This window comes from Acidobacteriota bacterium, from assembly GCA_026393675.1.
Taxonomy (GTDB): domain Bacteria; phylum Acidobacteriota; class Vicinamibacteria; order Vicinamibacterales; family JAKQTR01; genus JBAXOX01.
On the sequence record JAPKZQ010000046.1, the window covers coordinates 57672 to 115342 of the forward strand.

Consider the following 57671-nt stretch of genomic DNA (forward strand, 5'->3'; position numbering starts at 1 on the left):
CGCTAATGCCGTCCTGCTTCAACTCCAGGGGCGGTCGCGATGAGCGGCACCGGACCGGCTTACCGCATCACCGATCTGCGCCATCGCTATGGCAGTCGCATCGTGCTGGACGTGCCAGCGCTCGACATCGCGCGTGGCGAGACGCTGGCCGTCATCGGCCCGAGTGGCGCGGGAAAAACGACGCTGCTGCGCCTGTTGCAATTTCTCGAACGGCCGACGGAGGGCAGGATTGAGTACGCGGGAACGCCGGCCGTTTTTCCGATGCCAATCGAGATCAGCCGAACTGTCACCACGGTGTTTCAGCGGTCGGTCATGCTGGACCGATCGGTCCGCGACAATGTCGTGTTCGGACGCCGTCTCCGCGGCAGCCGAGCATTCGCCGATGTCGACGCCCTGATCGAGCGGTTGGCGCTGCAGCACCTGGCGAAGGCGCCCGCCCGGTCGCTCTCGGGCGGCGAGATGCAGCGCGTCGCGCTCGCCCGCGCCATTGCCACCGGGGCCGACGTGCTGCTGCTCGACGAACCGGCGGCAAACCTGGATCCCCGCAATGTCGCCATCGTGGAAGCGATGATCAAGGAACTCCAGGGACGGGGCACGACGCTGGTGCTCGTCACGCACAACACGCACGAAGCCCGCCGCCTGGCGTCGCGGACGCTGGTCCTGCTCGATGGCCAAGTGATCGAGGTGGGGCCAACCGCCACGGTCTTCGACTCGCCGGCCGACCCCCGCACCCGAGGCTTCCTGCGCGGCGACTTCATCTACTGAGAAATGGGGCCAGGCCCCATTTCGCCAGGCCGCCTCATTGTTGCCTTATCTGGGCCGGCCAATCTTGATCAGCACCGCGCCGTGGCGAGGCACCGTCGCCGAAAACTGATCGGTGGCGCTGCCGAGATCCCGGTGGAGCCACAAATCGCGAACCGGTTGGCTGCCCGACAGGCCCAGCGCCGAGAGCTTCACAGCCACCGTGGTCGGTTCGGGGCCGCGGTTAAACAGGCCCACGGCCATCGTGCCATCCGAAAGCGGTTTCGCCCAGACGTCGTACCGACCGTCGCCTGCGAGACGACCTGCCGCCTTGCCGAGCACGTCCTGATTGACGGCCAGCACTTCCGGGTTGCCGAGCAGGTTGACGGTGAACTCGTCAATCCGCGACATGTCGGCGCCAATCAGAAGCGGCGCCGCCTGCAGGCTCCACAACGAGATGTGGGTGATCTGCTCGTTTGGCGTCAACTGTGTCGGCCTTGCCGTATCGGTCCGCCCCCAGCCCACCATGCCGACGACGAGCATGTCGGTGTCGTTCCAATGGCCGGGGCCCGCGTACTTCTCGTGACCGGTTTGCTCGAAGCCGATGCCAGACATCGACGGCCATGTGTCGGTGATGTCGCCGGTCACCCGCCACAGGTTGCCGCCGACCTCGTCGCCCCACTCCCAGACGTTGCCCCAGCCGTACTGGCAGAGACTGTAAACGAAGTCGCGATCGAGCGTGTCGAGGATGCCGCGCATCAGCACGTATGGCTTCTTCAGATCCGCGAGGTTGTTGCGATCGCCCTCGTAGGAGCACCAGTCGTACTTGATGTAGTCGAAGCCCCACTTCGACCACGTGCGCGCGTCCTGCGCCTCGTGCTGGAAGCTGCCGTCGTACCGCTGCTGGCACGTGCGCGGCCCTGGCGACGAGTAGATCCCGATTTTGAGGCCGAGCCCGTGGACGTAGCCGGTGAGCGCCTTCATGTCGGGGAACTTCTCGTTCGCGGTGATCTCGCCTGTCGCCGTGCGCGGCCCTTCCCACGCATCGTCGATGTTGATGTACGTATAGCCCTGGGCCGCCAGACCGCTTCTGACCATGCCGACAGCCGCCGCGCGCACTTTCGCATCATCCACGCGGCCGCCCCATACATTCCACGAGTTCCACCCGAGCGGAGGCGTGAGCGCCAGCGCATCCTTGCCGCCGACAATCGTGATGGCGCCGGTGGTCCGGCCTTTGGGTCCGGTGACCGTGACAGTGACGGCCGTCCGGCCCTCGCGCCTGAGCGCCCCGCGGATGACGCCCGTCTTCGAGTCGAGCGTGAGCCCGGCCGGCAGGTTCTTCGCCGCGAAGGTCAGCGGCCCCTCGCCCGACGCGGGAATCATGAATTGGAAGGGGCGCCCGGGCGTGGCGCCGGTGATGCGGGGATGGTTGATGCGCGGCTCGGCAGTCCGGCTCGATGCCATCGGCGGCGGCGCCTCAACTGGCGGTGTCACGACCTCGGGCTTTGACGTGGCCTTCTGGACCGGCAGGATCATCGCACCGCCCCAGACCACCGTGTCACCCTGAGGGCCGTCGCCGCCGTCATGCACGGAGAGGACGAGGCGTTGGGCGCCGGCGAGATCAATCGAGATCGGCCGGGGCGCGTCGGCGGCCTTCATCAGGCCGGAGTCGCCCACATGCTTGCCGTCGACCCAGACGTCGAACGTGACGCTGCCGGGGCCGCTTTTCGCCGTGTCGTCGATACCGACCATCGAAACGAACCGTCTGGCCTGGCCCTTCAGATCGATCGCGAGGTCTGTGTTGACGTTGAGGGGCAAGCCGTGCGCGTACGTCACGCCACCGAGCGAGAGAACGAGCGGCGCGGGAGGCGTTGGGGGAGGCGCTGGAGCAGGCGCTGGCGGCGGCGTGGCCGGTTGTCCGGGCTGGGCCTGTCCGCGTTGCGGCTGAGCCGGCGGGCGCGGAGCACGCGGGCGGCGGATTGAGGCCCGACTCAGATCGAGGCTGTCGATCCAGATGGCATTGGCCGCGTCGATGAGGGTGAGCGATGCCGGGTCCTGCATCTCGACGCGCTCAGCGACGAGCGCGCCGCCCAGTCCGAGCGCCAGCGCCGCGACGACGATGATCTTTGATGAGGTCATGATGTGTTCCCTTCGCGGTGATCATACTGCCGGATCTTCACCTGTGCATCGCTCACGCCGGCCTCTGACCTCAAATGGCCGGATCCCTCTCGACCGAGGTCTGCAGGATGACGAAGGTCTCGGTCGACTGGATCTCCTTGATACTCTGCAGGCGCTCCGAGAGAAACGCATAGAGCTCGGGGATCCCCCGAGTCATGACCTTCGCCAGGAGGCTGTAGGTTCCCGTCGTGTAGTGCACCTCCACGATTTCTGGAATCGCCTTGAGCCGTTCCTGGGTCTGCGCGCTCAGGCCCGCCTTGGTCAGCGTGATGCCAACGAAGGCCGAGACGCCAAGTCCCAGCCCCGCATAATCCAACACCGCCCTCGAACCCTTGATGACGCCCGCCTCCCGAAGTCTGCTGACACGCTGGTGAATGGCGCCGCCCGAGACGTCCAATGCGCGCGCAATTTCGAGGAACGGTTTGCGGGCATCCTTCACCAAGGCGCGCAGGATGGAACGGTCAAGATCATCGATGGCATGTTTCACGAACCCCCCTCTCAGGCACTATTAGCTAATTTTCACAATATTACGGTCAATAGTATCAAGTTATCACAATTATGCCGATTGACATGTATGTAGTGGTAGTCACGTGCGCTTTTCGCTATCATTCAGTTCTCAGGCGCACATGGTCCTGGCCCACCAGTCACCGCTGGCGGACACGAGCCTGGAATTTAAGGAGGACGTCGTGGCGACACCCCGAAGAGACTCATCCCTCGCCCTCGGCATTCAGCGGATCGAGCCGGTGGACCTGCAGGATCCCATGGTCCTCGGTTCCCTCGAACAGGCCCGGAGGGCGATGTCCAATCCTCGGCTCCAGGAGATTCTCGCCGTGCGGACCACCATCCAGCACTATCTCTGCGGCGAGCTGGTCGGTCGTGGCTACGTGCATCCGCCCGTCTACATGCTGGCGGGCTGCACGGATCCCTTGAACCACTGGACCTACCCGGCCAGGGTCAACTACTACGGCGAAGAGGTGTCGGTCACCCAGTCGCTCATTCTTCAGAAGATCCTCATGGTCATGCTTTCCGGAGCCCGACAGGTCTTCTGGGCTTCCCCGAACATCCGGATGGAGATGCGCATCGGGCGGAAGGAGTACAAGTACACCTCGGAGTTCATGCAGGTGGACTTCGAGAAGCGTGACGGAACCTACGAGGAAATGCTCGGGCTCATCTCGGATCTGGTCCGGGGCCTCTATCGGCGCCTCGCCGAAACCCATGGCGACACCATTCAGCGCTTTCGGGGATCAGCCTTGCCCGAGTTGACGGACCCGCTCAAGGTCATCGACGTCCAGGACATCAAACGGCGGGAGAGCCTGGAAGACGATGACGCCGTTGAGCGCTGGGCGGCGTCGCGCTCGCAGGGCCGGCCCTTCATTCTCTCGAACCTGCGGAGGGAGGCCTACGACTGTTTCGAGCCCGAGCAGGGACGCTTTCTCAACTACGACGTGGTCCTGCCGCCTGCGGGCGAGAATCCGCATCCCATCGAGTGTCTGTCGGGCGCCGAGCGGACCCGGTCGATCGAGGATCTCGAGCGCCGGATGATGGATCTCAATTACCCCATGGCCTATTTCGCGCCTTTCTTCGATTTGTTCACGTCCCTCGATGGCAACGGGGGGAAGATCGCGTGTGCCGGCGCGGGTTTCGGAGTGGAGCGGCTGACGTACGCGATTCTGGGGCTCAAGGACATCCACGAGGTCTATCCCTTTCCCCGCATGGCCGAAGGGCGGATCGCCATTTAGTCTCGCGCAGGATCGGGCGTGACGACGTTGACGAGGCAGCAAGGCCATCGCCCCGGCTATTTTCTTGTCGGCGCGAGATGCGCGTCGAGGAACGCGTCGATGTCGGCAAGCGTGCTGTAAGCCAGCGACGTGGCGTGCCGGTGAGAAAGTCCGCTGATCATGCGTGAGATCGCGCCCTGCCGGTCGGCGTGATAGAGCACGTAGGCGCACTGGCCCGACTGCGCCGCACGGCCGAGAATGTAGCCGACCTCGAATCCCACACCGAAGCTGGAGCCCGACGCCTCGGCCACAAGGATGTCGGCGGCGTCGAGCCACTCGACATCCCGCGTGAACACGTGCTCGGCGGTCACACGGCTTTCGACCGCCTCAACATCGTCTCGAAGCAGGTGCGACGTCAGCACCTCGTGCCCGAGATGCACGAGCCGATCGTGAATGTGACGCGCCGCCGCAACCGCTCCGCGGTCTCCCCGAACAGTACACGCCAGGTAGATACGCATGCCGGCTCCAGTATTCTCATCCCTTCGACCGCCGACCTCGCCTCACCGTCTGTCAGGGTCGCGCGAGCGCCGCGGCCCAGGGCTGGGCCGTCACGGTCGACCGAATCACGTCGATGGCGCGCTCGATGTCCGGTCTCGTAATGCCGCGGTAGGTCACGAAGCGGACCACCGATCCCATCCCCGGCAGACCGCGCACGCCCTGCTCGCGCAGGTGGGTCGCGAAGGTTGCGGCATCGATGCCCAACCCCTTGACGTCCACATTGACGATGTTGCTCTGCACGGCGTGCAGATCGACAGACAAGCCTGGGATTAACGCCACGGCTTGGGCGAACAAGCGGGCGTTGTTGTGATCCTCGGCGAGCCGCCCGATCATGCTCCGCAGAGCGACGAGTCCGGGCGCGGCAATCACGCCGGCCTGGCGCATCGCAGCGCCGAACGACCGGCGCACCTTGCCGGCTCGCTCGATAAAGGCGCTCGATCCGGCGAGTACCGACCCCACGGGTGCCGACAGGCCCTTCGACAGACAGAAACTGACGGTATCGACCGAACGGACCAGTTCGCGCGCCTCGACGCCGAGTGCGACCGCCGCGTTGAAGATGCGCGCGCCGTCGAGATGCACCGAGAGGCCGCACTCGCGACCGATGGAGGCCAGTTCGTCGATCTGCGCCGCCGGCATCACCGTGCCGCCAGCGGCATTGTGCGTGTTCTCCAGGCACAGGATGCCGCGCGCCGGGTACATCGTTGCCGCCTTCTTCCCGGCCCACCGCACGCGATCCGGATCAGGCGCCCCGTAGTGCCCGCCGACAGGAATCACCAGCAGCCCGCAGGCCGCGGCGACGCCGCTGAATTCCATGCCGTACACGTGCGCGCTCTCCTCGACGATCGCCGCCGCGCCCGGTTCGGCATGCGTGCGCAGCGCGAGCGTATTCGACATCGTGCCGCTGATGGTGAAGACGGCCGCATCCTTGCCCATCAACCGGGCCGATTCGGCTTCAAGTTCACGAACCGTGGGATCGCCGTCGCGCGAATCGTCGCCCAGTTTCGCCGTCACCATGCTCTGGAGCATCTCCGGCGTCGGCAGGGTGAGCGTGTCGCTGCGCAGATCGATGAGTGCCATATCGCACGACTCCACATACGGGGCCTGACCGATGATCGTCGCTATTGTATCGCGGGGGCCCGAACGATGCGTCGACGCGGAAGCCTCGCTGCCCGATGCGCTTGGAGAATTCTGTTGACGCGCACGAGGCCGCGGCGATGACGGCGGGGAGGCCCGGGCTGAGCGGCCCACTTCCATGGGCTCGGGCAAAAGGTCTAGTCATGATACACGTCCCGGCCCGGCCTCGCGGGGACTCCCCCTGGGGAAGATCCGTCGCCCAGACCGGCCCTCGTGCAGCCCCCTGCGGTGCAGGCGGGGCGTCAGTAATGGGGAAAGAGGATGGCGTTGCGAACCCGCAGGTCGCCGGACAGGTACAGGTCGCGGAGGGCGGCGTGCTGGGTCTTGCCGTTGTGAGCGTCAACCCTGCAATTGGCGCCGTCCTTCTATCCACGGATAACTGGGCAATTGACGCCATCCATATGTGACGTTAGCCTGCTTGGCATTCCTGGCGAAGACTGGCATCATGAACGCACGCGAGCCGAACTGAATGCCGAAGATCACCAACATCCCGGGCCCGTACTGGTTGTTCTTCTACAGCTTCGACTGTAGCGAGCCCATGCACGTGCACGTTCGGCGGGAGAAGAAGACCTGCAAGTTCTGGCTCGCTCCGGTAGAACTGGCGTGGAATCATGGATTTGCGCCACGGGAACTGAACGACATCCGGGTCCTGATTCAGGAACACGGACAGAACATCATCGAGGCTTGGTATGAGCACTGCGGTCAGCGTTGAATCGAGAGTCAGCCGGGTCGAAGTGACCGGCGAAGTCATCACGGCCTACCTGGTGGACGGACGCGTCATCAGCGTTCCGCTTGCTTGGTCCTGGCGCCTATCCGAGGCGAATCCGGCACAGCGGGCGAATTGGACGCTTATTGGCGATGGTCAGGGAGTGCACTGGCCAGACGTAGACGAGGATCTGAGTGCCGAGGGCATGCTGCACGGCATTCCCGCTCACCGGCCAGGTACACGCGCCGCAAGTCCTGGTGCGACAACGCCGGCTAACAAGGCGGTGCAGCCGACGAGCCGCGCGCGGCAGAGGGCCAACAAGTCGCGACCGGCATCACACGCGGCTCGCGGCTGACCCCCGGACGTTGGCGGGCAACCGACGACCGGTATTTCAGGTTCGGGTCAGACTACCGATGCGCGCGCCGCTTGGACCAGTTCTCGACGGCGATCTCTCTGAAGCGAGCGAAGTCCCTGGTGTTCAGGGTGACCAATACCAGTTGGTTGACATGGGCGATCGCGGCGATCTGGCCATCGACGAACGGCGCAGTCCGGCCGAGTGCCTCGAGACGTGCTCGCTCATGGCCGTGCCACGTCGCCGCAAACTCGTCATACGGAAGAATTGGAAACGATATCTGTATGACGTCGTGGAGATAGGTTTCGAGAGCAACTCGGCGCTTGCCTCTTGGCAGCCGACGGCAGCCGTACGTGAGCTCGTGCCAGACCGGCGCCGCTCTCCGAACGACCGTTGCCGTACTTCGGAATCGGGGCACTACGCCTGAAGGAGGCGCCGGAGCTCGCCTTCGAGGCCTTCGCGGATGCGATTCTCGCCGACGAACATCAAGACGACGCCGGGAATCTCAACGTCCAGCACGAGCGACGTCCCCGACACGGTGAGGTGGCCGGACACGGCGGCGTTGAAGAAACCGCGCGACGCCAGGAACTTGAAGTCGAGTCTTTCATCGACCCACCGGGCCTCGATGTCGTGCACCTCGACTCCGGCGGGCCACTGGCGGCCCACCAGTTCCTTGATGAGATCGTCGAGTCTTCGTTGGACCTCCTCGACCCCGAGCGTGTGCGCCGCTTCGATTCGCATAAGTGTGCCGGTCTCCGGTTCGTGTTGCCGGAACGATATCATGCGACACGTTTCTGGTAGCATTCCCGGTATGCTTACACGCTCATCCACCCGCCCGCGTCTGGTTCCGGCGCTGGTCCTGACGGCGCTTGTCGGCAGCCTCGTATCCTTCGGCGCACAAACCTTCCCTCCAGGCTATGACGTCATCATTGCTGGGGGACGCGTCGTCGATGGCACCGGCGCGCCGTGGTTCATGGCCGACGTGGCCATCAACGGCGATCGCATCGCGGCCGTCGGCGACCTGCGGGACCGATCCGCCAAAACGCGCGTCGATGCGACGGGGCTGGTGGTGGCGCCCGGCTTCATCGACATGCTCGGCCAGTCAGAGTTCAACATCCTGGTGGACGGCCGTGCGGCGTCGAAGATCATGCAGGGGGTGACGACGGAGATTACCGGCGAGGGGACGGCGATTGCGCCTGTCAACGATCGGATGCTCCAGGCCGCGAAGGCCACCTGGGACCACTTCAAGGTCGCGCAAGACTTCCACACGCTGGCGGAGTACTTCACGCGTATCGAGACCCGGTCGAAAGCCGCGATCAACGTGGGCACCTTCGTCGGCGTCGGCGGGGTGCGCGACTATGTGATTGGCCGCGAGAACACACCGGCGACTCCAGCCGCGATGGAACAGATGAAGGCGCTGGTCGCGCAGGCGATGCGCGAGGGCGCGCTGGGCCTGAGTTCGTCGCTCCAGTACGTGCCGGATCGGTTCGCGACCACCGATGAGATTGTCGAACTGGCCAGGGTCGCGCGCCAGTACGGCGGCGTCTATCTGACGCATCAGCGTTCGGAAGCGGGCCAGATCTTCGAGTCGATGGACGAGGCCTTCGCGGTGGCGGAGCGGGCCCAGATCCCCACCGAGATCTGGCACCTGAAGACCGCCTACAAGGCGAACTGGGGCAAGATGCCCGAGGTGTTGCGCCGCATCGAAGCCGCCCGCGCACGCGGGCTCGACGTCACCGCGAATCAGTATCCCTACACGCGTGCGTCAAACGATCTGGCGTCGTGCCTGCCCCTGTGGGTGCGCGAAGGGACGGTCGACGCGATGGTGGCGCGGCTCAAGGACCTGTCGCTGCGCGATCGCATCAAGAAGGAGATGGATGACCCGTCGGTGACGGCCTGGGAAAACCAGTGGTTCGGGTCGGGCGGTGGCGACGGCGTCATGGTGTCGTCGGTGCTGAACAAGGACCTGCGCAAGTACGAGGGGATGACGCTGACGCAAATCGGCAAGGTGATGGGCAAGGACCCGCGCGACGCCCTGATGGACCTGGTAATAGCCGATCATGGCGAGACGGCGTGCATCATCGCGATTATGACCGAGGAGGACGTGCGGACCGCCCTCAAACACCCGCTGGTCTCCATCGACACCGACTCCGGCGCCAAGGCCGAAGACGGCCCGCTCGCGGAATCGAAATCGCATCCGCGCGCCTGGGGCACCTTCGCCCGCATTCTTGGCAAATACGTGCGCGACGAGAAGCTCCTCACGCTCGAAGAAGCCGTCCGCAAGATGACGTCACGCGCGGCCAGCCGCGTCGGCCTGCAGGATCGCGGCGTGCTGCGACCGGGCCTGGCGGCCGACATCACGGTGTTCGATCCCGCCACGATTCGCGATATCTCGACGTTCGAGGATCCGACGCATTACTCGGTCGGCGTGAAGTACGTGTTCGTCAACGGCCGGGCGGTCGTCGCCAACGGAACGATCACCGACGAGCGCCCGGGTCGGCCGCTTCGCGGTCCCGGCTACCGCCCGACAAAGTGAAAAGGTCTATCGCTCGTAGGATTCGCGGCGGCTGGCCTCGGTCAGCCTGATCACGTAGCGCAACGGATCGCGGCGGAAGCGTGTCTTGAACTCGGCCAGGCTCGCCGCGCCGCCGTAGCTGACGGCCGACGCCAGGTGCTTCATCATGTCGCCGAGCACCGGGCGGACCGATCCGCGCGCCGGCACGCTCACCTCGATCCCTTCGGCGCCGAGCGCTTCGAGATCGACCTCATCGTCGTCTTCGACATCGAGCCGGTCCTTAATGGCCTGGATCGACGCCATCCCGCGCAACACCTTGAACGGAACCTTCACGACTTTCTGTGATTCGGGCAGCAGCACCGACTTCTGCACCACGTCGCCGGGCGTTTCGATCGTGCCAGCGAACGCGCTTCCCAGCATCACCGTATCGCCGCCGAAGAGCAGCGCTTCGACAATCGCGCCGTCCCGGCGAATACCGCCATCAGCGATAATGGGAATATCGTCGGCGATGGCTGCCCGGCACTCGACGAGCGCCTGCAACTGCGGCACACCGAACGAGGTGGTCAGTCGCGTGCTGCACCCGCCGCCGGGACCGATGCCCACCTTGATTCCGTCGACGCCGAGATCGGCCAGCGCACGCGCGCCGTCGGCGGTCGCGACGTTGCCGGCCACGACTTCGAAATCGCCGAAGCGCTGCCGGAACGCCTTCATCGCCTTCCGCATCACGAGGGAATGACCGTGTGCGATGTCGATCACCAGCACATCAACGCCGGCCTTGATGAGCTCCGCCGCGCGCTCCAGGTAGTCGCCCTTGGCCCCGATCGCGGCCCCGACCAGCAGCCGGCCGTTTTCGTCCCGGGACGCGAACGGCAGGCGCTTCTGGTGCAGGAGGTCTCTGGCCGTGATGAGGCCGACGAGCACGCCCGCGCGGTCGACCAGCGGCAGCTTCTTCACCTTGCGCTCGATCATCAGGCGTTCGGCCGCGACCATCGAGAGCCGGCCCACGTGCACGATCAGGCGCTCGCGCGGCGTCATGCGGTCCGCGACGGTCAGTCGTGCGGCATCGGCCCGGCCGTCGACGAACCGGACGTCGCGCTGCGTCAGCAAACCCAGCAGGTGCCGTCCGCCGTCGACGACCACCAGTGTGCCCACGCCACGCCGCTCCATCACGGCGAGGGCCGCACTGAGCGAGTCGTCCGGGCCGGTGGTCCACGGGTCGGCAATCACGAGATGCTGCGTCCGCTTGACCAGTTGCACCTCGCGGACCTGCGGCTCGATGTCTCCCGGCCTGAAGCCCCGGTCGATCACACCCAGGCCGCCTTCTTCCGCCAGCACCATCGCCATCGGCGCCCGCGTCACCGTGTCCATGTTGGCCGACACGATGGGCCGCCGCAGCGTGATGTGCCGCGAGAAACGGCACGACAGATCGATCCCCGCGGGATCCCGGCGTTCGAGCACGCTGTAGTGCGGCGTCAGGAGAAAGTCGTCGAAGGTGCACCCGGCGACCAGGGTCCTGAGCTTCCGCCATGCGCCCGCCGTCCGACTGTCCGCCGACCGCCGCTGTTGCCTGGCCATCGTCTGCCTCCGCCTGGAATGTGTCGATCGTCAAATCGTCGATGACACGCGCGAAAAAATCTGTATCATGAAAACGTGAGCATCCCAGCTAGCCGCCTCAACCGATCCTGGCGCTTCGGGGACCCCTGGAGCATCGCCGACGCCACTGAATTGTACGAGATTGGCCGCTGGGGCCAGGGATACTTTTCGATCGGCGACGATGGCCACGTGCACGTGCATCCGGCCAAGGATCCGCAGAACTCCATCGATCTCAAGAGCCTCACCGATGACCTGATGCTCCGCGGCATCGACCTGCCCATCCTGATCCGGTTTACCGACATCCTCAAGCACCGGCTGCAGGACATCCACGATGCCTTCCAGGCGGCCATTGCGCAGCATGGCTACCAGGGCCGGTATGCCTTTGTCTATCCGGTCAAGGTCAACCAGCAGCGACGCGTGGTCGAGGAACTCGTGAAGTACGGCCGGCCGTTTGGATTCGGCCTGGAGGCCGGGTCGAAACCCGAACTGCTCGCGGTGGCGGCGCTGGCCTCCAACGATATCCCGATCATCTGTAACGGTTTCAAGGACGCCGAGTTCATCGAGATGGCCATGCTGGCCCAGAAGATCGGGCGCACGATCATCCCTGTCATCGAAAAATACAGCGAACTCGGGATGGTGCTCGAGTACGCCGCCAAGGTCGGCGTGCGGCCCAACATCGGCATGCGCGTCAAGCTCGCGTCCCGCGGCAGCGGCAAGTGGCAGTCGTCGGGCGGCTACCGCTCGAAATTTGGACTGACGGTTGGGGAAATCCTCAAGGGCCTCGAGGAACTGCGCGGCCTCGGCATGCAGGACTGCCTGAAGCTGCTCCACTTCCACCTCGGCAGCCAGATTCCGAACATCCGGATCGTCAAGGCGGCACTCAACGAGGCGGCGCGCGTCTATGTCGAGTTGGCCAAGAACGGAGCGGGGCTCGAGTACCTGGACATCGGCGGCGGCCTGGGCGTCGACTACGACGGGTCGCGCACCAACTTCGAATCGAGCGTCAACTATACGATCGAGGAGTACGCGGCCGACGTCGTGTATCACGTCCAGACGGTGTGCGACGATGCCGGCGTGAAGCACCCGACCATTGTGTCGGAGAGCGGGCGGGCCATCGCGGCGTATCACAGCGTACTGGTGTTCAACGTGCTGGGCGTCACCGGATTCCGCGAGCAGGAGATCCCGCCGGTCGGGCCGAACGAGGAGCTGGAGCAGCCCATCATCGATCTGCGGGAGACGTTGCAGAACGTCTCGGTCCGGAACGTGCTCGAAAGCTACAACGACGCCCAGCAGGCGCTCGAGATGGCGCTGAATCTGTTTACCGGCGGGTATCTGCCGCTCGAACAGCGCAGCCATGCCGAATCGCTCTACTGGGCCATCTGTTCGAAGATTCAGCGACTCGTTCAGCAGATGGACGAGGTGCCAGAGGATCTGCAGGGCCTGGACGAGCAGCTCGCGGACACGTACTTCTGTAACTTCTCGCTCTTCCAGTCGATGCCGGACAGCTGGGCCATCAAGCAGTTGTTCCCGGTGATGCCGATTCACATGTTGGAGAAGCCGCCGACCAGCCACGCCGTGATTGGCGATATCACCTGCGACTCGGATGGCAAGATCGATCAGTTTATCGATCGGCGCGACGTCAAGCGCACGCTTCCGCTCCACGTCGTCAACGGCGAGCCGTACTTCCTGGCCGTGTTTCTGATTGGCGCCTACCAGGAAATCCTCGGCGACATGCACAACCTCTTCGGGGACACGCACACGGTCCACGTGACGCAGGATGAGCAGGGTGGCGTGGTACTCGACTCGCTCATCAAGGGCGACACCGTCCGCGAGGTGCTGCAGTACGTGAACTACAACCCCGACAGTCTGGTCAGCAAGCTGCGGTCGGATACTGAAACAGCCGTGCGCGAGGGCAAGCTCTCCTTCGAAGAGTCTGGACGGCTGCTGAAGTTCTACGAAGAAGGCCTGCAGGGATACACGTACCTCGAGGATCCCAAGGGGTAGCCGCCTTCGTCCTGAGCCCCCCCGACCTTGCTCGGGACTCCCTGAGTTTGTCGAAGGGCTTCGGCGTGGCTTGAGAGCGTCTATCCCTATCCCGCTCCATCGAGCCCCACCCAATCGTAGGTCTGTTCTTGCCCGATCAGCTTCCACCGCGATGGGTACACCGCGCGCTGCCAGTCGAGCGGCTCGGCGAGCGGATGCGGCGCGGCCGCGAGCGCAAAGGCGGCTTTGAGATCGCGCCGTTGGTCCGCCCCAAGCGCGTCCGGCGCGAGCGACACAAACAGCATCGTCCCGCTTCGCGACAGGAGATCAAGCCATTGCCGGTTGAACGACCACGGCACCGCCGTCGTGACGCCGACGCAATCAGCATCGGCCACATAGAACGCGCCGTGCTGCGGACCGCGAAAGGCCAGCGTGTTCACGCCCATCTTTCGCGTGCGCGGCCAGTCGGTGCCGCTCGTGTCGTCGCCGACGCGGCAGATGTCGAAATGTCCGGCGGACAAATGGCTGACGGTGTTGCAGCCGATGATCAGGCTCTCGCCAGATGCCGCGCGAATCGTGCGATATAACTCGTTGATAACTTCAGCGGTCGTTCGCGAGGCGCCTGCCGCGAACGTCCATCCATCGTTCGTGAGCGCCGATCCCATTTGATAGCCCCACCGCCCGAACAGATCGAACGTGGTGTAGTCGTGCTTGATCAGCTCGAAGCCCCATTGACGCAGGCGCGCACAATCGGCGGAGATTTTGTCGCGCGCCTCCGGCACCGTCGGATCCAAGAACGCCCGCGCACGCGGCAGCCGCCACGCATCAGGTGTGTTCGCGGTGGCCTGGAGCGGTCGAATCCAGATTCCCGGCCGCGCGCCGGCGCGCTTCACCTCCGCAGCGAGCGCCGGCATGTCCGGAAACTTCTCGTTGCCGCGATCCCACATTCCCACGTCGGCTTTGTCTCTGCCGCGCACCGGCTGCCATCCATCGTCGATCACAACGAACGGACGATTGGTCGTTGATGGTGAGAGTTCGACGATGTGCTGGGCGTCGGAGAGGACGGTGGCGGCGCTGTTCTTGCCGTAGGCCCAGTACCAATCGTTGCTGCCGTACACGGGTTGCGTGGGCAGCCGCGGGTTCGCGCACATCTGGCGGCAGAACGCGTGTATCGCGGCGAACGCCGATTCGCCCGGATGGCCGGCTCGCGAGCACACGTCGCAGACGTCGAGGACGCGATCGCCCAACTGCACGCCCACGCCGCCGCTCCGCACATCGGCGATGAGACTGATGCCATGCGCGTCAACTTGCCAAAAACACAACGCCCGCGGTCCCGTGCGCACGCCGTGCGCGTGTGTCACTGAACCCGTGTCGATCGCGACGTACCAGGGCATCACGCGATCCGGCACGATGCCGCGCCACTCGAGGTCGCCGTAGCCGCGTTCCCAGGCGTCGGCGAGGATCCGGCTGGCATCGCTGACACGGCCGCGCCAACGCAAATGCAAACGCTTGATTGCCGTGGATGGCGCCGACAGCTGAATACGAAGTGCGCCCGGCACGTCGACGGCCGTGACGGTGACGCCGTCACTGCTCCACCGTCCGGCGGATTGAAGCGCGAGGCGAACGTCGCCATTCGCTGTCAACGCCATCACGGCGTCGGGCGGGCGATGAAGAGTGAGGAATCCAGATGGTGATGCGGCGGGTGTTCGTGCCTGACCGGAGGCTGACGCGATCTGGGGAGACAGCGACGCGCCAACGGCTGCGAGCGCGGCTTGTTCGAGGAAATCGCGGCGAGACGTGGTCACTGATGGTTGCGCCGAGCCGTTCGGCGAGAGAAGCGCAGCAAGAGCCTGCGGCTTTGCGCGAATACTCTCCGACAACGGCTCCCCGCACTTTGCGCACCACGAATACGAGGAAGAAGCATCGATCGACGCACCGCACTTCGGGCACTTCGCGATTTCGGTCATGCGAATCTCCATTGCGAGAGTTAGTGTCGCGCTGTTGGCCAACGTTCGCGCTGAGCCGCGGCGCATCACGACTTACGCGCCGTCGGCTCCAGTTGATGTTAGCCAGTTCCCGGTAGACGCGCACTCCGAAAGATGGTGGCCCAGGCTGCCCGATCCTCGGCACTGAGGACGCTCAGTTCCTCGAGGAGTTCACGCGCGAATTCGACGTCGCCCAATCCGCTGGCTGTGATAAGCCCGCGATCTCGCACAGCCGGAACGTCCAGATAGTTCGCCGCCTCGGCGTAGCCAGGGACGTGTGAACGAAGATACTCAAGGCCGTTGCTGGTGTGCCGGCGTCCTCTCAAGAGGCCCATCCGAGAGATCGCCACGGTGGCCGCGCAGATCGCTGCGAGCGGAACTTGTTGCGCATCCAGACGCGTCACCAACTGTGCGATCTCCGGTTCGACAGGCGAGTTCTCCCACCGGTCGCCGCCGGGAAGGATGAACACCGCAACATCCGCAGGGTCGACCTCGGTCACGGTTGTCGACGGCAGCACACGGATGCCACCCATAGACCGGACAGGAGCCAGCGTCAGGCCGACCGACTCTACCCGATACTGGCCGTGACGCCGAAGTTCCGCCACAGCGTGGGCCGGCTCCCAGTCGGCGAACCCTTCGACAACGAGCAAGTAGACGGCTCTCTCAGGCATATGGCTGATCGAATCTCGTCGCTTCTGGATCTGGCTAACTTGTTATTCCACCGCGTAGCCACGTGCGCGGACTCCGTCAGGTATGCACCGGACGAGTGGCACGGTCACCCAACCTCGAAGTCTCACAACGCGTGCATCTTAGCACTACCGGACGTACCCCTGACGCCGACCCATACCCTGCGAACGGGCCGGCATGGTTACCTGCGATGACGGCAGACATGACGGCGGCAGAGAAACGCTGGCTTGGCGGGGAACCTCCATTGCCCGAGCTACCTGCGGGCCCCGAACGCCGAAGACCAGGAGCCGCATACCTGCGAGATCGGCGTGGTATGTCGTCGGCTACCTCCGGGCCTCGCGTGACGGGCGCTACAGGCGATCCGCCGGACTTCGAACAGCCATCGCCCCTCGGCTGAGGACGTGGGTGTAGATCATCGTCGTACTCACGTCGGCGTGGCCCAGCAGTTCCTGAACAGTCCGGATGTCGTAGCCGTCCTCCAGCAAGTGCGTCGCAAACGAATGTCGAAGCGTGTGGCAACTCGCTCGCTTCGTGAGCTGAGCCCGCCGCACGGCCTCCGTCACCGCCCGCTGAACGGCGGAATCATGGAGATGGAAACGGGTCGGAGGCCCCCACCGCGGATCGCGACAAAGCCGCCCCGCCGGAAACACGAACTGCCAGGCCCAGGCAGTCGACGCGGACGGGTACTTCCGACCGAGCGCCCCGGGGAGGACGACGCGGCCAGAGCCTTCGATCAGATCAGCCTCATGCAGTCGCTTGACGTCTGCCAGGTGGGTGGCCAGCCGGTCCCGAACCAGCATGGGCAACGGTGTGACCCGATCCTTCTGCCCCTTGCCCCGCCGGATCACAATTTGGTGCCGTTCAACGTCGACGTCCTTGACCCGCAGTTCCAGGCACTCGCGCAGTCTCAGTCCACTCCCGTAAAGCAACGCCCCGATGATCCACATCGTTCCCCGCAGCTCCGCAAGCAACCCGCGCACCTCGGCCCGGCTGAGAACGACCGGCAGCCGCACCGGTGTCCGCGCACGCACGACGGAGTCGACGGGGCCGAGTGGGACACCGAGAACATCACGGTACAGGAATAGCAACGAGAAATGAAGTTGTGGACGCCCGCCTACTGCGCTCGTCTCTCCCGTTCCGCGCGGCTGCGGGCAGGATAGTTGACGAGTTCGGCAGGAACTGAATTGTCGCCATCAGCCCGCGACACGGCCAGCTCCAGCATGCGTGGCACCTGACGTTCGCGGAAGATGGGCCCGCCGAGAATCTCGTAGTGCATGTTGCGGCGCTTCGCCTCGAACCCGGCATCCTCGATGTTGCGCACGATCTCGATCTCGTCCATGCAATACGCCGCGCCGGCGGCACGGACCACGTTCTCCTCGATCATCACGCTGCCCATATCGTTGGCTCCGTAGGTCAGACTCAACTGCCCCACTTTGCCGCCCTGGGTCACCCACGACGCCTGGAGACTCGGGAAGTTGTCGAGGAACAACCGCGCGGTCGCGAGCGTCCGCAGATACTCGACGCCGGTCGCCTCGACGCCCTGCAGTTCCGTGTGCTCGGGCTGATAGCTCCATGCGATAAACGCAGTGAAGCCGCCGGTCTCGTCCTGCAACGCGCGCAGCCGACTCATGTGCTCGATGCGCTCAGCCGGCGTCTCCACAGACCCATACATCATCGTCGCCGTCGTCTTCAGACCCGCGCGATGCGCGTGGCGCATCACGTCAATCCACTCGTCGGCCGACGCCTTGCTGTCGCAGTGAAGGAGTATTCTGACGCGATCGACGAGAATCTCGGCGCCGCCGCCTGGAATACTGTCGAGGCCGGCCGCGACGAGGCGGCGCACCACATCCGGCACGCTAATCTGAGCGAGCCGCGAGATGTGCAGCACCTCGGGCGGCGACAGCGCGTGCAGGCGGAAGGTGGGATACCGCGACTTCACCTCCCGAAACAAATCCTCGTACCACTCGATCGGCAGGTCGGGGTTGTGTCCGCCCTGCAGCAGCAGTTGGCCGCCGCCAAGTGCGATGGTTTCGTCGATCTTCCTGACGATTTCGTCGAAGCCAAGGACGTAGCCCTCCGGCGAGCCGACGGGACGGTAGAAGGCGCAGAACGAGCAGCGCGCGACGCAGACGTTCGTGTAGTTGACGTTGCGATCGATGATGTAGGTGACGGTGCGATCGGGATGCCGTCTCTGTCGCACCTCGTTGGCGAGCTGCCCGAGCAGATGCGTGGGCGCGGAGAGGTACATCTCGAGCGCTTCAGCCTCAGTCAGCCGCCCGCCCGCCCGCACCGTGTCTGCCAACGCGTTGATGGACATCAATTCTCGGGCTAATAGAACCGAGGCGCACGGAACTCCGGCACGAGACCAAGCTCCGCCGCCTCGCGATAGAACCGCGTCAGCCCCGCGAGTTGTCGTTCGCCAAACCCGTATTTCACATTATCACGGAGGTAACGCGCGCCACGTTCCACCCAGGCCGGCATCGCCGCGAAGTAGGCCTCAGCAATCTTGTCAGGATGATCCGCACCGGCGAGACCCACCTCAACCAGCAGGTCGATGTCCTCCGGCCCGATCGCCCCCTGGTGGCCCACCCAGAACGCGTACACGAACGGGAGGCCCGAGTAGGCGGTCCACGCCGCGCCCAGGTCGATCTTCTCGACACCGGCCGCCACATGGTCGAACAGCAACGCCCTGTCGCCAATGATGAGCGCCGCGTCACACTCGCGGAGCATGTGCTCGGGCTCGGGCAGCATCGGCCGCATCTCGGGCGCAATCTGGAAATGATGCTTGCAGAGTATCTGCAGCAGCGCCACCGAGGTGCGCGAACTCGTATCGAGCGCGAGCGTGCGGATGTCGGCAGGCGGACGCCGAGAAAACATCGCGACCGAGGCAATCGGACCTTCTGACCCGATCGCCACACCCGGCACCGCGAGATACGGGCCGCCTCTCAAGTACTCGATAGAGGGAATGATGCCGAGGTCGACCTCGCGCGCGTGCAGAAGGGCGGCGCATCTCGACGGCACGTCGAACCGCAGGCTGAACCTCTCGGCGCGCCGTTCGAGACCATACACGAGCGGCCGCGCGTTCAGATACTCAACCGCGCCCAGGCGAACGACGCTCATGAGATCACCCGGTGGCGAGCGCCGTCCCGCTCGACAGGGACCAGCCCGGCAGCCAGGATGTTCCGGCGGACTTCTTCGAGCGGTGACCGTCGACGCCCTTCGCCCGTCTCGTCGAGCGGCGACACGCTATCGATATCGTCGGCTCCGACCGTCAATGCCACCTGCGCGAGCTTCGGGCCATACCGCGACCAATCCACCTGGATCGACGCGATGTTGTCGATGAGCAACCGCGCCAGCGCCACCTGCCGCACATCGTCATAGCCCGTCGACGGCGAGCCCGGCTTCCACGATCGACCCAGCGGCGCAAAGCTCTCGATCCATCCGAGCGACTGTTGCAGCGAACGGGCACGGATGATGTGCTCGAGTCTCTCGGTCGTGCTGGCGGTGTGCTGGACCGTCAATCTCGCGAGGCCGAGTCCCGCCTTCCGTACCTGATCGAGCGACATCTCGGCGTGCTGCAACTGGTCCAACGCCGCATCGGCGACTCGCGCGACGCCCGTATCGCGCACGGCGGCGAGCAGGTCTGCCAACCGACGGCCACTGGCAGCCGCATCCGCTTCGAGCGCCTCCAGCGAGAATGCGGAGACCGGTATGCCGCCGGCCGCCTCCACCACGCGGCGCACGTGTGGCATCAGCACGTCGAACGAGTCGGCCCGGCCGCCTATTCTCACTTCTCTGGCCGCAGCCGGGATGTCGATGTGAGCGCCATCAGCGAACGGCACCTGCACGTCCGCCACACGCACGAACGTCGTCTCGGTGCCGTGCCTGCCTCGTCGTGCCTCGTCGCCCAGCATGCCGAGCGTCAGGATGTCGTTGGTCTCCGCCAGCGCGGCGATATCCGCGTCGGCCAGCGGTTGGCCCGCACTGATGTGGGCGGCCACCTTCTCCAGTTGTTCCTTCATGAGCGACCGTCCCGAGTCTGGCCCTCGTCGGCCCCACCCGCAATCCGGCTCCAAACAGCCATCGCCCGTTTCCCGGCCGCCTCCGACGTCACAACCCGCGTCGGCCACTCGCGGGTGAATCCTTCGGACGACCACTTCCTCGTCGCGTCTATCCCCATCTTGCTGCCATAGGCCGGCAGGTCGGACGCATTCTCCAGGTCGTCCATCGGGCCGCGCGTAAACTGGATGTCCCGCTGCGGATCCATGTGCGTGCCTACCACCCAGGCCACTTCCCGCACGTCCTGCACGTTCACGTCCTTGTCGACGACGACAATGACCTTGGAGAACATCAGCTGACCGAGCCCCCAGCAGGCGTTCATGATCTTGCGGGCGTGACCCGGATAGCGCTTGTCGATCGAGATGAGGACAAGATTGTGAAAAATGCCTTCGGCCGGAAAGTTCATGTCCACGATCTCTGGAATCGTCTTGCGGATCAGCGGCAGGAAGATCCGTTCGCTCGCCTTCCCGAGATACACGTCTTCCATCGGCGGAATGCCGACAATGGTCGCGTGGTAGATCGGCTTGCGCCGCATTGTCATGGCGGTGAGGTGGAAGACAGGGAAGTCGTCGGCCAGCGAGTAGAAACCCGTGTGGTCGCCGAAGGGTCCTTCGCGACGGCGCTCGCCCGGGTCGACATAGCCTTCGAGCACGATGTTCGCCTGCGCCGGCACCTCGAGATCAACGGTCCGGCACTTGACCAGTTCGATCCGCCGGCGCGCCAAAAACCCGGCAAGCTGTAACTCGTCGAGGCCCTCTGGCATTGGCGCCGTCGCCGCATAGCACACCTCAGGTTCCGCACCGAGGGCCACCGCGACCTCGAGCCGCTTGCCCATCCGCTCCGCGATCCGATAATGCTGCGCGCCGCCCTTGTGCCGCTGCCAGTGCATCCCGGTCGTGCGTCCGTCGAACACCTGCATGCGATACATGCCGATGTTCCGCACGCCACTTTCGGGGTCCTTCGTGAACACCAGCGGAAATGTGATGTACCGCCCGCCGTCGTCGGGCCAGCACTTCAGGATGGGCAGCGCATCGAGCGTGCCGTCGAGCCTGACGACCTCCTGGCACGGACCGTCCTTGACGGTCTTCGGCAGCAGATCGGTCAGGCGCCAGACCATCGGCAGCATCTTCATCGCGTCGAGGATGCCGGTCGGCGCGTGCGGCGACATCAGCGTCTCAATCTCGCGCGCCAGGGCATCGAGCGACGAGACGTTCAGCGCGAGGCAGATCCGGTCAAGCGATCCGAACAGGTTCACCGCCACAGGCATGTCGAATCCGGTGGGTTGCTCGAAGATCAGCGCGGGCCCGCCGCCCGGGCGTTTGCTGGCCAGGTCGGTGACCGCCGTGATGTCGAGGTCCGGGCTCACCGGCTCCTGTACACGCCGCAGCCAGCCGCGTTGCTCCACCTCGTCTATGAAACCCTTCAGATCCGCGTGCATGCCGCCATCCGTTCCGTGATCTGTTCGGCCAGTCTCACCGCGTTCCGCCCGTCAGCGCCGCCAACCGCCGGCTGACGCCGCTCGCGCACGGCCGCGACAAAGTCTTCGAGTTCGTTCCGCAAGGGTTCGCTATCGACGACGGGAATGCTGCCGCCCTCGATCAGCGGCCGCCGGCCCTCCTGGCGAATCAACCGGTACACTTCGGCTTCTTTCGCGCCGCAATCAATCGAGATGTAGGCGTCGCGCTGGAAGAAGCGGATCTTGCGGACGCGCTCGCGGCTGATCCGGCTGGCCGTGATGTTGGCGACACAGCCCGACTCGAATCTGATGCGCGCATTGGCGATGTCGGCGCGATCGGTCAGGACGGGCACGCCGACGGCCTCGATGGCCACGATCGGCGACGGCACGATCGACAGCACCAGATCCAGATCGTGGATCATGAGATCGAACACGACATCGATATCGAGGCTGCGCTCCGGAAAGGTCCCAAGGCGGTGAATCTCGATGAAGCCCGGCTTGTTCACCGCGGGGCGGGCCGCCATCACCGCGGGATTGAATCGCTCGGTGTGACCGACGGCGAGAATCGCGCCTGTTCGAGCCGAGGCCTCGATGATCGCATCGCATTCCTCAACCGATCGGGCCAGCGGCTTCTCCACCAGCACGGGAATGCCGCGCGCCAGACAGAGGCCAGCGACCTCCCCATGCACGTCGGTCGGTGTCGCAATCGAGACCAGATCGACGTCGTCGAGAATCTCCCGCACATCGGTCACGGCACGCGCGCCGGACGACGCCGCAATCTCGCGAGCTCGCTGGCCGTTGATATCCACGACTCCGGTCAACGCCACGCCTGGCATCGATCCGAGGATTCGCGCGTGGTGACGGCCGAGGTGCCCCACGCCCACCACCGCCGCTCTCAAGATCCGCTCGCTCACGCCGGCCTCCCCGATGGCTTGTTGGCTGGCCGGCCCACGATCGCGATGCCTGCCGCATCGGCCGCCCGTACGACCGCGTCGCCATCAATCAGCAACGTCCGCCCGGCATCAATCGACAGCGCCGTGGCGCCGGCCTCGCGCATCGATTCGATCGTCGCCACGCCAACCACCGGCACGTCGAATCGCATGTCCTGATTGGGTTTTGCCACTTTGATCACGCTCGCGCCTGGGCCCGCCAGTCGGCCCGCACGGGCGATCACCGCGTCAGTCCCTTCCATAGCCTCGACCGCCACGACGGCCGCACTCTTGACCACAATCGTCTGGCCAATGTCGAGCGCCGCGATGCGATCGGCCATCCCGTACCCGAACTCGACGTCGTGTTGTTCCTCACCGGTCAGCGGCCGCGCCGTCAGCACGCCCGCCTTCGCGACCAGGGGCGCGAGGTAGGCGGTCGAATCGAGCAACTCGACGCCGTGGTCGCGCATCACCTGCGCCACAGCCGCGATGAGCGAGTCGGTGTTCCGCGCACGCAACTTCATCAGGACCGACAGCAACAGACGGTCGGGCACGATGCCGGAGAAAATTTTGACGTGCTTGACCTGGCCGGCCATCACGGCCTGGCTCACGCCGGCCCCACGCAGGATCTCGATGGCCCGGCTGAGTTGTCCGAGTGACACCCAGTGGAGGTCGGCGCGCGGTTCGCGCGCCGCCGCCGCGACCAGATCTGGTGAGGCTTCTTCCTCAATGGCCAGGATGGTGACGGCGTGGCCCAGCGTTCGCGCAGCGTCCAGTACCAGAAACGGAAAACGCCCGTTGCCGGCTATCAGACCCACACGCATGAGGTATTCCTCACTGGTCGGCGGACGATTCGCCGGATCGCGTGCGTCCCCGCTTGAGCACGACGCCGCGCTTCGCGCCACGGACGAACTCCACCAGGTAGCGGACCTCCGGGCAGTCCAACCCTGGATCGTCGCAGATGCGCGTCACGGCCTCGGTCGTGTTGAGATTCGACTGGAGCAACAACCGGTACGCGGCCTTGAGCTTGCGGATGGTATCCGGTGTGAACCCGCGCCGCACCAGGCCAATCGTATTCATCCCGTAGATGAGCGCCCGGTTGCCGACGGTCTTCGAAAACGGCAGAACGTCCTTCGTGCAGGCCGAGAACCCGCCGATGAAGGCGTGCTTGCCGACGCGGCAGAACTGATGAATCCCGACGTAGCCGCCGAGCGTGGCGAAATCATCCACGTCGACGTGGCCGCCGAGCGTGGTCCCATGCGAAAGAATCGTGTCGTTGCCGACAAGGCAGTCGTGCGCGATGTGGCCGTACGCCATCAGGTAGTTGCGGTGCCCGATGCGCGTGGCGCCCCGCCCTGTCACCGTGCCCCGATGCACGGTCACGAACTCCCGAAACACATTCTGATTGCCGATCACGAGCGCGGTCGGCTCTCCCTTGTACTTCAGGTCCTGCGGCGGCAGACCGAACGACCCGAACGGGTAGAGCACATTGTCGTCGCCGATCTCGGTACGCCCGTCGATGATGCAGGAGGCGCCGATCCGGTTATTGCGGCCGATCCGCACGTGGGCACCGATGCTCGCGCCGGCTCCGACGATGGTACCGTCGCCCAGCACCGCGCCGGGATGGATCCGCGCGGTCGGGTGGACCGACGCGGTCCCCGGAGCCACGGCCAGGACGAAGCCGGTCTCGGTCACCACCTGCCCGTCGACCCGTGCGACGGCACCGATGCGGGCCAGCGGCCCTCGCCGTTGCCGCACCTCGACGTCGAGCATCACCCGGTCGCCAGGCACGACTTGACGGCGGAACTTCGTGCCGGTCACGCTGCGCAACGAGACCCGCGCGTTGCGGATCTCGTCACCATCGTGCAGCAGCAGAAGCGTCGCCGACTGGACGAGCGCCTCGATCATGAGCACGCCCGGCATCAACGGCACGTCCGGGAAGTGACCCGCGAAGAAGTGCTCGTTCGCCGTGACGTTCTTGATCGCCACCAGACGCCGCCCCGGTTCGATTTCGGCAACCGCGTCCACCAATCCCGAGGGATAGCGGTGACAGAGCCGTTCGAGCACCGACGCGACGTCGATGAACTGGACCGAGGCGGTGGCGGCCACCTTACTTCTTGATCGGCGCGGGCGTCGCCGGCGGCTTCGCGGCCGCCGTGACGGCGTCAAACCGGCGAATGACCTCGGCGGTCAGATCCAGACCGGCATCCGCCCACACCAGGCCGGAGTCGCCCTGACTGAACAGCATCTGGACGGACTTCTCCGTGGCCACCTGCTGGATAATCGGCGCGACCTTGCGCTGGAACTCCAACTGCAGCTCGTTCTGCATGTCCTGAAGCTCCTGCTGCGCATCCTGGGTCATCCGCTGGATCTCGACCTGCAGCTTGTCGATATCACGCTGCACCTGCGCCCGGGCATCGTCGCTCATGACGCTGCTCTTCTGCTTGGCCTGCAGCGCCTCGACCTGCTTGTTCCTGTCGTTGAGGTCGCTGGCCTTCTTCGCCCGGAGCTGTTCGAGCCGTGCGCTCGACGCCTTGCCTTCGACCGACTCGCCCGCAATCCGCTGAATGTTGAGGTACGCGAACCTGGCGCCGTCCGGGAACTTCACCTCCGGAGCTGGCGTGGCGGCCGCGGCAGCCGGCTTGGCTGGCGGCTGGGGAGCCGTCGCGACCGGCGGCTTGGCCGGCGGCTGGGGAGCCGTCGCGACCGGCGGCTTGGCCGGCGGCTGTTGAACCGGAGGCTGCTGGGCCCAGGCGATGCCCGCGACCAGAACGCCTACTACTACTGCGGCAACCATAAACGCTTTCATTCGTCCTGTCCCTTTCCCAAGAAGTAACGCCCGCGTGTATCCAGGCCGCCCGCTGAACAGCGGCGCCGCCGGATTCCTCTTATCCTAGAACGTCGTTCCGACCGCAAACCGGAAGGTGAAGGCCTTCGCCAGCTGGAGTTGATTATCGAGCACGCCTGCACGCTGCGGGTTGTAGGCCGCGATCAGACGGAACGGCACGTTCAGCACCGGCATGAAGAACCGGATCTCGGCGCCGGTCGACGTCTTGAAATCGCCCAGCGTCATCCGCTGCCCCGTGTCGGTGACCTGGCCCGCATCATAGAACAACACGAGTCGCACGGGTCCCGCAACCTGTATCAGGTACTCGGCGTTGAAGAGCAGGCTCTTGACGCCGCCGACCACAACGCCGGAGATCGGATCGCGTGGGCCAATGCTGCGCAGATCGAACCCGCGGACACTGTATTCGCCGCCGAGGTACAGCCGCTCGAAGATCGGGAGCGTGGTCGTGCCGCCGGTCGGGGTAATCGAAATCCACTGGCCGCGGACGCCCAGCGAGAACCGCCGCGACTGCTGCAAGTACCAGACAGCCTCGAGCGTAGGCTTGAGGTAGCTGGTGTCCCCTCCGATACCCGCGACATCCAGCGCGGCCGTCAAGCGCTTGCCGGCCGCGGGAAAGATCGGGTTGTCGACCGAGTTATACACGTAACTCGGGGTCACCTTGCTGATCGTCCGCTTTCCGCCCTGGTTCAGGAGCAGCAAGTCTGCCATGTACGGGTTGGACGGCGCCAACTCGCCATTCGATGGAATAAACGGCGAGCGCTCCAGCCCCACCGATGAATACACGTCTGACGGCGTGAAGAAGAGCTGCGGCTGCGGCAGGTAGGTCGGATAGATGTCGGAGACGCGAATCTGGTCGAGGCTGTATGTCCCAAAGACCCGCGCATAGGCGCCGACCTGGAACCCGACCGTGGCCGCGCCGCCTGTGTTGTTCTGCGTATAGGCGTACGGATAGATGATCGACTGCTTGTGGACATCGCCGCCCACCGTGATCGGCCGGTCGAACAGGAACGGCTCCGAGAAGCTGATCTGGTAGTTTTTCGCCCGCGACCCCTTCTGCGCCGACACGCTCAACGTCTCGCCCTTTCCCAGGAAGTTCGACGTCTGGAACGTCAACTGGCCGAACACGCCTTCGTACTGCGACACGCCGGCACCAAAGGTAATCTGGTTCCGGTTCTGTTCTTCGAGCTTCAGCTTGACATCGACCTTGTTGTCGGTGCCAGGCGTCTTGTCGACCGACATGTCTTTGCCACCGTCGAGCTGCTTGAAGTAGCCGAGCTGGTTCAGACGCTTGACGCTGTACTTCAAGGCCTCGGTGTTGAAGACGCCACCCTCGAACAGCCTGATCTCCCGGCGGATGACGTTGTCGCGCGTGTGCGTATTGCCGGTGAAGATGATCCGGTTGACGAAGTACTGCTTGCCCTCCTGAATCCGCATCGTCACGTCGATAGTGGGCGGACCGGCAGGTTTGGCGGCCGGCTTCGGCGGCGCAAGCGGATTGTCCGCATCCTCGCCTGGCGCCGGAACGCCCCGGGGCTTGACGTCCGGGTAGGCTGTGAACTCATAGTAGCCCACCGACCCGTACAGCTCGCGGGCCTTGTCCATCGCCTTCCGGATTTTCTTCTCGCTGTAGTAATCGCCACCCTTGACGTTAAAGATTTCCTTGAGGCCTTCGCTCTTGACGACCGTGTTGCCGTCGAACGCGAAGTCGCCGACCCGGTACCGTTCACCTTCCTGGACGGGAATCCGCAGCGCAACGTACCGGGTGGTCTTGTCGGTCGAATCCTCGATGAATTTCAGGCTGGGCTGGCCCACCCGGGCCATGACATACCCCAGATTGCGGTAGTACTCGACGACCTTGTCGGCGTCTTCCTCGAATTTCGCCGCCTGGTACGTGCCGCCGCTGGTGATCCACGAGAACATCCACACCTTGCGGTTGTTCTTCATCTGCCGGGCGAGCGCGCCGCTGGAGACCGCCTTGTTCCCGACGAATTCGACGCTGTGAATCCGCACGCGCGGACCTTCGTCCATGACGAACGACACGTTGACCAGTTTCGGACCCCCGGCGACTTCCTTGATGACGTGATCGACCTTGGCGAACTGGTAGCCCTTCTCCGCGAACATGTCGCGGATGATCCCTTCGACGCGGCGGATGAGCGCCGGATCGATAAACGAGTCCAGGCGGATCTGGATGTTCTCGTCGCGCAGCTTTTCCTCGATCTTGGACTGCTCGATCTTTCTGGAACCGACGTAGTCGACGATCTTGACGCGTTGCCGTTCTTCGAGATTGAAGACCACGCGTTTGCCGACGACCCCGTTCTCATAGGGCGCATCGTTGACCTCAACCCAGATGTTGTCGAGGAAGTTGGTCGCCCAGAGTCGTTTGAAATCCTCGAGGATGGCCTTCTCGTCAAACGGTGTCCAGACGCCGTCACTCGACCGGCTGGGCCGCGTCTCTATGTAGTACAGGTACGTCTGCGGCTCGATCACCGACAGATTGCCCTGCGTCGGAAACCGCAATTCGATGGAGCGCAGCAGCGCGGGGGAATCGGCGGGGGGCAGCTTCGGCCCTGGCTGGGCCTGCGGCGCGGTCGGCACTCCGGCAGCCGGCGGCTGCGCGCCAGCCGGACTGGCCCCCAGAACGCCCACCACGGCGGCCGCAACCAAATACGTCCGAATCGACATTACACCGCTTTCCTGGCGCCGGGGCGACTCGATCTCACGCTCCGCCCGGGCGCCGTGGGGTTGGTCGCGAGGCGGCCTCTCCCACACCCGGGCAGGCCTGCCCGACGCGATCAGTCTAGTTTACTAGGTTTAAGACGTTTCAGGCCAGCGGGCGGCCGGTGTCGGCCGTGCCCGCGGGCCGGTAGCGCAGGGTATCCCCGTCGAGGAAGACCTCGATCTCGCCTCCCCGCAGGTGTCCCCGAATCAGTTCCTCCGAGAGCGGATCCTCGATATACCGCTGGATCGCGCGCCGGAGCGGCCTCGCACCGTAGGAGCGGTCCTTGCACGTCACATCAATGATCCAGTCGGCCACTTCCGGCTGCAACCGGATCCGGAGCCGTCGGTCGAGCAGGTGCGCGTTCAACTGGTCAACCAGCAGCATCAGAATCTTCCGGAGGTCATCATCCGACAGCGCGTCGAACACGATAATCTCGTCGATCCGGTTGATGAACTCCGGGTTGAAGGTGCGCCGCACCTCGCTCAGGACCATGTCCGACACGTTCTTGTTCACCTCCTGCTGATCGGGCAACTGGAACCCCATCGAGCCCTTCTTCTGGATGAAGCGGGCACCGATGTTCGACGTCATGATGATGATGGTGTTCTTGAAGTTGATCCGATTGCCGAGCCCGTCGGTCAGGTTGCCGTCCTCGAACACCTGCAGCAGGATATTGAACAAGTCGGGATGCGCCTTTTCGACCTCGTCGAACAGGACGACCGAATAGGGATTGCGCTTGATCCGCTCAGTCAGCTGGCCGCCCTCGTCGTGCCCGACGTAGCCGGGAGGCGATCCGATCAACTTCGACACCGAGTGCTTTTCCATGTACTCCGACATGTCGAATCGGACCAGCGCGGCATCGCTGCCAAACAGGAACGCCGCCAGCGCCCGGGCCAGCTCCGTCTTGCCGACGCCGGTCGGCCCGAGGAAGATGAAGCTCCCGACGGGCCGGTTCGGATTCTTCAGGCCGGCCCGCGAACGACGGATGGCGCGTGACAACGCGGAGATGGCCTTCTCCTGGCTGATCACCCGTGTGTGCAGTTCGTCTTCCATCCGCAGGAGTTTGTCGCTCTCATCCTGGTTGATCGAGGCGAGCGGGATGCCCGTCCACTTCGACACGACCTCGTCGATGTCCTGCTTGCCGACGATGATGCGCCGCCCGGCAGGCCGGGCGTCTGCCCGCTCGGGTCCATTCCCGCCGCCGTCGCGGAACGACTGGGCGTGGTCGTACTCCTGCACGGCCACGGCCGCCATGTTGGCTTGATCCACCGCCATCCGCACCGTTCGGGGAGCCGCCGCGCCGTGCTCGCCCGACGCGGCATCGCGCAGCTTCGCCCGCGCGCCGGACTCGTCAACCAGGTCGATGGCCTTGTCGGGCAGGAACCGATCGGTGATGTAACGGCTCGACTGATAGACCGCGGCCTCGATGGCTTCTCGCGTGTATTCCACGTTGTGAAACGTCTCGTACCGGTCCTTGACGCCGACCAGGATTTCGATGGTCTGCTGTTCGTCCGGCGGGTCCACCTTGATCGCCTGGAACCGCCGCTCGAGCGATCGGTCCTTCTCGATGTACTTCCGGTACTCGGCCGGCGTGGTGGCGCCAATGCACCGGATTTCGCCGCGCGACAAGGCTGGCTTGAGGATGTTGGCCGCATCGAGCGACCCTTCGGCCGAACCGGCTCCGACCAGCGTGTGCAGCTCGTCGATGAAGACGATGATGTTCGAGCTCTCGGTGAGCTCCTTCATAATCGCCTTGAGGCGCTCTTCGAACTGACCCCGGTACTTCGTGCCGGCAACGACCAGCGAAATGTCCAGCGCCAGGATGCGCTTGTCGGCCAGATAGCTCGGCACCTCGTGGGCCACGATCTTCTGGGCCAGGCCTTCGACGATCGCCGTCTTGCCGACCCCCGGCTCGCCGATCAGGACGGCGTTGTTCTTGGTGCGCCGGCAGAGCACCTGTTGAACACGTTCGATCTCTTCGTCGCGCCCGACGAGCGGATCGAGCAGGTTCTTCGACGCGGCCTCTGTCAGATCGCGGCTGAACTCGGCCAGCAGCGGTGTCTCCTTGGGCCTCGGCACCGTTGGTTTCTCATTGAGCAGCGCCACGATGTCGTCGCGCACGACGCCCAGGCGCATGCCCTTGTCAACGAGGATGGAGGCGGCCAGCGAGCGCTCTTCGCGCAGGATCCCCAGCACGAGGTGTTCAGTGCCAATGTAGTTGTGCAGAAGGCGATCGGCTTCCTCGGCCGCGAACTGCAGGGTCCGCTTCGTTTCGGCGCTGAACGGGATCTCGACCGAGGTCGACACCTTCTCGCGAAACACGGTCCGGCCCTCAATCTCCTTCCGGATGGTGTCGAGCGACACGTGGGCACGGGAGAAGAGGCGGCTGGTGAGACCTTTGCCCTCGCGGATCAGCCCTAGCAGCAGGTGTTCGGTCTCAATGGAGACACTGCCAAGCTGGCTCGCCTCGTAGCGGGCGAAAAACAGCACCCGCCGGGCTCTCTCTGTGTATCGTTCGAACATCCGGACACCTGCGTGACCACTCCCGGAGTGATTATCGGTGGTGGTAATCACTCCAGGATTGATTATACGGCAAACTCCCGCCAAGGCCGGCCGCGCCGGCTCAAAGCCGGACCCTGTCTCCCGCGATGCCGGGTTATGCGGGAGACAGGCGGCCGTCGGCGAGGCGCCAGACACGATCACAGCACGCCGCCAGCCGGGGATTGTGCGTCGCCAGCACGGAGGTCAGGCCGTACTCGCGGTGCATGTCGCGCAGCAGCACATGCAACGCGTCGGCCGTGAGTTCGTCGAGGTCGCCGGTGGGCTCGTCGGCCAGGAGCAGCGCCGGACGCGTCACCAGCGCTCGGGCAATCGCGACGCGTTGCTGCTCGCCGCCCGACAGCGTGCCAGGCCGATGCCGGAGCCGATCGGCCAGACCCACCTTGCCTAGCAGGTCTCGAGCCCGCGCCCGCGCGACGCCTGGCTCGGTGCGCCCGATCCGCAGCGGCATCTCGGTGTTTTCGAGCGCATCGAACTCCGGGAGCAGATGATGAAACTGGAAGACGAATCCCACGTGCTGATTGCGGAACGTGACCCGCGCCTGGTCGGACAGGTCGCTCAGCACGGTCTCACCGATGCACACGCATCCCTGCTCCCAGTGGTCCAGGCCCCCCAGCGCGTGGAGCAACGTGCTCTTGCCCACGCCCGATACCCCGATGATGGCCACCATCTCTCCGGCCTCGACATTCAGATTGAGACCACGCAGGACATGGAGACGTTCCTGTCCCACGGTGTAGCTCTTGTGGAGATCGGTGACGGCAAGAAAGGACATGATCGCCTATCCGAATCTCAGCGCCTCGGCCGGATCCAGCTTGGCGGCCTGCCGCGATGGATAAATCGTGGCGACAAAGCAGATGACCATCGCCGACCCGACCACCACCGCGAGATCCATAGGCTGCAGCACGAACGGGATGTAGGCGATCTGGTACACGTCAATCGGGACGTGAATCAGCCGGTACCGGTCCAGGATCGTCGCCAGCCCGTAGCCGCCAACCGTGCCGACCAGCGTGCCCACCGTCCCAATCAACAGCCCCTGGATCATGAAGATGCTCATGATGCTCCGCGCCGACGCGCCCATCGTCTTCAGAATAGCGATGTCGGGGCTCTTCTCCATCACCAGCAACACGAGTGACGCCACGATGTTGAGCGCGGCGACCATGACGATGAGGCCGATCGTGATGGAGATGGCCATCTTCTCCAGCCACAGCGCCGAGAAGAGCGCCTGATTCAGGTCGGCCCAGGTCTGCGTGATGTACTTGGCGTTCAACTGCTCGCGGATCCCGCGGGCGACCTCGGGGGCGGCGTAGATGTCGTCCACGCGCAGTTCGATGAGCTCGATCGTGTCGCGGTCCAGGAGCCGGCGAGCCAGCGGCAGGCTGACAAACCCGTACGCCGAATCGAACTCGAACAGGCCCAGCGAGAACTGTCCCACCACCCGCACACGCCGCGATCGGGGATACACCCCCATCGGCGTGAGCGAGCCCTGCGTCGTCAGCAGCGTCACCTCATCGCCATCGACCACTCCAAGCCTGCGAGCCAGATCGGCCCCGATGACGATCCCAGGACGCTCGTCGGCGGCGCTGCTGATCAGCGCGTCGAGCCGCCCGCTCTTCATCGCGCTGGCGATGTCGGTGACGCTGGTCTCGAGCGCGGGATCGATCCCTTTGAGCGTGATGAACGCATCGCCGCGGCCGGTGGAGATCAGCGCTTTGCCGAGGATCGCTGGCGCCGCTCCCGTCACGCGCGGCACGGATAGGAGCGCCGCCGCTTCCGACTGGTAGTCGACGATCCCGCCCTGCTTGTAGACGAAGATGTGGGCGGTGGCCCCCAGGATGCGGCTGCGCAGCTCCTGCTGCAGCCCCGTCATCAACGCGAGCGCCAGGATGAGCGCCATGACGCCGACCACGACACCAAGCGTCGACACGAGGGAGATGACGGAGATGAACGCCTGCTTGCGACGCGCCAGCAGATACCGAAGCGCGATGTGGACCTCGTAGGGCAGCGTCACGTCGCGCAGGCCTGGGGACGCATTTGCGGGAAGAGGATCACGTCGCGGATCGACGGGCTCCCGGTGAGCACCATGACGAGACGATCGATGCCGATGCCCTCGCCGCCCGCCGGCGGCATCCCGAACTCGAGCGCCCGGATGTAGTCCTCGTCCATCCCATGCGCTTCCTCGTCGCCTCGCTGCCGATCGGCAAGCTGCTGTTCGAATCGCCGGCGCTGCTCGGCCGGGTCGTTGAGCTCGCTGAACGCATTGGCGACCTCGAACGCCCCGATGTACAACTCGAACCGCTCGACGGTATCCGGGTCATCGGCCCGCTGCTTCGAGAGCGGCGACACCTCGGTCGGGAAGTCGTAGACGAATGTGGGTTGGATGAGCGAACTCTCGCACAGGGCCTCGAACAGCTCCGTCGCGATCTTGCCGGGACCGCCACCCGGCGTCACCGGGATGCCGAGCCGTTCGGCCAGGCTCGCGGCCCGGCCGCCGTCGCGCAGGTCCCCCTCGGCCACCGCCTCACCGAGCCGCCGCGACGCCTCTTCCCGGACCGCTTCGCGCAGCGAGACGCGCCGGTACGGCGCCGCCAGCGAGATCTCATGGCCGCCGAACGTGCAGGTGTCGGCCCCGATCGCATCGCGTGCGACCGTCGAGATGAGCTGCTCGGTCATGTCCATCAGTTCACGGTAGTCGCTGTAGGCCTGGTAGAACTCCAGCATTGTGAATTCGGGGTTGTGCTGGGTGGAGATGCCCTCGTTGCGGAAATTCCGGTTGATCTCGTAGACCCGCTCGATGCCGCCCACCGTGAGACGCTTGAGGTAGAGCTCGGGTGCGATGCGCAGGTAGAGATCGATATCCAGCGCGTTGTGATGCGTGACAAACGGCCGGGCGAGCGCGCCGCCGGCCATCGGTTGCATCATCGGTGTCTCGACTTCGAGGAAGCCGCGCCCATCGAGGAAGCGCCGGATCCCGGCCATCACGCGGCTGCGGACTTCGAACACGCGACGCGAATCCGGGTTGACGATCAGGTCCAGGTACCGCTGCCGGTAGCGAATCTCGATGTCCTGCAGCCCATGCCATTTCTCCGGCAGCGGCCGGAGGCACTTGGCGAGGAATTCGATGTGCGAGGCCCAGATCGTCAACTCGTTGGTCCTGGTCCGGAACACCCGACCTGCCACACCCACGAAGTCGCCGAAATCGAGCAACTTGAAGAGTGCGAAATCCCGTTCCGGAAGCGCGTCCTGCCGGATGTACGCCTGGATGCGGGCGCGGCCGTCGGTCAGCACCAGGAAGTTGGCCTTGCCAAAGCTCCGGATGGCGAGAATGCGGCCGCTGGTAATCGTCTCGGGCCGTAATGTCTCGAGATCGTCGTGCGTGCGGGATCCCTGAGCGTTGGCCAGTGCCTCGATCGTGTCGGTACGCTCGAACGACCTCGGGTAGATCTCGATTCCGAGTTCCTGGATCTGCGCCAGGTTGGCCCGGCGCTGCTGGATGAGTTCGTTGTCGTCAGACATACGGGGTTCTGCCTGGCTCTACGGGCGCTGCCTCTGGCAGGCTCTTGTACACCGCGTCGAGCACGCCGTTGACGAAGCGCAGGGCCTCCTCTTCGCTGAAGGTCCGCGCCAGTTCAATCGCCTCGTCTATCACGACGCTCGGCGGCGTGTCCGGCGCGTGCAGCAGTTCGAAGATGGCCAGCCTCAGAATCAGCCGATCGACAATCGCGATGCGTTCGATCCGCCAGTGCTGGGCATGGCTGCCGATGAGCGCATCGATCTCCGCGACGTGCGCCACGGTGCCCGCCACCAGCGACTCGGCAAATCGGCGGTTCGCCAGGGTGAGCGGCTTGACCCCCTCCTGCTCGATCGTCTCGTAGTCGGCTGCGACCGTCTCGGGTGCGGTCCGGCCGACCTCCCATTGATAGAGCATCTGGAAGGCCGATTCGCGCGCGCGGTGCCGGCTCCCGGTGTTCACCGCGACGCCGTGCCCGACGACGCCGCGCGAACGGCCCGTCGTAGAGTCGCCATTTCCACGGCGGCGATCGCCGCTTCCCAGCCCTTGTTCGCGGTACCCGGAACGGCTCGCGCCAGGGCCTGCTCGGCAGACTCGGTCGTCAGCACGCCGAAACTCATCGGCACCCCGGTCGTCATCGAGGCCTGCATGATCCCGTGCGCGACAGACGACGAGATGTAGTCGAAGTGCGGCGTCTCACCGCGAATCAGGCAGCCGAGACACACGACCGCGTCGTAGCGCCCCGTGAGGGCGGCGATATGCGCGGCCTGCGGAATCTCGTACGCGCCAGGCACGTCGAGCACGTCAATGTCGTGGTCGGCGGCGCCCGCGCCGCGCAAGGCTTCGATCGCACCTTCCCGGAGGCGGTCGGTGACGAAGTCGTTGTAGCGCGACGCCACGATGGCGATGCGAAGATCCCGTGCGTCTGTCGTGCCCTTGAACACCATGGCGTCCCGATTCCGCATGGCAGCCCGCGGTGCACGTCCGTCTGCATTCGACCGGCGCTGCATCCCGGACTGCTACCGTCCCGTGAAGGTGGCTTTCCGCTTCTCGACAAACGCCCGCGTACCCTCGCGCATGTCGTCGGTCGAGGCCACCAGGCCAAACAGTGTCGCCTCGAGCACGCACCCATCGGCGACCGTCATCTCGAGGCCGCGATTCATGGCCTCCATGGCGTGCCGAAGCGCGACCGGTGCGCTCGCCGCCAGCGCCTGAGCCAGCGTCCGAGCCTCGGTCATCAGCGCCGCCGCCGGCACGACGCGATTGACGAGACCGATGCGGTACGCTTCGGCCGCATCAATGGTCGCGCCCGTCAGAATCAGTTCCATCGCGCGGCCCTTGCCGACCAGGCGCGGCAATCGCTGCGTCCCGCCAAACCCAGGGATCACGCCGAGTTTGACCTCGGGCTGACCGAACTTGGCCGTCTCGGATGCCAGCCGGATCGTACAGGCCATCGCCAGTTCGCATCCACCGCCAAGCGCGTAGCCGTTGATGGCCGCCACAACCGGCTTGCCGAGCTGCTCAATCTGGTCGACGATGCGCTGCCCCGCTGCCGCGTAGGCCTTGCCCGCAACCGGCGTCAATTCGGCCAGTTCCTTGATGTCGGCGCCGGCGACGAACGCTTTCTCGCCGGCCCCCGTCAGAACGACCGCCCTGACCCCGTCGTCGTCGCGCAACTCGGTCATCGCGCGATCGAGATCGCGCAGCATCGCCATGTTCAGTGCGTTCAGCACGGCCGGCCGGTTCAGCGTCACGATGGCCACGCCGGCATCTCGCTCGAGGATCAGATAGTCATACGCCATGGATTCGACTGCTCCCGCGCAAAAGTATACTCCACGCCCACGCCAGCCCCGCCGCCAGCGCGGCCCCGGTGGTGTCGGCCGCCCAGTCCATCAGGTCGTACGAGCGATTGGGCACGAAGAGCTGATGGTACTCGTCCGAATAGCCGTAGGCCGACGAGATCACGATGGCGATGATGACGGTCCGACACGTGACCGATCGCCACTGGCCAGCGGCCACCGCCCAGACCACGAGCAACGACAGCACGCCATAGGCGGTGAAATGCTCCAGCTTGTCGGATGGGGCACCGGGCAGTACTGGAAGCGTCGACTGCGCTGACAGGAAGAACAGCACGCCCAGGTAGCCGACCACGGCCAGCCAGCGCCACCAGCGCCAGCGCTCCTCGACGGCGCGAGACGACTGACCCGGTTCGACGGGCAGGTGTTCCGGTACAGGTGAGGACACGACTGAGGAATCTCTACAGTGGAAGGAAGTACAGCAGCCACCCGATGACGAACGCCGCGCCGAGCAGGCTCACGAGAATAGTCGCCCCGGCCCGAACCTGCTCACGCGGCGCGTCCCGCATAAGCACGCCGCCGACCAGGGCCACGAACGCGGCGAAGACCGCCATCAGCAAGACGTGACTGTGAATGGCCATGGGTGTGCTACTTCCGGCCGACCGCGATGTCGTGGGCGTCGATGATGACCAACGCGTTCAACAGGCCGGCCGTGATCACAAAAGCGTTTCCGTACTCGTACGTCACGGCACTGGCCAGACCGAGACCAAGTCCGAACATCCGGGCGACCAGGTACGGCAGGCCGGAACCGACATCGGCGATCGCCGCGAGTGCCACGAGCGGCTCGGACAACTCGAACGGGAACAACCGTCCCTCGAGCGCCAGCCCGACCGCGAACATCATTGGCAACGCGATGAGGAAGGCGACGCCCTTCTGCCGGCGGCCGAGCCACAGGTGGCCTCCGCCGGGAATCAGCCACGACACGAGATAAATCAGCCACAGGGGTTTCGCGGGACGCGCCGGGGCCTGAGACTTCGCCTTCGAACCAGTCGCCATGATGGTCAGTGTATCGCACGCTCCGCGTTGTCGTCGAACGGCACGCCGCCGACCCACGCCACGACGAACCCGGCCACCGCCGCCCCGAGTGGCACCGCGCCGGCACATCGCACGACGTTCGAGATGTCGAGGCCGACGATGTGTTCGAGCGCCCACAGCGCGACGGTCGGGACAGCCGCGCCCAGCAGGACCCTGCGCAAGTTCGTCTGCAGCACCGACGATCCATCCGCGCGGCGCGATCGCCGGCGCATCCAGCCCAGCCCGATGATGGCGCCAACCGCCGCACCGCCGTACAGCCCTACGCAGCGGGCACACACGGGAGTCTGCACGTCACCAACGTGGAAGGATCGGTCAGCGTGTTGGTGACAGATGAGTGAGCCCGCCCGATACGTCGCCGCCACGGCGACCAGCGTCGCACCACTCGGGCTGGCGGCCGCCACCACGGGAGTCGCGACCAGCCATGCAGCCCACACCACAGTGAGACTGGTCAGGCCGACCGCCGCGAGGGCTCGTCCGTTCATCTCCTCAGCTTTGCGACGGCAGGCGCAGCGGGCCGAAGTTCGCTTGGTAGCGGGCCACGAAGTCGGGCCACGTGTAGTGGTGGCTGGACCCGCCCAGGTGCTCCAGCGCGTAGGCTGCCGCCACGCTGCCCAGCCGCCCGCACACATCGTAGCCGGCGCCCGAGGCGAGCCCCTTCATGAACCCGCCGCGGAACGCGTCGCCCACGCCGGTCGGGTCGGCAATGCACGCAGGAGGCACGGCCGGGATGTCAATCACGGAATCGCGCAACATCACGCTGGCGCCCTTTTCCCCCTTCGTCACGACCACGGCGTCGGCATGCTGGAGCAACGCCTGCTCATCGAGCCCGGTCTTCTCGCGGATGATCTCGAATTCGTAGTCGTTCGAGATGACGATGCGCGCGCCGGTAAGACCGCGCTTCAATTCGTCGCCCGCCATCCGCGCCACCTGCTGGCTTGGGTCGAAGATGTACGGCACGCCAATCGCCCGGCACTCCTCCGCGTAATTGACCATGGCGGTCGGATCGTTGGGCGAGATGATCACGAGATCGCCTCCCCCCGCCCTGGCGATCGACAGTTCGGCGGCATGGGCCATCGCGCCGGTATAGAACAAGGCGATTTGATTGCCGTGATGATCGGTGCTGCAAAAGAACGAGGCGGTGAACTTGCCCTCGATCTCCTTCACCAGCGACGTATCCACGCCGGCCGCCTCGAGCCACGTGCGGTATTCGCCAAAATCCTGCCCGGCCGTCCCCATAAGCCGAGGCCGCTCGCCCAGCAGCGCCAGCGAGTACGCGATATTGGGCGCGCACCCGCCGCGGCGCTTGTCCATCGTGTCGACCAGGAAGCTCAAGCTCACGCGATGGAGGTGATCGGGTAACAGGTGCTCGGTGAAGCTGCCGGGAAACGACATCAGGTAGTCGTACGCGATCGAACCAGTGACGATGATGTTCATGATGCTGTGATGTACCTGCCGATGATGGGAGCCAGTTCCCGCTTTGTCTGAGCCGGGATGTGCTCCGGCCTTGTGATGATGGCGGTCTCGAGAGCTCGACCGCACGCGCATGTCCGTTTCGCCGGCATGTGCCCGACCGTCTCGGCGATGATCGTCTGCGCCATGGCCGCGTTCTGCGTCAGATTGCTGATGATCATCTCGACGCTCACCGAATCGTGATCCTGGTGCCAGCAGTCGTAGTCGGTCACCAGCGCGATCGTCGAGTAGCAGATCTCGGCCTCGCGCGCGAGCTTGGCCTCCTGCAGGTTCGTCATCCCGATGATGTCCATCCCCCACGAGCGATAGAGCGTCGACTCGGCCAGCGTCGAGAACTGCGGCCCCTCCATGCACACGTAGGTGCCGCGGGCGTGAACGGTCGCGCCGACCGACGTCGCGGCATGGCAGACCAGGCGGCCCAGTTCGCCGCAGACCGGATGGGCGAACCCGACGTGGGCGGCCAGCCCGCGTCCGAAAAACGTGCTGATGCGGCCACTGGTGCGATCGAGGAACTGGTCCGGAATGACGATGTCGAGCGGCTTGTAGTCCTCGCGCAGACTGCCCACGGCGCTGGCCGAGAGGATGCGCTCGACCCCGAGCAACTTGAACCCGAAGATGTTGGCGCGGAAGTTGAGTTCGGACGGCAGGATGCGATGCCCGGCCCCGTGACGCGCGAGAAACGCCACGCGCCGGCCGTGCAGCATCGCGGTGACGTACGGCCCAGACGGTGCCCCAAACGGCGTCGTCAGCGTCACGTCCTCACGCTGGGTGAGGTCGGCCATGTCGTACAGGCCACTGCCTCCGATGATGCCAATCTCGATAGCCATGCGTCAGTCCTTCACGACCTGTGTGAGTTCGACGAGCACCCCGTGGGCGCTCGAGGGATGGATGAAGGCCACCAGCGCGCCCTCGGCGCCGGTGCGCGGCTCGTTGTCGATCAGCCGGACGCCGCGTGCCTTGAGGCGCGCCAGCGCCGCGCGGATGTCGTCGACCCGCAACGTGATGTGGTGCACGCCGGGTCCGCGCTTCTCGACGAACTTCGCAATCGGCGAGTCCGCGGTCGTCGCCTCCAGCAATTCGAGCGACGACTCCCCCACCGGCACGAAGTGGGCGCGCACGCGCTCGGCGGCAACCTCTTCGGTCGAGACGACCTCGAGCCCAAGTGCATCGCGGTAGAACGCGATCGCCTCGGCGATCTCCCGGACGGCGATGCCGATGTGGTCCAGCGTGATCGGCCGCGATTCGCCCCGGCCAAGCGCCCTGCCGAGAATCCCGGCCGCGGCCGAGTACGGATCCAGCGTGCGTTCGGCGATCTGATCAAGCGTCGCCGCGAGTTCGCCTGATCGAAACACCTCGGCTTCGACGTGATCCATGAAGCGGCTCGCGAGCAGCTCTCGCAATCGAAACTCGTCCCGCACGCGCCGCCGGGACATGTGCTCGGTGGTCGAATGAGCCCGGAAGGCATCAATGGCCGCGGCCAGTTCGGCAACGCCCGCGCCCGTGGTGGCCTGGGTCCGCACGACGGGCGGCCGCCACTGGTCGGGCCCGAACTCCTCGATCGCCAGCATCGACTCGATCGACGCCACCAGGCGGTCGGCGCCCTCGCGATCCGTCTTGTTGACGACGAACACGTCGGCGATTTCCATGATGCCGGCCTTCAGGGCCTGCACGTCGTCGCCGGCGCCAGGCACCAGTGTCACGATAGAAATGTCCGCGGTGCGGACAATATCCACTTCGTCCTGGCCGACGCCGACCGTTTCGATGATGACCCAGTCGTAGCCTGCCGCATCGAGCACCTGCGCGGCTTCGTGGGTCGCCCGTGCGAGCCCGCCCAGCTGGCCGCGTGTGGCCATGCTCCGGATGAACACGCCGGCGTCCCCGGCGTGGGCCTGCATGCGCACGCGATCGCCGAGGATGGCGCCGCCGGTGTAGGGACTGGTGGGATCGACGGCAATCACGCCAACCGTCTCGTCGCCCTGGCGGAGTTGGGCCGTCAGCCGGTCCACCAGCGTGCTCTTGCCGGCGCCCGGCGGCCCCGTGATGCCGACCAGATACGCGCCGCCGGTATGAGGAAACAAGGCGCGCACGAGCTCCGCGGCCTGCGGCGCGTCATCTTCGATCAGGGAAATGGCGCGCGCGATGGCGCGCGGCTCGCCCTCGAGGACGCACTCACTCAACCGACGCGGCTTCCCTGACGTCGTCAACTCGCTCATCGGGGTCAGGCCGACGCCGCCAGCAACTGCCGGGCGATCACGAGCCGCTGGATCTCGCTGGTGCCTTCGCCAATCGTCGTCAGTTTCACATCGCGGAAGAATTTCTCGGCTGGATAGTCCTTCACGAATCCGTAGCCACCATGAATCTGGACACACTCTTCCGACGCCCGGACGGCCACCTCGCTCGACATCAGCTTGGCCATGGCCGACTCGCGCGACGTGCGCACACCCTTGTCCTTCAGGTAGGCCGCCCGGTAGGTGAGCAGTCTTGCGGCTTCGATGCGTGTGGCCAGGTCCACCAGTTTCCACTGAATCGCCTGGAACGATGCGATCGGCTGGCCGAACTGCACGCGTTCGAGCGCATAGCGCCGTGCGGTCTCGTACGCGCCCTGCGCCAGGCCGACCGCCAGGGCGGCGATGCCGATGCGCCCGGCGTCAAGCACCTGCAGCGTGTTGATGAAGCCGGCGTTCTCGGCCCCCAGCAGCGCCTCGGCGCCCACGCGGCAGTCGCGGAAGATCAGCTCGCTGGTGTCGCTGGCGCGCATCCCGAGCTTGTCCTCGTGCCGGCCCGCGGCCATCCCAGGGTTCCCGCGCTCGACGATGAAGGCCGAGATGCCGTGCGGGCCTTTCGCCTTGTTGGTGATGGCCATGACGACGCACACTTCGCCGATGCTGCCGTGGGTGATGAAGGCTTTGGCGCCATTGATCACCCAGCCCGCGCCGTCGCGCACCGCGGTTGTCCTGAGTCGGGCCGCGTCCGATCCCGCCGTCGGCTCGGTCAGCGCCCAGGCGCCAATCCACTCGCCCTTCGCCAGCGGCACGAGGTACTGCTGCTTCTGTGCCTCGGTGCCGAACATCGCGATGTGCGCGGAGCAGAGTCCGTTGTGGGCCGCGACCGACAGCGACACGGCGGGATCAATGCGCGCCAGTTCTTCGACGCAGATGCAGTAGTCAATCGCGGACATCGCCGCCCCGCCGTATTCCTCGGGGAACTGGATCCCCATCAGACCAAGCGCCGCCATCTTCGCCACGAGCGATCGGGGAAACGCCTGCGCCTCGTCCCACTCGCGGACGTACGGTCGGATTTCGGTCTCGGCGAACTCGCGAACGACGCGCCGTAACAGGTTCTGCTGGTCGGTTGGGCGGAAGTCCATCGGATCTGGAACCCTAGTAGTAAATCGTCACGCGCCAGTTCCCGGTGTTGTCTCGGAGATTGTCATCATTGATCCCCAGGAACAGCCGGCCGGTCCCCCGCACGCGGATGGCCCCCTGCTCGTCGCCAATGAAGAACGGGTCGCTCGAGCGTTCGCCGACCTTGCCGATCAGCCCCGCGCCGGGCCGATTCGGGATCGGGCGGCCGGCATTGAACGGCGAGTTCTTCTCGCCTTCGGGTCCGTCCTTCCGCCCCTTGCCCCACGTCACCTGCCCGACCGCCCTGAAGAAGATCCGCTGGCCGTCACGCACCTCGATACCGGCGTCGACCCAAGGCACATTGGCCGAGACGACGACCTGATGCTCGCGCATGCCGGGGGCCGGACCGTCGTTCGGATCGCGGCGGGTATCCTGGGGCTGGGGACCGCGGGTTTCATCGGGTCGATTGCCGCGGTTCCCAAGCTCGTCGTCGAAATCGATCCGCTGAACCTCGCGCAGATTCACGCGGATGGTCCGCGAGTTAAATCCGCGCTCCTCCCGGAATTCGACCTCACCGTTCCGGATCGCGACCAATTGCCCGCGCACCTGATCACCGTTGCGCATGACCATGGTGTCGGCTGCGATGGCCGCACCCGCTGCGACCACGAAAGCCAGTGCCAGCCAGATGGATGATGTTCGCCTGATCGCCATGTCTTCCCCCCGAAGGATTCGGTCTGGTATTCTGTCCCCAGGGCCAATATTACCACCGGTCAAGGAGTGCACCGCGATGACCTTCCGACGCGCGACTACTGTTGTTCTCGGGGTTGGGGCGATGGTGCTCCTGCCGTCTCTCGCCCAGGCCGACATCACGGCCTTTCTCGGATCACTCAGGACGGCGGTCCCGCAAACGGTGCGTGGCGTCGCGGCGGGAGGCACGCTGATTGTGGTGGGCGTCGAGCTCGAGTACGCGAACGGGCCGGAGGACGTGGCGACGGCGACGCCCGGGCTCTCGACCGGCACGATCAGCGCCCTTGTGCGGACGCCGACCGGGCGGATTCAGTTTTACGGGGCGGTGGGCGTGGGCCTGTACCGCCAGACGCTGGGCACGCAGACCAACACGAACACGACCGCCTGCGTGGGGGGCGGGGTCACGATTGGCTTAGCCGGTCCGCTCGGCGTACGGGTCGACTATCGCATCATCACGCTCAGGAACCCGATGCACGCCGACGCGTCGACCCGCCAGCGCATCTACGCGGGAGTCAACTTCAAGTTCTGATGTCGGGGAGAAAGCCGTGACGGGGCGCCTTGCAGCGCCCCGTCGGCCGGACGTCTACTTCTTGTCGGGGGGCTTCGGGTCAACAGGCTTCATGTCGGCAACTAGTTTGTGGTTCTGTAGCGTCACGCCGCCTGCGAACGATGCGCTGTAGATCTTGAATAGCTCTTGGACTTTTTCCGGGAAGACGTCATTCAGGATCTTCGACGGGCTGTAGTCGGCACCCTTCACAACCGGGTCGATCACGAAGACGTAGAGAATGTTGCCGCTCGCAATCGGCTCAGTACTCTTGTAGACGCGCCAACCCTTGGCCATCGCCTTGTGCACCGGGTCTTTGCTCGCGGCAAGTGCGTCCTTCAGGTTTGCAATGACCTTTTCAAAGTCCTCAGCTCTATCAGGCTTGATCACGTTGAACATCATGCCAACATCGCCGGTGAACACTCGGGCGGCCGACGCCGCAGCCTGGGCCGGTGCTGCCGCGGCCTGCGGGGCGGCAGCCGCCTTCGGCGTTGCGACCACGGCCTGCTGGGCGGCAGCCGCCTGCACGGGTTTCAGGGCGGCCGACGTGCACCAAGACACGGCCACCAGCATCCCAATGATCCCTGGTGCAGCCCTCATCAGTTTGACCTCCATCTGACGGGCGCGATGCGCGTCCGCATGCGACCATGATAGCTGAATCCATCACGGGCGGTTCCCTCGCGCGCGCCCCGTGGGGGTTATCGGACGCCTGGTCACTCCCAAACCCGATCTGTCTGCGAACAGGAAGGTACGGCTCGGAAGGCCACCCTAAAGCACCATCGGCACGATGCGAACGTCTCGCAAGGGGGCGCGGCCGTTTTCGGGTGAAGGAGCGGGCGGAGCACAGCGGGCTGAACGACGACGTCGTGGAGAGAACCGTCGTCGACCAGTAGAACCTGGTTCAACGTCCCCGCCATCTGACGCGCGGGTTGACAAGTCGACGCATGGCGCAACCCTTCCGTATCGAAAACGTTGGGGCAATTCCCGGGGGAGCTGAACGGCGGGGCTATTCCAGTCCCGGATCCGATCGCGACGGTAGGCTCGAGGAGCGAGCTGTCGCTGGCAAGTCAAGATGACCGGTTGGCCTTATCAATATCTGAGGCGGGAACCGGAAGACGCACGACCTACAGAAAATGGGAGCGGGCGCTGAACCCAAAGGGCAGCGCCCACTCCCAACAATTCGGCTAAACGGAAAACGTGCTGACTACTTTCCGAAGTTGCCCACCAGTTGATAGTTCAGGTATTGGACTCCGGCCAAGCAATTCTTGATCGAATCGTAGATCGCTTGCGTCTCGGTAGGGAGACCTTCATAGAGAATCTTCGACATCGTGTAGTCGGCATCCTTCACGACAGGGTCAATGAGGAACGCATACACAACAGTACCATCGGTGCGTACCTCTGGCGACTTAAGGACACGCCAGCCTGCCGCCTGAGCCTTTCGCTCTGGCTTGTCACTCTTGGTCAACACATCCTTCAGCTTAGCGACCAGTCCCTCAAACTCGGCCGTCTTGTCACCCTTGACGATGTTCACGATGAGGCCGACGTCTCCCGTGAACACTCGGGTGGCCGGCGGTGCAGCCTGGGCCGGTGCGGCCGGAGCCTGCGGTGCGGCCGCCGTCTGGGCCTGCGCTACGCCAACCGAAACCGCCAGGGCGGCCAGGGTCAGCGCCAATCCAACTACAATGCGCCGCCATCCGGCAGCACGTGGCATCCACGTCGAGAGCATTTCTGAGCCTCCTTGGCGATAGGCGTGTTGTAACGTGCGAGTCAGGATACTGTAGCGTACCGCCCGCCTAGATGAAAACCGCAAGTACCTCGTTGGCCAGCAACATCCCCTGCCGGCTGAGATAAAGTCGACCCTCCTCGTGCCGAAGGAGGCCCGCCTCCAGATATGGCTGAAGATGATCGCCATATCTGGCCCAGATATCAAGTCCGTATTTCCGGAGCAGGTCGTCGACCCCCACGCCCTCCACCAACCGGAGGCCGGTGATGAGGGCTTCCTGCCAGCGATCCTCGGGCGAGAGCACCCGCCGATCTGTTTGGACGTCGGACCCGGCTTCGATGGCGGAGACGAACTGCTCGGTCGCCGACACGGCCTTCCAGCGGACTCCACCGACGGTGGAATGCGCGCCGGGACCGAACCCGAACCACTCGCCGTCCATCCAGTACTTCAGATTGTGTGTCGACTCATACCCCGGCCGCGCGACATTCGAGATCTCATACTGCGCGAGCCCCACCGCCCCCGCCATCTCCATGGCCAGCTCGTACATATCGGCTGCGTCATCATCCGGCGCCTGTGACACATGCGCGCGGGCCATCTCCTCATGCAAGGGGGCGTTGGGATACAACTCGAGCATATACAGAGACGCATGGTCCGGCGCCACGGAGACGAGCCCCTCGATCGACTGTCTCCAGTCGGCGAGGCTCTGCCCTGGCAGCCACATCATCAGGTCGATGCTCACGTTGTCGAACCCGGCTGTCCTGGCGTCGCCGACCGCACGGCGCGCGCGCGCCTGGTCGTGGATCCGTCCCAGCCGCATCAGCTCATCGTCTCGAAACGACTGCACGCCGATGCTCAGGCGATTGACGCCAGCGTCGCGAAATCCCGACAACGCCTCCGGTGAGGCTGTTTCGGGATTCACTTCCATCGTGACTTCCGCGTCAGCCGCGACGTCGAAGGCCTGCCGACAGCTGTCGATGATGGCCGCGATCTCGGCCGGCGTGAGCAGCGACGGGGTGCCGCCGCCGAAGTAGATCGTGTCGGCTGCCCGCGGTGCCGCATGAGGGATGCTGCCCGCCACGCGCTCGATGTGTGCCCGCACGGCTGCGACGTACCGGGCTTTGAGCGGGTCGTCGAGGAGGCCGCGGTTGAAGTTGCAGTACTTGCAGATGCGGCTGCAGAACGGCACGTGGATGTAGAGACCGAGCGGCGCCATCGCGGCCCGAGGCTAGGACGTCCCGGCTCGGCCGCCGGGCCATTTGAGGTCGGCTTTCGAATCGCGCAACTGCGCCCGGGCAGGCGTCGGACGGACGGCCGCCACGCGACCTCTCTTGCCCTGGCGCTTCAGCTTCCACTTCGCGACCAGATCCTCGTCGCTGTACTCTGCGCCCTCGTCGCGGTAATCGGCGGCATCGAGCGCCACGAACTCGCACATCTCGTGCAGCCGCGAGTACATCCGGAAGCCAATCCGGCAGAGCAGCGAATTCGGGTCGGTATCGTCGGGCTGGGCCTCGTAGTTCGACGTGAAGATGGTGGCCCGCCGCTCGTTATAGCGCGTATTGACGATGAGCGAGAGGGTCTCTTCAACCCACTCCGAGGTCTTCTCGGCGCCCAGATCGTCAAGCACCAGCAGTTCGGCGGTCATCACCGGGCGCAGCACTTCGATCTCGGTGGTGCGCACCACCGGATCGTATGTGCTGCGGATCACGCGCAGCAGGTCGCGCGTGTCGTAATACAGGCCTCTCGCCCCACGCGTCGCCACGATCTGGCGCAGCACGGCCACGGCGAGGTGGGTCTTGCCGACGCCGGGCGGGCCCTCAAGAAACAAGCCCCGATCGACCACCGGAAACGCCTCGGCCAGCTTGACGGCCAGGGTCCTCGCGCGGCTGAGCGACTCGTTGTACGCCCGGAAATTTCCGAGATCACAGTGCTGATACCGTCGGGGAATGCGCGCGTCGGCAAACAGACGCGATGTCATCTGATCGCGCCAGCAGTCGCAGCGCGTCGCGCGCCGCACGCCGTCGCGTTCCACCATCTTCCAGCCGGTACCGTCGCAAACAGGGCAGCTCATCCGGGATCAGTCACACACGGCGCCGGTGGTCAGAAGCAAGAATCAGGAAGCCAGAAGCAAGAGAACAATACTACAAGATCTGCGGACGATTCGTTTGCCGTTCCTGCTCCGTAAGGTTTGCTTCTTACTCGCCGGGCTTGACAGCAGGCGCGGCAGCCGGCGACACCGTCGCGCTGCGCACGATATCGGCAGGCGTCGAACGCACGAGGGCGGTATTGAGCCGCTGTTCCCAATCGCCAAGGCCGCGGGCGAGTTCGCGCTTGACGTACTCCATGAACTCGTTGACCTCGTGTTGCATGTCCTCCATCTTCTGCCGCATGTTGAGGATGATCTCGACGCCGGCCAGGTTCACGCCCAGGTCGCGCGTCAGCGACAGGATGGTCTCGAGGCGCTGAAGATCGTCATCCGAATACAGGCGGGTGTTGCCGTCGGTGCGCGACGGCTTGAGGAGGCCTTCCCGCTCGTACAACCGCAGCGTCTGTGGATGAATGCTGTACTTCTGGGCCACCGCGCTGATCATGTAATAGGCCTTGCCGGCGCCGAAGCTCTTCCTGGTGGCCATCGTCGTCTCCCTTCATCCGCGATCCGATTGCCTGGGCTACGACGCTGACGCGTCACGCCAGAGGCCCGCGCGAACATCCTCGATATTGACAAGCCCGAATTCGTGCAGCAGTTCTCTCGACCGCTGATCCAGCACCGACGGCAGCACGATCCTGATTTCCACGATCAGATCGCCGCGCCGGCCTGTGCGAAGCCCCGGCACGCCCCGGTCGCGAAGCCGGAACCGCTGTCCCGATTGGCTGCCCGGGGGCACCCGCAGCCGCGCCGGCCCGTCGAGGGTCGGAATGTCAAAGCGGGCGCCCAACGCCGCCTCGTGCACCGCCACCGGAACCGTCACAAACAGGTCGTCGCCCTCACGCCTGAACACCGGGTGCGGCGCCACCTGCACGGTCACACACAGGTCACCAGGCGCGGCGCCGCGCGTGCCCGCGTGCCCCAGGCCCGGCACGCGCATCTGCTCGCCCGGGCTCACCCCAGGCGGAATCGTCAGCGTCGTGGTCTCGCTGCGCGATTCGACGCCCAGGCCATTGCACCCGCCGCAGGTGGCATGACGAAGCAGACCGCTTCCCCCGCACCGGCCGCAGGTCTTCGTGAACATCATGTGGCCGCGGGCCGTGCGAACCGTGCCCGCGCCCCGGCACGAGGAGCACGTCGCTTCGGCCACGGGTTGTACGCCGCGGCCCCGACAGCCGCGACACACGTCGCGGCGGACGACGGTCAGGGCCTTCTCGGCGCCCCGGACCGCCTCCTCGAACCCGATCGACACAGTCAGATACAAGTCCGCGCCCGGCGTCGGCGTCTCAGCCGAGCCGCTCACGGCGTCGTGGATCACATCGGCGAACAGATCGCCAAACGTCGACGCCGCCGAACCGTCCGCCGCGTGCACCGAGAAATCAAACCCATCGAACCCGAACGTCGCCGCCGACTCGAGCACGACCCCCGCGCTGCCGAGCAGGTCGTATTCCCGTCGGCGGTCCGGATCGGTCAGCACCTCGTACGCGTCGGCGACGGCCCGGAAGTGCGCCACCGCCGTCCGGTCCCCCGGATTGATGTCCGGGTGGTACCGGCGCGCCAGCCGCCGGTACGCCCGCTTGATCTCGTCAAGACCAGCGGTCGGCGGCACGCCGAGCAGTTCGTACAAGTCCATCACACCGGAACCGACCCTTATTTCTTCCCGTCATCCACGACTTCGGCATCGATGACGTCGCTCTTCGGCGGTTCAGGCCCCGGCGCCGCCCCGCCGTCTGAGGTCGGCCCGGTCCCCGGTGCCGCCTGCTTGTAGAGCACCTCGGCGAGCTTGTGCTGCGCGCTGGTCAGCCGCTCCATCGCGCTCTTGATGGCGGCTGCGTCGTTTTTCTCGAGCGCCTTCTTCACCTCATCCATCGCGGATTCAACGGGCTGCTTGTCGGAGGCGCTGATCTTGTCGCCGGTCTCCTTGAGCATCTTCTCAGCCGCGTACACCGCCTGGTCCGCCTGATTGCGCGACTCGATCTCCTCTTTGCGCTTCTTGTCCTCGGCGGCGTTCGCCTCGGCCTCGCGCATCATGCGATCGACCTCGTCTTTGCTCAAGCCGCTCGACGAGGTAATCGTGATCTTCTGTTCCTTGCCCGTGCCCTTGTCCTTGGCCGACGCGTTGACCATGCCGTTGGCGTCGATATCGAAGGTGACTTCGATCTGCGGAACACCGCGCGGCGCGAGCGGAATGCCGTCGAGGTGGAACCGCCCGAGCGTGCGGTTGTCGCGCGCCATCGGCCGCTCCCCCTGCAGCACGTGAACCTCGACGCTCGACTGACTGTCGGCCGCGGTGGAGAACACCTCGCTCTTGCGCGTCGGAATCGTCGTGTTGCGCGGAATCAGCGTCGTCATCACGCCGCCCAGCGTTTCAATGCCCAGCGACAGCGGCGTGACGTCGAGCAGGAGCAGGTCCTTCACCTCGCCGGCCAGCACGCCAGCCTGGATGGCCGCGCCCACCGCGACCACCTCGTCAGGATTGACGCCCTTGTGCGGCTCCTTGCCGAACACGTCGCGCACGATCTGCTGCACGCGCGGAATGCGGGTGGACCCGCCAACCAGCACCACCTCGTCAATCTGCGACGGCTGCACCCCGGCGTCGGCCAATGCCTGCTTGGCCGGTCCAACCGTCTTCTGCAGCAGGTCTTCGACCAACTGCTCGAACTTCGCCCGGGTGAGCTTCATCTGCAGGTGCTTGGGGCCTGTCGCATCGGCGGTGATGAAGGGCAGGTTGATTTCGCTCTCCATCACGGTCGACAGTTCCATCTTGGCCTTCTCGGCGGCCTCGCGGAGCCGCTGCAGCGCCATTCGGTCTTTCGTCAGGTCGATCCCGTCGCTCCTTCTGAATTCGGCCGCCACCCACTCGATGATGCGCTGGTCGAGATTGTCGCCGCCAAGATGCGTGTCGCCGTTGGTCGACTTCACTTCGACCACGCCCTCGCCGACTTCCAGGATCGAGATGTCGAAGGTGCCACCGCCGAAGTCGTACACCGCGATCGTCTCGTCCTTCTTCTTGTCGAGCCCGTAGGCCAGCGCCGCCGCCGTGGGCTCGTTGACGATGCGCATCACCTCGAGGCCGGCAATCGCACCTGCCTCCTTGGTGGCCTGACGCTGCGCGTCGTTGAAGTACGCCGGGACGGTGATGACGGCCTGGGTAACCGGCTGACCCAGATACTCCTCGGCTGCCTGCTTCAGCTTCTGCAGCACCATGGCCGACACCTGCGCCGGCGCGAAGCGCTCCTCCTTGCCAGAGGCCTGCACCTGCACGACCACGTGGTCCCCGTCGCGCACCACGCGGAACGGCACCATCTTCATTTCTTCACTGACTTCCTCGAAGCGTCGTCCCATGAACCGCTTGATCGAGAACACGGTGTTCTCCGGGTTGGTCACGGCCTGCCGCTTGGCGACCTGCCCGACGAGGCGCTCGCCGGTCTTGCTGAACCCGACGACGCTTGGCGTCAGCCTGCCGCCTTCGGGGTTCGTGATGACGACTGGCTCCCCGCCTTCCATGACAGCGACGACGGAGTTGGTGGTCCCGAGATCGATTCCGATAATCTTGCTCATGTTGATATCCTCGGCCTGAGATTGAGGGATAGAACCCTCAGGGTTCCAAGCAAAGCTTGGCTCCACATGTTAGGTATTCATAATCATAAAATCTTAGCGTTGGCGTGTCAATGCTTTCCTTGAACCGACGAGTCACAGAATCCGTAAACTCCTGTCGTTGATAACGTTGCCACCGCTGTGCTATCATGATTCTGCCTGCCTACAGACCGGGAATCTCATCTCGCCCTGGGATTCCGGCGCATCCTTGAGGGTCACATGACCAGGTTCCTGCGCGTTTGTCTGTGGGTATTTCTTCTCGCACTCATCAGTGCGCCGGCCCTGCTCGCGCAGTCGGCGCCGGCACCCGAGGCCACTCCTCCTCCGGCTCATCTATCGCTTGTCGAGGGACAGGTGTTTCTCGATCGCGAGGGTCGCTCGGAGTCCGCTGTCGAAAACGTCCCACTGCTTGATGGGGATCGGATCCGCACTGAGCGCGGACGCGCCGAGATTATGCTCGGCGATGGCTCACTCCTCCATCTTGACCAAGGCACCACGGCTGACGTCCTCGCCGGCGATCTGATCCGCCTGCTCCAGGGTCGCATCAACATCGTGGTGATCGGTGCGCGTGATCCGTCGCGCGCGGTGCGGTACCAGGTTGATGCACCCGCGGCCTCGGCCCAGAGCAATGGGCCTGGCGAGTATCGCGTGACCGTGAACAACTCCACCGGCGGGCGCAACACAGAACTCGCCGTCGTGCGCGGCGACGCCACATTTGGCAACGACGCCGGTTCGGTCGACGTGCGCGCTGGCGAGCGGTCCGTGGCGCGTGACGGCGAAGCGCCCAGCCGGCCGCAGTATTTCAACTCGGCCCGATGGGACGAGTTCGACCGATGGAGCGCGGCCAGGCGCGACGCCCAGATCGGCACGACCTCGGCCCGCTACCTGCCACAGGATCTCGAACCCTACTCGGGGACGTTCGATCGGTACGGCACGTGGCGCAACGAAGCGTCCAACGGCTACGTGTGGTTCCCAACCGTCTCGGCCGACTGGCGCCCCTATTCGGTGGGCTACTGGCGCCAATACGATCAGTGGGATTCGTTCTGGATCGCGGGCGACCCGTGGGGGTGGCCGACGCATCACTACGGGCGCTGGGGATTCTCGGTGGGCCTCGGCTGGTACTGGATGCCGGCGCGCTCGTGGGCGGCGTCCTTTGTCTACTGGGCGTTCGGCGGCGACTACGTCAGTTGGTGCCCGCTTGGGTGGAACGACTATCCGGTGTTCGGCAACTGGGGCGTGCGCGGCGTGTACGTCGGCCTGCACGATGGGTGGCACGGATGGACGGTGATTCCGCGACGCCATTTCGGCTCTGCCGTCTTCGCGTCGCATGTGGCCATCGACGGCCGCCGCATCGATAGCCGGACGCGTTCCGCCTTCGTCGCCAGCCGCCGCTCACCGGTGGTTGGGCACGCGGTGCCTCGCGGACAAGGCATCACGGCCACGTCGCGAACCGGGGCCGTTCCCCGATCGAGCGACGCTCGCGGAGTTGGTGTGCCGGGGCGGGGCGACCGGATACAGCAGCGCTCAGCCGCGTCGGAAACGCCGCGGGCCATGATGCGCGGGCAGACGGAACGCACGCAGCAGGCAGAGGCACGATCACCGCGGGCCGCGTCGACGCCAGTACGCTATGACCGGCGTACGGTCCCGGGCGCTCCGGCGGGCGGCGGGCCGGACAACGGCGTCTCGGCAACTGAACGACAGGCACAGCGAAGCGGCTGGAGTTCAGGCCGACGATCCGACCCCACGGCCGAGTCGGGCAATGCCGGGGGGATGGGCCGACGCTCGTTGCCCGAGGCCACGCCTCGCGTTTCCACCTCACAATCTCCTCGCGCCGAACCCCGGCCGTCGCCGCGCGAGCGCTCGTGGGGCACATCGTCGGCCGGCGCTGACGAGCGCAGGTCGTCCCGTCCGACGGGTCGGTCGGCTCCCGATATCGGTTCGCGCGCTGAGCGCAGCTCAACGGCGACGCCGAGACGCGGGTTCTCGTCGGACAGCGGGTCGTCTTCCCCGTCTTCGCGATACAATTCCGGATCAGCCACGCAGCGGTCGCCGAGCCGGGGCACATCGTCCCCACGCCGCGGCCGCGGCGGTGCTCCGGAGTAAATGGCTCGAACCACACCTGCCAGGGCGCCTGAGCGCCCGTCGCTCGCCCGACAAGCTGGCATCGCCGCGCTCTTCGTGATCGCGGCGGTGCTCGGCATCGTGACCGGACTGGTCGCCGCCTATTCGGGCGATCTGCCTCAAGTCTCCGCGCTCGACGGGTACAGCCCAGGCACCATCACCCGCATCTACGCATCAGACAACCGACTGATTGGCGAGTTCGCCACACAGCGGCGCGTGATGGTGAGGTACGACGAGATTCCTCCGCTGTTGCGCCAGGCAATTCTCTCGGCTGAGGACGCGGATTTCGACAAACACTTCGGCATCAACTTCACCCGCCTCTTCGTCACGGTCTTCCAGAACATTGTGATGCGGCGGACCTACGGCGCCAGCACCCTGACGCAGCAACTGGCCCGCAAGCTCTTCCTCAAGCCGGAAAAGTCAATCGAACGAAAGGTCAAGGAGGCGCTGCTCGCCATCCAGATTGAGAAGCGATACACGAAGCACGAGATCTTCACGATGTACTGCAATCAGATGAATCTGGGCCACGGCGCGTATGGTGTCGAGGCGGCATCGAGGCTGTACTTCGGGAAACCCATCAAGGACTTGAAACTCGAGGAGGCGGCGCTCATCGCCGGCATTTTGCAGTCGCCCGAGCGCCAGAGTCCGTATGTCAACGAAAAGAGGGCGATGCAGCGGCGCAACTACGCGCTACAGCGCATGGCTGGCGAAAGCTACATCACGCAGGCCGAAGCCGACGCCGCCATGGCGAAGCCCATCGTCGTCGTTCCGATGGCCACCGCGGGCACCGCGACCGCCCCGTACTTTGTCGAAGAGGTCCGCAAGTACCTTGAACACCGGTACGGCGCCCGCGAACTGTACGAAGCCGGCATGTCCGTCTACACGACGCTTGACGCCGATCTGCAGAAGGCGGCGGCGCGCGCACTCGACCGGGGCCTTCGTCACGTAGACAAGCGCCGAGGCTTCCGGAAGCCAGCTCGCAACCTCGCGGCCGAACACATCGATCTTGGCACCTATCGAGACCGGAGATGGGATCGACCCATTCAGGCGGGAGACATCGTCCCAGCGCTCGTCGTCGGCGCCGGCGATGGTCGCGATCGCGTACCGGTCAAGCGCAAGCGGGCCGACGCCGAACCGTCGCCTGCTGGCGGCCCGATGCGTGTCCGTGTCGGACGGTACGAGGCCGATCTCACGCGGACGTCGATTCAATGGACTGGCCGCACACGCGCGGCTGATCTGGTGCGCACTGGCGATCTCATCGAGGTCGAGGTCCTCACCGTCGACCAACCGCGCGGCCTATTGACAGTCCGGCTCGAGCAGTTCCCGATCGTCGAAGGCGCGGTGCTCGCCATCGATAATCGGACGGGCCAGATCAAGGCGATGATCGGCGGATCCGACTTTGCGAGAACCAAGTTCAATCGTGCCGTCCAGGCGCCGCGACAGATCGGCTCGGCGTTCAAGCCCATCGTCTTCACCGCGGCCATCGACCGCGGCTACACCGCGTCGAGCCTCCTGCTCGACGCCCCCGTCTCCTACAATGCGGGCCCCGGACAGCCGCCGTATGCTCCGCGCAATTACGATCGGAAGTACGAAGGATCGGTGACGCTGAGGCATACGCTCGAGGACTCGCGCAACGTGCCGACCGTGCGGATGATGGAGCAGCTGACACCCGATCAGGTGATCAGCTACGCCCGCCGACTTGGATTCCAGTCGCCGATCCGGCCGTATCTATCGTCGGCGCTCGGCGCGTCGGAAGCCACGCTGCTCGAGGTGACGAGCGCCTACTCGGCGTTCCCAAACCAGGGCGTGCGAATGCAGCCGTTCCAGATCCTGAAGATCGTCGAGCGGGACGGCACGTTGATCGAGGAACACCAACCGCAGCCGACTGAGGGCATCCGCGCCGACACGGCATTTGTGATGGTCAACCTGCTGCGCGGCGTCGTCCAGCGCGGCACCGGCGCAAAAGCCGCCGAACTCGACTGGCCGCTCGCCGGCAAGACCGGAACGGTCGACGACTACACCGACGCGTGGTTCGTGGGCTTCGACCCGAATCTCACGATTGGCGTATGGGTGGGCCTTGACGAGAAGAAGCCGCTCGGCGCCAACGAGACCGGCGCCGTCGCGGCGCTGCCCATCTGGATGGAGATCTTCAAGTCCTACATCGATCGGCGGGGTGATCGAACCAACCCGCCGCGCTTCGAACCGCCCGGCAACATTGTGTTCATGGCGGTCGACCATGCCACCGGGATGCCGGTGAACCCGGACACGCCTGGCGCGGTCAACGAGGCCTACATCGCGGGTACGCAGCCGGGAATCGGGTTTCCGAAGCAGTAGCCTGCGCTACTCATCCTCGACCGCCGCCTGTCCGAGCGTGCCGGCGGCCTTGGCCTTGAGATAGGACTTGATGAAGCCGTCGATGTCGCCGTCGAGCACCCGGTTGACGTCGCCGACCTGCTCCTTGGTCCGGTGGTCCTTGATCATCTGGTAGGGATGCAGGACGTAGCTGCGGATCTGGCTGCCGAAGGCGATGTCCTTCTTCTCGCCGCCCAGTTTCTCGAGCCTCGCCTGTTGCTCCTTGATCTTCATGTCGAACAGACGGGACTTCAGCACCTTCATCGCCGCATCGCGATTGCGGATCTGGGACCGTTCGTTCTGGCACGACACCACGACGTTGGTAGGCAGATGCGTGATGCGGACCGCGGAATAGGTCGTATTGACCCCCTGCCCGCCAGGCCCGCTCGCGCAGAACGTGTCGATGCGGATGTCCTTCTCGTCGACGACAATCTCGACGTCGTTTTCAAGTTCGGGCCACACGTAGACCGACGCGAAAGAGGTGTGCCGCCTGGCTGCCTGGTCGAACGGTGAGATGCGCACGAGCCGATGGACGCCCGCCTCCGACAGCATCAGCCCGTACGCGTACTCGCCCGTGATCATCAGCGTGGCGCTTTTGAGGCCCGCTTCGTCGCCCGGCTGGTAGTCGACGACCTCGCGTTTGAAGCCACGGCGCTCAGTCCATCGCAGGTACATGCGGAGCAGCATGTCCGCCCAGTCCTGCGACTCGGTGCCGCCGGCGCCTGGATGGATCGTCACGATCGCGTTGGCGCGGTCGTGCTCGCCGCCGAGGATGCGCCTGGTTTCGGTGGCCTCGATGTCGGCGTCGAGGCGATCGAGACCAGTGGCAATCTCAGCGGTGACATCCTCGCCAACTTGGGCCCATTCGACCAGCACGCCGAGATCGTCTTGTTGCTTGGAGAGGGATTCGATCAGATCGACTTCGTCCTGAAGCCGCTTTCGGCGCTGGAGGGTTCGCTGGGCCTCCGCCTGATCACTCCAGAATGCTGGCTGGGAGATGCGCGCCTCGAGCTTGACGACTTCTTCCCGCGGCCGTCCAGCCTCAAAGATAACTCCTGAGCTCGGCGGCCCGCTTCAGCAGATCCTGGTAACGACGGACGAGATCATCAAGCTCGAGTGCCATAGTTGCGTCTCCAAGGCCTCATCGAAAATGAGACTGACATGAGAAAATGGGTCTGACCCCAAAGTACGCAGAAAATGCGTACTTCTGATCGGGGTACACCCGGGATTGACCTGTTTCGAGGACAAGCCCTATTGATTCTACCGCGGATGGGGGGCGGCGCGCCGCCACGTGGCGACCAGGGCGAGCAGCGTCAGGAGCGCACAGGCCAGGGCAAACGCGTCGCCGGTTCGGCCATAGATGGTTCGCCCGTTGAGGAACCTGACGTCGCCGGTGACGACGGTCCGTTCGAAGATGGGCGACGCGGCGACGACCCGCCCGTAAGGATCCACGATCCCGCTGATGCCGGTGTTGGCGGCGCGGATGAGGTACCTTCCCTGCTCCACGGCGCGAAGCGCGGCCTGTTCGAAGTGCTGGTACGGCGCCGACGAAGAGCCATACCAGGCGTCGTTGGTAATCGTCGTCAGCAGTTGGCTGCCTCGCTGCACGAAGTCGGCGACCAGATCCGGATAGACGACCTCGTAACAAATCGCCGTCGAGAGCGTGTGGCTCCCGATCGACATCACGACCGCCTGCTCGCCCGGGGAAAAGTCGGAGACGGCATCAACCAGCGGTGCCGCGAAGAACAGCAGGCGCTTCAGCGGCACGTATTCCCCAAATGGCACCAGGTGCATCTTCTTGTAGACGCCGGCGATGGCTCCGGCCGGGTTCAGCAGGAACGCGGAATTGAAGTACCGCGGAGGCGTCCCCGGCTCGAATTGATCGCTGCCGAAGAGCAGGTGGATGTCGCGGCTCCGCACGACCTCGCTGATGACGGCCCGACCGCCCGCGTCGTGTTCGAACAGAAATGGCGTCGCCGATTCGGGCCAGACCACGAGCCTGGCGCCCTGATCGGCGGCCTGCATCGTCAACTTCAAATAGATGTCGAGGATCTGCGCCGCCGAGGCCTGGCTCCACTTCTCTTCCTGCCTGATATTCCCCTGGACCAGCGCGACCCGGATGGGGTCGCCGTTCCTGAGCAGGCTCCCCTCCTGCACTCTCCACTGCCCCCACGCGGCGAGCCCGCCGATGATCGCGAGAGCGCAGACCGGCACCACGACCCGGTCACGCCCGCGTCCCACAGCAGCCATCACCGCCGCCACCGACCCCAGCGCGACGAGCGCGGAGAGTCCGTAGACGCCTGCCAGGCTCGCGGTCTGGGCAATCGGCGTCGCGGTCGCCTGGCTCGCACCGAGCAGGACCCACGGGAAGCCGCCCAGCACGTAGCGACGCGCCAACTCGGTCGCCACCCACACCGCCGGGGCCAACACCAGTCCGCGCGCTCCCAGCGCCCGGACCAGTTGCGCGACGATCACGGCAAACACGCCCGGGAAGAGCGCGAGATACGCGACGAG

Annotated in this window: 52 protein-coding genes and 2 pseudogenes (2 of these 54 cut by a window edge); 10 read left to right on the top strand and 44 right to left on the bottom strand. The window is 65.2% G+C overall.

Going from position 1 to position 57671, the window contains the following annotated elements; translation table 11 throughout:
- Both NT151_13200 and NT151_13205 read left to right on the top strand, forming a co-directional pair.
- Positions 1-43, top strand: the final stretch of a protein-coding gene (locus NT151_13200; protein ID MCX6539872.1) for an ABC transporter permease. It extends 575 nt beyond the left edge of the window; 43 of the gene's 618 nt are visible here — the last part of the coding sequence; its start codon lies beyond the left edge, outside the window; it ends in the stop codon at positions 41-43.
- Positions 40-765, top strand: a complete 726-nt coding sequence (locus NT151_13205; GenBank protein ID MCX6539873.1) for an ATP-binding cassette domain-containing protein — start codon at positions 40-42, stop codon at positions 763-765. Before NT151_13200 ends, NT151_13205 begins: the two co-directional genes overlap by 4 nt.
- A gap of 45 nt (positions 766-810) precedes the next feature.
- On the opposite strand, the gene NT151_13210 is transcribed toward NT151_13205, so the two are convergent.
- Both NT151_13210 and NT151_13215 read right to left on the bottom strand, forming a co-directional pair.
- On the bottom strand, positions 811-2880 hold the full coding sequence (locus NT151_13210) for an NPCBM/NEW2 domain-containing protein (GenBank protein ID MCX6539874.1): 2070 nt from the start codon (positions 2878-2880) through the stop codon (positions 811-813).
- A gap of 70 nt (positions 2881-2950) precedes the next feature.
- Positions 2951-3406 (bottom strand): Lrp/AsnC ligand binding domain-containing protein, encoded by a 456-nt coding sequence (locus tag NT151_13215; protein ID MCX6539875.1) that lies wholly within the window; start codon positions 3404-3406, stop codon positions 2951-2953.
- A gap of 199 nt (positions 3407-3605) precedes the next feature.
- Between NT151_13215 and NT151_13220 the strand changes: the two genes are divergently transcribed.
- On the top strand, positions 3606-4658 hold the full coding sequence (locus tag NT151_13220) for a hypothetical protein (GenBank protein ID MCX6539876.1): 1053 nt from the start codon (positions 3606-3608) through the stop codon (positions 4656-4658).
- Positions 4659-4714: 56 nt separating this feature from the next.
- On the opposite strand, the gene NT151_13225 is transcribed toward NT151_13220, so the two are convergent.
- Positions 4715-5155, bottom strand: a complete 441-nt coding sequence (locus tag NT151_13225; protein ID MCX6539877.1) for a nucleoside 2-deoxyribosyltransferase — start codon at positions 5153-5155, stop codon at positions 4715-4717.
- 52 nt (positions 5156-5207) lie between these two features.
- On the bottom strand, positions 5208-6272 hold the full coding sequence (locus tag NT151_13230) for a beta-eliminating lyase-related protein (GenBank protein MCX6539878.1): 1065 nt from the start codon (positions 6270-6272) through the stop codon (positions 5208-5210).
- A 526-nt stretch (positions 6273-6798) separates the two neighbouring features.
- Between NT151_13230 and NT151_13235 the strand changes: the two genes are divergently transcribed.
- Complete coding sequence (locus NT151_13235) at positions 6799-7041, top strand: DUF4160 domain-containing protein (GenBank protein MCX6539879.1); 243 nt, start codon at positions 6799-6801, stop codon at positions 7039-7041.
- Positions 7019-7267 (top strand): annotated as a pseudogene (locus NT151_13240) (DUF2442 domain-containing protein). The gene NT151_13235 and the pseudogene NT151_13240 overlap by 23 nt, the downstream one beginning before the upstream one ends.
- A 537-nt stretch (positions 7268-7804) precedes the next feature.
- Here the strand turns inward: NT151_13240 and NT151_13245 are convergent.
- Positions 7805-8128 (bottom strand): polyhydroxyalkanoic acid system family protein, encoded by a 324-nt coding sequence (locus NT151_13245; protein MCX6539880.1) that lies wholly within the window; start codon positions 8126-8128, stop codon positions 7805-7807.
- Between the two features lie 70 nt (positions 8129-8198).
- On the opposite strand from NT151_13245, the gene NT151_13250 reads away from it, so the two are divergent.
- Positions 8199-9923 carry a D-aminoacylase gene (locus NT151_13250; protein ID MCX6539881.1) on the top strand — a complete coding sequence of 575 codons (1725 nt, stop codon included), beginning with the start codon at positions 8199-8201 and terminating at the stop codon, positions 9921-9923.
- 6 nt (positions 9924-9929) lie between these two features.
- On the opposite strand, the gene NT151_13255 is transcribed toward NT151_13250, so the two are convergent.
- Positions 9930-11477, bottom strand: a complete 1548-nt coding sequence (locus NT151_13255; protein ID MCX6539882.1) for an IMP dehydrogenase — start codon at positions 11475-11477, stop codon at positions 9930-9932.
- 81 nt (positions 11478-11558) lie between these two features.
- Between NT151_13255 and speA the strand changes: the two genes are divergently transcribed.
- Positions 11559-13499 (top strand): biosynthetic arginine decarboxylase, encoded by a 1941-nt coding sequence (speA, locus tag NT151_13260; protein ID MCX6539883.1) that lies wholly within the window; start codon positions 11559-11561, stop codon positions 13497-13499.
- An 86-nt stretch (positions 13500-13585) separates the two neighbouring features.
- Here speA and NT151_13265 read toward each other — a convergent pair whose 3' ends face one another.
- The 29 genes and pseudogenes from NT151_13265 to NT151_13405 form a co-directional block, all read right to left on the bottom strand.
- The gene (locus NT151_13265) at positions 13586-15445 is read right to left on the bottom strand and encodes an alpha-galactosidase (protein ID MCX6539884.1); all 1860 of its coding nucleotides are present in this window, start codon (positions 15443-15445) and stop codon (positions 13586-13588) included.
- Between the two features lie 98 nt (positions 15446-15543).
- A complete protein-coding gene (locus NT151_13270) occupies positions 15544-16134 on the bottom strand; it encodes a glutamine amidotransferase (protein ID MCX6539885.1) in 591 nt (196 codons plus the stop codon).
- A gap of 366 nt (positions 16135-16500) precedes the next feature.
- On the bottom strand, positions 16501-17238 hold the full coding sequence (locus tag NT151_13275; protein MCX6539886.1) for an integron integrase: 738 nt from the start codon (positions 17236-17238) through the stop codon (positions 16501-16503).
- A 26-nt stretch (positions 17239-17264) separates the two neighbouring features.
- Positions 17265-18467: a dehypoxanthine futalosine cyclase gene (gene mqnC, locus NT151_13280; protein MCX6539887.1), complete on the bottom strand. Its 1203-nt coding sequence runs from the start codon at positions 18465-18467 to the stop codon at positions 17265-17267.
- 11 nt (positions 18468-18478) lie between these two features.
- The gene (locus tag NT151_13285; protein ID MCX6539888.1) at positions 18479-19270 is read right to left on the bottom strand and encodes a menaquinone biosynthesis protein; all 792 of its coding nucleotides are present in this window, start codon (positions 19268-19270) and stop codon (positions 18479-18481) included.
- Complete coding sequence (locus NT151_13290; GenBank protein MCX6539889.1) at positions 19267-20172, bottom strand: hypothetical protein; 906 nt, start codon at positions 20170-20172, stop codon at positions 19267-19269. Before NT151_13290 ends, NT151_13285 begins: the two co-directional genes overlap by 4 nt.
- Entirely contained in the window at positions 20169-21647 is a 1479-nt protein-coding gene (locus tag NT151_13295; protein MCX6539890.1) for a menaquinone biosynthesis decarboxylase, read from the bottom strand. The genes NT151_13290 and NT151_13295 overlap by 4 nt, the downstream gene beginning before the upstream one ends.
- Positions 21632-22579, bottom strand: coding sequence for a Gfo/Idh/MocA family oxidoreductase (locus NT151_13300; protein MCX6539891.1), 948 nt, complete (start codon positions 22577-22579; stop codon positions 21632-21634). Before NT151_13300 ends, NT151_13295 begins: the two co-directional genes overlap by 16 nt.
- Positions 22576-23418 (bottom strand): UDP-2,3-diacylglucosamine diphosphatase LpxI, encoded by an 843-nt coding sequence (lpxI, locus tag NT151_13305; GenBank protein ID MCX6539892.1) that lies wholly within the window; start codon positions 23416-23418, stop codon positions 22576-22578. Before lpxI ends, NT151_13300 begins: the two co-directional genes overlap by 4 nt.
- Positions 23419-23428: 10 nt before the next feature.
- A complete protein-coding gene (gene lpxA, locus NT151_13310) occupies positions 23429-24703 on the bottom strand; it encodes an acyl-ACP--UDP-N-acetylglucosamine O-acyltransferase (protein MCX6539893.1) in 1275 nt (424 codons plus the stop codon).
- A gap of 1 nt (position 24704) precedes the next feature.
- Complete coding sequence (locus NT151_13315) at positions 24705-25403, bottom strand: OmpH family outer membrane protein (GenBank protein MCX6539894.1); 699 nt, start codon at positions 25401-25403, stop codon at positions 24705-24707.
- A gap of 84 nt (positions 25404-25487) precedes the next feature.
- Positions 25488-28124: a BamA/TamA family outer membrane protein gene (locus tag NT151_13320; protein ID MCX6539895.1), complete on the bottom strand. Its 2637-nt coding sequence runs from the start codon at positions 28122-28124 to the stop codon at positions 25488-25490.
- Positions 28125-28263: 139 nt separating this feature from the next.
- Complete coding sequence (locus tag NT151_13325; protein MCX6539896.1) at positions 28264-30681, bottom strand: ATP-dependent Clp protease ATP-binding subunit; 2418 nt, start codon at positions 30679-30681, stop codon at positions 28264-28266.
- 133 nt (positions 30682-30814) lie between these two features.
- Positions 30815-31492, bottom strand: a complete 678-nt coding sequence (locus tag NT151_13330; protein MCX6539897.1) for an ABC transporter ATP-binding protein — start codon at positions 31490-31492, stop codon at positions 30815-30817.
- Positions 31493-31495: 3 nt separating this feature from the next.
- Positions 31496-32725, bottom strand: coding sequence for an ABC transporter permease (locus NT151_13335; GenBank protein ID MCX6539898.1), 1230 nt, complete (start codon positions 32723-32725; stop codon positions 31496-31498).
- Positions 32722-34230 carry a lysine--tRNA ligase gene (gene lysS / locus NT151_13340; protein MCX6539899.1) on the bottom strand — a complete coding sequence of 503 codons (1509 nt, stop codon included), beginning with the start codon at positions 34228-34230 and terminating at the stop codon, positions 32722-32724. The genes NT151_13335 and lysS overlap by 4 nt, the downstream gene beginning before the upstream one ends.
- The gene (gene nusB, locus NT151_13345; GenBank protein ID MCX6539900.1) at positions 34223-34687 is read right to left on the bottom strand and encodes a transcription antitermination factor NusB; all 465 of its coding nucleotides are present in this window, start codon (positions 34685-34687) and stop codon (positions 34223-34225) included. Before nusB ends, lysS begins: the two co-directional genes overlap by 8 nt.
- Positions 34684-35172: a 6,7-dimethyl-8-ribityllumazine synthase gene (gene ribH, locus NT151_13350; GenBank protein ID MCX6539901.1), complete on the bottom strand. Its 489-nt coding sequence runs from the start codon at positions 35170-35172 to the stop codon at positions 34684-34686. Before ribH ends, nusB begins: the two co-directional genes overlap by 4 nt.
- Before the next feature lie 72 nt (positions 35173-35244).
- Positions 35245-36027 (bottom strand): enoyl-CoA hydratase-related protein, encoded by a 783-nt coding sequence (locus NT151_13355; protein MCX6539902.1) that lies wholly within the window; start codon positions 36025-36027, stop codon positions 35245-35247.
- Positions 36017-36469 (bottom strand): VanZ family protein, encoded by a 453-nt coding sequence (locus tag NT151_13360; protein ID MCX6539903.1) that lies wholly within the window; start codon positions 36467-36469, stop codon positions 36017-36019. The genes NT151_13355 and NT151_13360 overlap by 11 nt, the downstream gene beginning before the upstream one ends.
- Positions 36470-36482: 13 nt before the next feature.
- Positions 36483-36662, bottom strand: a complete 180-nt coding sequence (locus NT151_13365) for a hypothetical protein (GenBank protein MCX6539904.1) — start codon at positions 36660-36662, stop codon at positions 36483-36485.
- A gap of 7 nt (positions 36663-36669) precedes the next feature.
- Positions 36670-37077 (bottom strand): hypothetical protein, encoded by a 408-nt coding sequence (locus NT151_13370; protein MCX6539905.1) that lies wholly within the window; start codon positions 37075-37077, stop codon positions 36670-36672.
- Positions 37078-37082: 5 nt separating this feature from the next.
- Positions 37083-37598 (bottom strand): DUF2085 domain-containing protein, encoded by a 516-nt coding sequence (locus NT151_13375; protein MCX6539906.1) that lies wholly within the window; start codon positions 37596-37598, stop codon positions 37083-37085.
- A 4-nt stretch (positions 37599-37602) separates the two neighbouring features.
- Positions 37603-38550 carry a carbohydrate kinase family protein gene (locus NT151_13380; protein MCX6539907.1) on the bottom strand — a complete coding sequence of 316 codons (948 nt, stop codon included), beginning with the start codon at positions 38548-38550 and terminating at the stop codon, positions 37603-37605.
- Complete coding sequence (mtnP, locus tag NT151_13385; protein MCX6539908.1) at positions 38547-39413, bottom strand: S-methyl-5'-thioadenosine phosphorylase; 867 nt, start codon at positions 39411-39413, stop codon at positions 38547-38549. The genes NT151_13380 and mtnP overlap by 4 nt, the downstream gene beginning before the upstream one ends.
- Before the next feature lie 3 nt (positions 39414-39416).
- The gene (mce, locus tag NT151_13390) at positions 39417-39857 is read right to left on the bottom strand and encodes a methylmalonyl-CoA epimerase (GenBank protein MCX6539909.1); all 441 of its coding nucleotides are present in this window, start codon (positions 39855-39857) and stop codon (positions 39417-39419) included.
- Positions 39837-40799 (bottom strand): annotated as a pseudogene (gene meaB, locus NT151_13395) (methylmalonyl Co-A mutase-associated GTPase MeaB). Before meaB ends, mce begins: the two are co-directional and overlap by 21 nt.
- A gap of 5 nt (positions 40800-40804) precedes the next feature.
- Positions 40805-41953: an acyl-CoA dehydrogenase family protein gene (locus tag NT151_13400; GenBank protein MCX6539910.1), complete on the bottom strand. Its 1149-nt coding sequence runs from the start codon at positions 41951-41953 to the stop codon at positions 40805-40807.
- Between the two features lie 13 nt (positions 41954-41966).
- Positions 41967-42641 carry a hypothetical protein gene (locus NT151_13405; GenBank protein ID MCX6539911.1) on the bottom strand — a complete coding sequence of 225 codons (675 nt, stop codon included), beginning with the start codon at positions 42639-42641 and terminating at the stop codon, positions 41967-41969.
- 76 nt (positions 42642-42717) lie between these two features.
- Between NT151_13405 and NT151_13410 the strand changes: the two genes are divergently transcribed.
- Positions 42718-43206 (top strand): hypothetical protein, encoded by a 489-nt coding sequence (locus NT151_13410; GenBank protein MCX6539912.1) that lies wholly within the window; start codon positions 42718-42720, stop codon positions 43204-43206.
- Between the two features lie 54 nt (positions 43207-43260).
- On the opposite strand, the gene NT151_13415 is transcribed toward NT151_13410, so the two are convergent.
- The 7 genes from NT151_13415 to dnaK form a co-directional block, all read right to left on the bottom strand.
- Positions 43261-43794 carry a hypothetical protein gene (locus tag NT151_13415; GenBank protein MCX6539913.1) on the bottom strand — a complete coding sequence of 178 codons (534 nt, stop codon included), beginning with the start codon at positions 43792-43794 and terminating at the stop codon, positions 43261-43263.
- 631 nt (positions 43795-44425) lie between these two features.
- A complete protein-coding gene (locus NT151_13420; GenBank protein MCX6539914.1) occupies positions 44426-44947 on the bottom strand; it encodes a hypothetical protein in 522 nt (173 codons plus the stop codon).
- Between the two features lie 67 nt (positions 44948-45014).
- Entirely contained in the window at positions 45015-46157 is a 1143-nt protein-coding gene (gene hemW, locus NT151_13425; protein MCX6539915.1) for a radical SAM family heme chaperone HemW, read from the bottom strand.
- A gap of 12 nt (positions 46158-46169) precedes the next feature.
- Positions 46170-47012 carry an ATP-binding protein gene (locus NT151_13430; GenBank protein MCX6539916.1) on the bottom strand — a complete coding sequence of 281 codons (843 nt, stop codon included), beginning with the start codon at positions 47010-47012 and terminating at the stop codon, positions 46170-46172.
- 124 nt (positions 47013-47136) lie between these two features.
- Positions 47137-47574 carry a helix-turn-helix transcriptional regulator gene (locus NT151_13435; protein MCX6539917.1) on the bottom strand — a complete coding sequence of 146 codons (438 nt, stop codon included), beginning with the start codon at positions 47572-47574 and terminating at the stop codon, positions 47137-47139.
- Positions 47575-47610: 36 nt separating this feature from the next.
- Positions 47611-48720, bottom strand: coding sequence for a J domain-containing protein (locus NT151_13440; protein MCX6539918.1), 1110 nt, complete (start codon positions 48718-48720; stop codon positions 47611-47613).
- A gap of 17 nt (positions 48721-48737) precedes the next feature.
- The gene (gene dnaK, locus NT151_13445) at positions 48738-50678 is read right to left on the bottom strand and encodes a molecular chaperone DnaK (protein MCX6539919.1); all 1941 of its coding nucleotides are present in this window, start codon (positions 50676-50678) and stop codon (positions 48738-48740) included.
- A 225-nt stretch (positions 50679-50903) separates the two neighbouring features.
- Between dnaK and NT151_13450 the strand changes: the two genes are divergently transcribed.
- Both NT151_13450 and NT151_13455 read left to right on the top strand, forming a co-directional pair.
- Positions 50904-52787, top strand: a complete 1884-nt coding sequence (locus NT151_13450; GenBank protein MCX6539920.1) for a FecR domain-containing protein — start codon at positions 50904-50906, stop codon at positions 52785-52787.
- Complete coding sequence (locus NT151_13455) at positions 52788-55139, top strand: PBP1A family penicillin-binding protein (protein MCX6539921.1); 2352 nt, start codon at positions 52788-52790, stop codon at positions 55137-55139.
- 6 nt (positions 55140-55145) lie between these two features.
- Here the strand turns inward: NT151_13455 and prfB are convergent.
- A protein-coding gene (gene prfB / locus NT151_13460) for a peptide chain release factor 2 (GenBank protein MCX6539922.1) occupies positions 55146-56280 on the bottom strand; the annotation gives its coding sequence in 2 pieces (ribosomal slippage) (positions 55146-56201 and positions 56203-56280; 1134 coding nt in all).
- A gap of 137 nt (positions 56281-56417) precedes the next feature.
- A protein-coding gene (gene lnt / locus NT151_13465; GenBank protein ID MCX6539923.1) for an apolipoprotein N-acyltransferase crosses the window boundary here: on the bottom strand, positions 56418-57671 show its 3' portion. The gene runs 231 nt beyond the window's last position; only the last 1254 of its 1485 coding nucleotides appear in the window; the start codon falls outside the window, past its right edge; its stop codon occupies positions 56418-56420.

Bases quoted from the DNA above. Each gene is read 5' to 3' on its own strand.
- NT151_13400 (MCX6539910.1), bottom strand. From the start codon at position 41,953: ATGGACTTCCGCCCAACCGACCAGCAGAACCTGTTACGGCGCGTCGTT.
- NT151_13265 (MCX6539884.1), bottom strand. From the start codon at position 15,445: ATGACCGAAATCGCGAAGTGCCCGAAGTGCGGTGCGTCGATCGATGCT.
- NT151_13205 (MCX6539873.1), top strand. From the start codon at position 40: ATGAGCGGCACCGGACCGGCTTACCGCATCACCGATCTGCGCCATCGC.
- NT151_13245 (MCX6539880.1), bottom strand. From the start codon at position 8,128: ATGCGAATCGAAGCGGCGCACACGCTCGGGGTCGAGGAGGTCCAACGA.
- NT151_13380 (MCX6539907.1), bottom strand. From the start codon at position 38,550: ATGAACATCATCGTCACTGGTTCGATCGCGTACGACTACCTGATGTCG.
- NT151_13455 (MCX6539921.1), top strand. From the start codon at position 52,788: ATGGCTCGAACCACACCTGCCAGGGCGCCTGAGCGCCCGTCGCTCGCC.
- NT151_13375 (MCX6539906.1), bottom strand. From the start codon at position 37,598: ATGAACGGACGAGCCCTCGCGGCGGTCGGCCTGACCAGTCTCACTGTG.
- NT151_13285 (MCX6539888.1), bottom strand. From the start codon at position 19,270: ATGAGCGTCGTTCGCCTGGGCGCGGTTGAGTATCTGAACGCGCGGCCG.
- NT151_13250 (MCX6539881.1), top strand. From the start codon at position 8,199: ATGCTTACACGCTCATCCACCCGCCCGCGTCTGGTTCCGGCGCTGGTC.
- lysS (MCX6539899.1), bottom strand. From the start codon at position 34,230: ATGTCTGACGACAACGAACTCATCCAGCAGCGCCGGGCCAACCTGGCG.
- NT151_13430 (MCX6539916.1), bottom strand. From the start codon at position 47,012: ATGAGCTGCCCTGTTTGCGACGGTACCGGCTGGAAGATGGTGGAACGC.
- NT151_13450 (MCX6539920.1), top strand. From the start codon at position 50,904: ATGACCAGGTTCCTGCGCGTTTGTCTGTGGGTATTTCTTCTCGCACTC.
- NT151_13410 (MCX6539912.1), top strand. From the start codon at position 42,718: ATGACCTTCCGACGCGCGACTACTGTTGTTCTCGGGGTTGGGGCGATG.
- NT151_13290 (MCX6539889.1), bottom strand. From the start codon at position 20,172: ATGAAGGAACAACTGGAGAAGGTGGCCGCCCACATCAGTGCGGGCCAA.
- hemW (MCX6539915.1), bottom strand. From the start codon at position 46,157: ATGGCGCCGCTCGGTCTCTACATCCACGTGCCGTTCTGCAGCCGCATC.
- NT151_13420 (MCX6539914.1), bottom strand. From the start codon at position 44,947: ATGCTCTCGACGTGGATGCCACGTGCTGCCGGATGGCGGCGCATTGTA.
- NT151_13440 (MCX6539918.1), bottom strand. From the start codon at position 48,720: ATGGACTTGTACGAACTGCTCGGCGTGCCGCCGACCGCTGGTCTTGAC.
- mqnC (MCX6539887.1), bottom strand. From the start codon at position 18,467: ATGTCCATCAACGCGTTGGCAGACACGGTGCGGGCGGGCGGGCGGCTG.
- NT151_13415 (MCX6539913.1), bottom strand. From the start codon at position 43,794: ATGCTGGTGGCCGTGTCTTGGTGCACGTCGGCCGCCCTGAAACCCGTG.
- NT151_13225 (MCX6539877.1), bottom strand. From the start codon at position 5,155: ATGCGTATCTACCTGGCGTGTACTGTTCGGGGAGACCGCGGAGCGGTT.
- NT151_13325 (MCX6539896.1), bottom strand. From the start codon at position 30,681: ATGTTCGAACGATACACAGAGAGAGCCCGGCGGGTGCTGTTTTTCGCC.
- NT151_13365 (MCX6539904.1), bottom strand. From the start codon at position 36,662: ATGGCCATTCACAGTCACGTCTTGCTGATGGCGGTCTTCGCCGCGTTC.
- NT151_13270 (MCX6539885.1), bottom strand. From the start codon at position 16,134: ATGCCTGAGAGAGCCGTCTACTTGCTCGTTGTCGAAGGGTTCGCCGAC.
- ribH (MCX6539901.1), bottom strand. From the start codon at position 35,172: ATGGTGTTCAAGGGCACGACAGACGCACGGGATCTTCGCATCGCCATC.
- NT151_13210 (MCX6539874.1), bottom strand. From the start codon at position 2,880: ATGACCTCATCAAAGATCATCGTCGTCGCGGCGCTGGCGCTCGGACTG.
- NT151_13355 (MCX6539902.1), bottom strand. From the start codon at position 36,027: ATGGCGTATGACTATCTGATCCTCGAGCGAGATGCCGGCGTGGCCATC.
- NT151_13255 (MCX6539882.1), bottom strand. From the start codon at position 11,477: ATGGCCAGGCAACAGCGGCGGTCGGCGGACAGTCGGACGGCGGGCGCA.
- mtnP (MCX6539908.1), bottom strand. From the start codon at position 39,413: ATGGCTATCGAGATTGGCATCATCGGAGGCAGTGGCCTGTACGACATG.
- NT151_13405 (MCX6539911.1), bottom strand. From the start codon at position 42,641: ATGGCGATCAGGCGAACATCATCCATCTGGCTGGCACTGGCTTTCGTG.
- NT151_13370 (MCX6539905.1), bottom strand. From the start codon at position 37,077: ATGGCGACTGGTTCGAAGGCGAAGTCTCAGGCCCCGGCGCGTCCCGCG.
- NT151_13235 (MCX6539879.1), top strand. From the start codon at position 6,799: ATGCCGAAGATCACCAACATCCCGGGCCCGTACTGGTTGTTCTTCTAC.
- NT151_13315 (MCX6539894.1), bottom strand. From the start codon at position 25,403: ATGAAAGCGTTTATGGTTGCCGCAGTAGTAGTAGGCGTTCTGGTCGCG.
- NT151_13320 (MCX6539895.1), bottom strand. From the start codon at position 28,124: ATGTCGATTCGGACGTATTTGGTTGCGGCCGCCGTGGTGGGCGTTCTG.
- NT151_13230 (MCX6539878.1), bottom strand. From the start codon at position 6,272: ATGGCACTCATCGATCTGCGCAGCGACACGCTCACCCTGCCGACGCCG.
- lpxI (MCX6539892.1), bottom strand. From the start codon at position 23,418: ATGCGTGTGGGTCTGATAGCCGGCAACGGGCGTTTTCCGTTTCTGGTA.
- NT151_13435 (MCX6539917.1), bottom strand. From the start codon at position 47,574: ATGGCCACCAGGAAGAGCTTCGGCGCCGGCAAGGCCTATTACATGATC.
- NT151_13295 (MCX6539890.1), bottom strand. From the start codon at position 21,647: ATGCACGCGGATCTGAAGGGTTTCATAGACGAGGTGGAGCAACGCGGC.